We start from the raw sequence: 57,671 nt of genomic DNA, 5'->3' as shown, positions 1-57,671 counted from the left end.
TCCACTTCAATTGGTTATTAGGCGTTGCTAGGATTTTTGGTCCCAAGGTGGCTGACCACCCATAGCTAATGGTGACGTTAGCCAAAGCATCATCACTAATTGTGTCTGGTGTTGTAACAGTCACGCCAAGTTCGGTTAGTTGCGCAATGTCGGCATCACGCAATGGTTGAACAGCGAGTAATAGTTGAGACATAGTCTAGCCCTCCTGTGGTTATTTACGCTTAGTTTATGACAAAATATCAGTATCGTCTATTAATATACACGGATTACCTTTTTGACGCACTAAAAGTTAGTGCCTTGTTATAATAACCTCACAGAAATAAAAGAGGATATTTATTATGATGAATTCACAAAACAAGACGCGTCGTTTGGTGCTTACAGCTTTGTTTATTGCAATTATTTTGGTTCAATCAATCGTTCCTTGGTTGGGATTGTTGTCAATTACGCCAGCAGCTGGTGTTGGGGTTCAAGTTCAAATCATTAGTGTAACGGTGGCAATCGGAGCTATGATTCTCGGACCACGTGTTGGTGCACTACTTGGATTTGTTTGGGGTGCTTACTCACTTTGGATGGCATGGTCAAACGTGCCAAGTATCGGCGGTATGATCTTCCGTAACCCAATCACGGCATTGTTGCCTCGTATTCTGGTTGGACTAATCGTTGGATTGATTTACTGGTACGTTGTACGCAATCGTTCACTTGCACAACAAACGGGTTGGATTGTCTTCTTGGGCGGACTATCAGCGTTCTTGAACACGTTCTTTGTCTTGCTTTCAACTTGGATTGGTTTCTCAGTGATGCACACAACGTTTACGGGTATTCCAACATCAGGATTGGCTAACTGGTTGATTTTTGGTGTCGCTGGTGTGAATGGATTGGTTGAAATCGTTGTATCAGCTATCTTGGTACCATTGATTGGTATGCCAGTATTGACTGTATTGAAGCGCTTAAATTAAATAGTAGACCGAAAAACTGGAACTGACTTTATGTCGGTTCCAGTTTTTTTGTTGATACTATGAACAAAGTATTAAGTCCTAATATATCAGTAGCATAAATCGGACCAGAACTGTACAATTAAAGAGTAAGTGAGCACTTATTAAGAGCTTGGGAAAGTAAATAATTTTTTGGGACAGTAGGAGGCAAGTTTTATGAACTTGATCGAAGGACTTTCCATTTTGGACCTAGCTCGAATTCAGTTCGCAATGACAACGATTTTTCACTTTTTCTTCGTGCCATTGTCAATTGGTTTGGGACTAGTTGTCGCCATCATGGAAACGATGTATGTGGTCAAAAAGGATGACCAATACAAGCGTATGGCAAAGTTCTGGGGAAAGATTTTCCTATTGAGTTTTGCGGTTGGAGTTGTTACGGGTATTATTCAGGAGTTCCAATTTGGAATGAATTGGTCACGTTACTCACGTTATGTTGGAGATATCTTCGGACCAGCTTTGGCTGTCGAGGCGTTGGTTGCGTTCTTTATGGAATCAACGTTCTTGGGCCTTTGGATGTTTGGTTGGGAACGCTTCAACAAGAAACTACACTTGGTCTTCATTTGGTTGACGACGCTAGGATCAGCTTTTTCAGCTTTGTGGATTCTGGCAGCCAACTCATTTATGCAAAACCCAGTTGGTTTCAAGGTTGATCACAAGTTCGACCGTGCCGTTTTGGTCGATTTCCCGGCCTTGCTACAAAACCACCAATTGTGGTTGGAGTTCCCGCACGTTATTTTTGGGACATTCTTAACTGGATCATTCGTGGTCATTGGTGTATCAGCTTGGTCATTGCTACGTAAGCCAAACAGTAACCTAGATTTCTTTAAGAAGTCAATTAAGGTTGCGGCAGTGGTAGCGTTGATTGGAACTGCAGGTATTGGTTTGACTGGTGATCGCCACTCACTATACTTGCAAGACGATCAACCAATGAAGTTTGCAGCAACAGAAGGTTTGGATGAAAACGTCGGTGGCAAGGATAAGCAAGAGCCATGGTCAGTTGTTGCATACACTAACCCAAAGACACATGAAGTGGAATGGTCATTGGACATTCCGTATGTGTTGTCTATCTTGGCGCACCACTCATTGACTGGTGAAAATAAGGGTTGGACAGAGATTAATAAGGAATTGCACGAGAAGTATGATGTGAAGTTTGGTCATGATATGAACTATTACTTGCCAAACAACACCATCTACTATGCCTTCCGTGTCATGGCAGTATCAGCTGGGGCGTTTGGTTTGTTGGCAGTTGTTGCCTTGTGGGCCGTCCGTAAGAAGTCAAAGCTTGATATTACGAAGTACCGTTGGGCCCTTTGGATTTTCGGTCTATCAATGTTCCTACCATTCTTGGCACAAACAGCCGGTTGGTTGATTACGGAGCTTGGTCGTGCACCATGGGTCGTTTATGGTGTGCTTACGATTGCTGATGCCGTGTCACCAAACGTGTCATTCGCCTCATTGCTAACGTCTAACATCTTGTACTTCGCAACATTTGCTGCACTAGGTGGCTTGATGTTCATGTTGGCACGTCGTGTTATGATTGCCGGCCCAGATAGCGTTGATGATAAGCCGGAAGCTCAGGATGTTGATCCATTCTCAGCTGAAGCATTTGATGCAGGAAAGGAGGCTTAATCATGACAGGATTTCAAATTTTATGGTTCGTATTGATTGCCATCTTGTTTGCAGGATTCTTCTTCCTAGAAGGGTTTGACTTCGGAGTTGGAATGGCCTTGAAGGGCTTGGCTAAGAATGAACATGAAGAAGATGCCCTCATCGAATCAATCGGCCCTCACTGGGATGGTAATGAAGTTTGGTTGATTACGGCTGGTGGTGCCATGTTCGCGGCAATGCCATTCTGGTACGCATCACTATTTTCAGGGTTCTACTTAATCCTATTTGCGATTCTGATTGGCTTGATTTACCGAGGTGTCTCATTCGAGTTCCGTGAGCAAATGCGTACGGCAAAGTACCGCAATTTGTGGACGACAATCTCAGCGGTTGCAGCTTTGATTGTGCCATTCCTATTCGGTGTTTTGTTCACAGACGTTGTTCAAGGAATGCCATTGGACAAGGCGGGTGATATGTCAGCAACGTTCTTTGACTACTTCAACATTTTCTCAATTGTTGGTGGGGCCGCCGTTGCGTTGTTGTCATACATCCACGGATTAAATTACCTACGCTTGAAGCTTGAAGAAGGTGACTTGCACGACCGTATCCAATCACAATTAAAGGTTTTGTACCCCGTTTTGTTGGTTGGTGAAGTTGCGTTTGCCATCACGTTGTTTATCTTCACAGATTTCTTTGCTAAGAAGCCACTTATTACGTTGGCATTCCTAGCAGTCATCGTTTTGTTGACGGTTATCGCTTGGGTAACCGGCTTGAAGCGTTCGAATGTTTGGTCATTTATCGCTTTGGGACTCACAATCATTTCGGTTGTGTTGTTGCTATTCACGGGATTGTTCCCACGTGTTATTGTTGGGGACAATCCAGCGATGTCATTGTTGTTGAAGAACGCGACTTCAACACCATACACGTTGAAGTGGATGACAATGATTGCCTTCACGGCTTTGCCAATTGTGTTGGCTTATCAAATTTGGAGCTTCTATATCTTCCGCAAGCGTATTGTTGTGAAGAAGGCAGCTTAACATAAAACAATCAGAGGGGATCAAGTGTGTGCTTGGTCCTCTTTATACATATTAGTTAGATGGAGAAAAGGCATTATGTTAGATAAAAGATTATTTAAGTTTCCTGGCGCTAGAAAAGCGTTGGGAATCTTGTCGGTGCTGACGTTGATTCAGGCTTTGGCGATTATTGGCCAGGGACGCTTTTTAAGTGTAGCGATTACTGACTTGTGGCAAGGCCATAAGTTAGGCGCCGTTGTGACGCCGGTCTTGATTTTTGTGGGGGCGTACTTGATACGTCAGTTGATGGGCGTCGCCAAGCAGTATGCCTTATCACCATTTGCTGATGCCACAACGGCGTCATTGCAGACACAACTTACAGAAAAGTACGCGGCGCTTGGACCACGCGTGGTCGCGAACCAAGGAACGGGGAAGTCGGTTACTTTGGCAGTAGAAGGGATTGACCAGGTTCATGATTATTTGACGCTGGTATTAGTTAAGCTATTCGACATGAGTATTATACCTTGGTTGATTTTGGCTTATGTTGCCATGATTAACTGGGAGCAAGCCGTCTTTCTGTTCTTCATTTATCCAGTTATCGTGCTATTTATGATTGTCTTGGGGATGGCTGCCCAGGCGAAAGCTGATCGGGAGTATGCCACTTTCAATCGCCTTTCAAATCACTTCGTTGACTCTTTGCGTGGCTTAACGACTTTGAAGCAATTAGGCTTGTCAAAGCAATACGCGAATAATATTTATGAAGTATCAGAAGACCACCGTAAAGCGACCATGAGTACTTTGAAGATTGCTATTCTTTCAACATTTGCGCTGGACTTCTTTACAACACTTTCGATTGCGGTTGTGGCGCTATTTTTAGGATTGGGATTAATGGATGGCACGATGACGCTATTACCTGCGTTGACTATTTTGGTCTTAGCACCGGAATACTTCTTGCCAATTCGTAATTTTGCGAATGATTACCACGCCACGTTGAACGGGAAAAATGCGTTGGCTGATATTATGGCTTTGCTAGATCAACCAGTAGCTACGGATACGGATGCATATGAGGCATCTAGCCAACGTTGGCGTGAAAACGACGAACTACAATTAACAGACGTTTCTTTCACGTATCCAGAAGCCGCTGAACCAGCATTGCGTCATATCAATTTGGACTTCAAAGGATATGAGCGTGTCGCATTGGTTGGAACATCTGGTTCAGGAAAATCAACGTTGCTGAATTTAATTGGTGGATTCCTAAACGGTGAGGGGGATGTGTCATTAAACGGGCAACAATTACCGCATTTGCAGCAGCGCGCTTGGCAGGAACAAATTCAAGTCCTACCGCAACAACCGTATATCTTTCACGATACTTTACGTCGTAATCTAGCGTTTTATGCCCCAGAGGCGACGGACGAGAAAATTCATGAGGCGATTGAAACGGTTGGCTTGTCAGCGTGGTTCGAAGCACTACCAGAAGGGCTGGACACAATCATTGGTGAGGGTGCGATGCAGACATCTGGTGGTCAAGCACAACGTATTGGTTTGGCCAGAATTATGCTTGATGATAATCGACGTGTGTTGCTGTTGGACGAGCCAACGGCCCACTTGGATATTGAAACTGAAGTGCGCTTAAAGGAAACGATGCTGCCTTTGTTTGACAAACGTTTAGTTATTTTTGCGACACACCGTTTGCACTGGTTGACTGAAATGGATTTGATTATCGTGATGCGCGATGGACAAATTGTTGAACAAGGAACCTTGCCAGAGCTGATGGCTAATAAGGGGTACTTTGTTGAATTGCAAGCAGCGATGCGAGGTGCAACACATGAATAAATTAATGAGTTTAATTAAAAATGATACTTGGGTCTTTCCATATTTAAAATCGTATAAAAAGTTATTAGTCCTGATTATTTTCTTGGGCTTTATGACGACATTTTCTGGCGCAGCCTTGATGTTTACGTCAGGATTCTTGATTTCACGTTCAGCGCAAATGCCAGAAAACATTTTGATGGTGTATGTCCCAATTGTACTGACTCGTGCGTTTGGAATTGGTCGTCCGTCATTCAAGTACGCCCAACGCTTAGTGTCACACAACTGGGTATTGCGAATTGTCTCAACATTCCGTCGCCGTTTGTACGAATTAGTTGAAACGGGAACGAAGTCGGTTTATGCAAAGTCGCAAACGGGTGAAGTCCTAAATGTATTGGCAAATGACTTGTTCAAAATTGAGAACTTCTATTTGCGCACGTTATTCCCAACGATTATTGGGCTGGTCATTTATGCGCTGATTGGCATCGGGGTCGGTGTGTTTGACTGGGGATTTGCCTTAGCAATTTTGCTTGTGTTGGCAATGACGACAATTTTGGCGCCGATGGTAACTTTGGCGGTCAATGGTGCCCGCGATTTTAAGCAACAACAATTAGAAGGGCATCTTTATACCGATTTGACGGATACGGTCATGGGGTTGCAAGATTGGGTCCTAGCTGGTCGAACGGCTGAATTGGCTGAGCGTCAGAAGCAAGATTTTGCAGCAATAAATAAGATTAAGGTGCAGCAAGCACACTTTAATTGGTGGCGTGATTTTGGTGGTGCCATGATTATTGGTGCAGTTGCGATCTTGCTGATGATGTTTGCTACGTCACGATTTGGTGGTGATAGCTTCGGCGTGAATTGGATTGCTGCCTTCGTGCTGGCAATTTTTCCGGCTGAAGATGCTCTAACGACAATCAGTTCCGGGGTTGGCGAGTGGCCACGTTATCAAGATTCAATTGTCCGACTTAATGAGATGGATAAAGAAGCGACCCAAGAAAATAGTGAGTCAGTCACACAACAATCAGCACCTGAGCAATCTGATATTATCTTTGATCACGTGTCATTTGGTTATACAGATGAACCGGTCTTGCAAGATTTATCATTGCAGGTGCCAGCTGGTGAACGATTGGCCATATTGGGACAGTCTGGTGCAGGAAAGACAACCTTGCTAAAGTTACTGTTGGGCGATGAGAACCCAACGGCCGGTACAATTACAATTGGCGGTGTAGCTGTGGCTGCTTTGTCTGATACGCGCGCATCGATTATTTCTGTGCTGGATCAACAGCCATACTTGTTTGCAAGTACGGTAGCGAATAATTTGCGCCTGGGAAATTTGCATACTTCTGATGAACAACTTTGGGAAGTGCTAGAGAAAGTTAATTTGGCGACGCTGGTTCGTGGGTTACCAAATCAATTAGAAACACCAATGACTGAAATGGGAAGTCGTTTTTCAGGTGGTGAACGTCAACGATTTGCTTTGGCCCGAATTTTGCTACAAGATACACCAATTGTTATCCTTGATGAGCCAACAGTGGCGCTAGATCCGATTACTGAATTACAAGTGTTGCAAACTATTTTTGCGACGTTGCAAGACAAGACGGTTATCTGGGTGACACACCACTTGACCGGAATTGAGCTGGTTGATAAGGTTATTTTTGTAGAAAATAAAGCGATTAGCATGGCGGGTACACCGGCGGACTTGATGGCAACTGAGCCACGTTTCCAACGTTTGTTAGCGCTAGACCACGGTGATTTACCGATTAATTAGGATAATGAAGAAAGGAGATATGTGATGGCTAGGAAGAAAAAACAACAGTGGCGTAAGAAACTGCTTCAGATTCACCCATCACATTTCTTCGTGAAAAAAGGGCGCCTGCAACGGGGCCGTGTTATTTTAGTGATCGCCCTTGTCGGTGGCCTGGCATTGTGGCAAACTGATATACAACATCAGCGTGTCGAAGCAACGACACCGGTCAGTGAGTTACCCCTTAATGAACTAACACATGAACAGTTTATTGCCCGATTAGCCCCAGAGGCACAAAGTTTGCAAGCGCAATATGGTGTGAAGGCATCAATCAGTATTGCCCAAGCTGCGTTAGAATCAGATTGGGGCCGCTCAGAATTAGCAGCGAAATATAATAATTTTTTTGGTGTAAAAGCCTCAGCAGGCATGCCAAGTGTTACACTATCTACTAAAGAGTTTGTTAACGATGAATGGGTGACGGTTAACGCCGCATTTCGAACGTATGCTGATTGGCGTAGTTCGATGACGGACCACGCGTTGCTGTTAGTAAACGGTACGTCTGATAATCCACAACGCTATCAGGCAGTTCTGCAGGCGACCGACTATCAGACAGCTGCGTATGCGCTGGTTAGCGGGGGATATGCAACTGATCCCGGGTATGCTGAAAAAATCATTCGCATGATTGAAACTTATAACTTGAACCAATATGATGTAAATTAGCAAGAAATGAAGCGAGAAAAATTATGAGCCTTGAATTTTTACCAGGATCGACAATCGGTATCCTTGGCGACGGCGTAACAAGCCGTACTTTGGCCCAAAGTGCCCATAACATGGGATATAACGTGGCTGCGTACAGCACGAAGCCAGATGCACCAGTGTTGGCTGAAGCAGATTATCGATTTGTTGAACAAGGAAATCAGCAGACAGAATTTGACAGTTTTATGGCATTGTCATCGATGGTGACGTATACGTCTTCGTGGTTACCAGCCAATATGATTACTGAATTGCAATCAGCTCGTTTGCCACAAGGCACGGAATTGCTGGAATTAACAGATGACCATGCATTGGGACGCGCCTTTTCTGAAGCGCAATCATTCAACATCTTGCCATATGCAACGGTTAGTTCTTTGGATGAAGTTGCGCACGCGGCAGCTGAACTTGGTTATCCAGTTGTGGTCAAGCCAATTTTCAAGCACAAGCATCATGATGATACGGTCATCCTTCGTGGCGACTGGGACTTGGGGCTTGTTGCACCAATGATTGACGGTGGTACCTTGATTGTTGAAACGTGGCTTGATGATGCGCAAGAGTTTGCGATGACGGCAGTACGCGGGGTTAATGGTGACATTAAGACTTACCCATTGCGTCAAACAATGGTTGCCCAGCAACATTTGCGTCGCGCCTGGACAGTTGGTGATATTGCTGACGACTTGATGACGGTCATGCTGGGTGTGACGGAACGTGTTGGGGATGTCTTGCAGTATATCGGGGCATACAATGTGGCATTTTTCTACAGCGCAACGGGTAACTTGTATGTCCGTGATATCGCTGCTGGAATCCCGCCAACAGCGACTTTGTATGATGCAACGACTAATGTTTCAGTGGCTGAACAACATCTACGTGCCATTACGGGGCAAGCGTTGACCGACGTCTTCATGTCGCAAGCGGCGGTTTATATGCCATTCACGACTGATCAAATCGATGCCTTGAGTCGTCACTGGGGCATTCAATCAAATTGGAAGTTTGCCTTCTACCAAAACGATATGATGTTGCCACAGGCTGGCCACGTTTTGGCGTGTGGTTCATCAGCGAACCAATTGTTTAATCAATTGCACGTCGCAGGTGTTTGGGAATTTGAAGAATAATTGTTATATGCAAAAGGCTACGCACTGAGTAATTCAGCGCGTAGCCTTTTTGGTATAAAAATAGTGGCTGTCACAATATCTGTAACAGCCACTCACTAAAATGCATTAACCCATCATCACTTGGAACAATGTGATGAAGACACCAAGAACTGACAAGATCAACATCAAAATGACAAATCCTTGGATGACTTTTTGCATAGTAGACTTTTGCTTCTTCTTTGCCATGAAGTAATCCTCTTTTTCTTAATTACATCTATTGTACCAAGATTTCAGTTCAAATGTCACAGACGTTTAAATTCACGGTATAATATAATAATTGAAGAACGAAAAGGGGAAACAACGATATGCTTACAACGCTAAACTGGCCATTAACGGTTGCCTTAGCATTTGCGACATGGATTGGCTTAATTTTGTTTCACCGCTTGTTTCGCCGTTTGACCTGGCCAAAGTGGATGCGTCCCATTGATTTAGCGACATTGGTTGCTTGGTGGGCGATTGAAGTGATTAGTTTCCAAGTATGGCATTTATCTTTGTTACCACCAGTTTTGTTTATGTTTGTTTTGTGGGGCATTGGCTTGGCTTTGTACCAAGGATTTGTTCGTCAAACATTTACGATGAAGTCTTTTTGGATGATGTGGTGGCGCATTGTTGGTTTAGGTAGTTTTGTAGCGTTGATTGGCTTGACCGTCTTCGCGTTCATTTTAACGAAATAGAGAGAAAAATAGTTATGGAAAAAATTGATGGATACGTTAAGACTTGGAATGCCGACAAAGGATTTGGTTTTATTGAGTTGAAGGGTGAAGACGACGTGTTCGTTCACTTCTCAGCGATTGAAACACCTCATGTTCGTGACTTGGAAGTCGGCGAACCAGTAAAGTTGGTTGTTGTACAAGGCGTACGTGGCCCACAAGCAGCAGCAGTTGAAGTTTGGAGCTCTGAGGAGAACTAACATGGCGGATGAATTTGAAGCAAAGTTTCGTGAAGAAGTCATTTCAGAAGAAGAAGTATACAATGGTCACATTATTCGGGTAGTTAATCAAACGGTTACGTTACCTGATGGCCGTGAGTCAAAGCGTGAGGTGGTGCATCACAGTGGTGCTATTGCTGTGCTTGCCTTAACGGATGACGATAAGATGATTTTGGAGCGTCAATGGCGTGCACCAGTTCAAAAGGTAACGACGGAAGTGCCAGCTGGTAAGGTGGATGGTCGTGATCATAATCCATTGGATACGGTTAATCGTGAGTTAAATGAGGAGACTCGTTTGACGGCTGGTAAAATTGAAAAGATTGCCGGTTTCTACACGTCAATTGGCTTTGCGGATGAATTCATGACGTTGTATTTAGCAACTGATTTAAAGCCAGTGACTGATGAATTGCCACAAGATGATGACGAGCAAATCGATTTGCTTTATGTTGATTTTGATGAAGCAACGCGATTGTTTGAAGCTGGTGAATTAGACGATGGTAAGACAGCGATGGCGTATCTTTACTGGAAGACGCTTCGTTTGGCAGGTAGGGCATAATGTTTGGATTCAAGCGTAAACGACCGGATGAGAATGTCCCAGATGAAGATTATAGCTTTGCTGGTGAATTTGAAACCCCAGAGAACATGCAGGAACGCCTGAGCCGATTGCGCGGCGAGGCTGAGCCAACCAACACACCACTTACGCGTGAAGAACACCGTTTGAGCGGTAAGGGTCGCTACGAATTAGATCCAGTAACCCGTCGTTTGACGGAAGCGGGTAAGACAGCGCGTTTGAAGCGTCGCTTAAATATCACGATGTTAGTTTTGGTCGTGTTAATTGTGGTGACATACCTGGTGTTGTTCCTACTATAGTATAGAAGTAAAAGTTGAAAGTGAGATTTTGAGAGATATGCGTTACGGTATTATTAATGCAATGGCCGAAGAAAAGGCAGCCCTAGTGGCAGCGATGACTGATGAGAAGCAATCAACTATCGCTGGTAAGTTGTTCCACCACGGTAAGATTGGCAACGTTGATGTCGTTGTTGTGGAGTCTGGTATTGGTAAGGTTGCATCAGCTTTGACGACGACTTTGTTGATTACCAACTTTGCAGTTGATGCAGTGATTAACTCAGGTTCTGCTGGTGCTTTGGGTGCGGATTTGCGTATCGGTGACGTTGTCGTTGCTAGCGAATTGGCATACTCAGATGCAGACGCACGTGCCTTTGGTTACGATTATGGTCAAGTACCACAACAACCAGCTCGTTTTGTAACTGACGCAACGCTTTCAGCTGGTTTGGCTGAAGCTTATGGGGATGTCACAGACGCACGTTTGGTTCGTGGTTTGATTGTGACGAGCGATTCATTTATTTCAGGTGATGAGCAAAAGCAAAACATCTTGACGCACTTCCCAGAAGCCCAATCAGCTGAAATGGAAGGTGCATCAATTGCTCAAGTTGCGCACTACTTCGATGTACCATTTGCTGTTGTCCGTGCTATTTCAGATAACGCTAATGGTGAAGCTGGTCCAACGTTTGATGAGTTTATCATCGAAGCGGGTAAGCAATCAGCACAAGTGTTGATCGACTTCTTTAACAAGCAATAATGATGAAGGCTATTATTCCAGTAGGGGGTAATGGCTTTTTTGTTTTGTAGTTAGCGGCGACACAAACCTCAAATAAGACGTTAATCACGGCAATAATGTCAGTTTCCTACTATAATATAGTCAGCAATAGGGAATAATAAAATTAACTTACAAAAAGTACACCTTTTTATTTCCCATTTAAATTTACTTCTGGTATTCTAATTACATTCAATAAGAGAATCACATAAACGAAGGAGCATCCGAATATGACTATCCGTGGAATTCACCACTTGACGACGATTACGTCAGATTCACCAAAGATTTTTGATTTCTTCTCAGGTGTTATGGGTCTTCACTTGATCAAGAAGACTGTTAACCAAGACGACGTACGTACGTACCACTTGTACTTTACTGATGACATGGGATCAGCTGGAACGGTTTTGACGTTCTTCGACTTCCCAGGCATCAACAAGGCCATCCACGGTACTGACGAAATTACGCGTACGGCTTTCCGTATCCCATCAGACGCATCATTCGATTACTGGATTAAGCGTTTTGACGAATACGGTGTTAAGCACGAGGCTGAAACTCACGAAGAGTTCGGTGTTAAGTACTTGGACTTCGAAGACTTCGACGGACAATTGTACGCCTTGGAGTCAAACGAGAAGAACACGGGTACTTGGGCTGAAGGTACGCCATGGCAATACTCATCAGTTGAGCCAGAGCACGCTATCCTAGGTTTGGGTGCACAATTGTTGACGATCAACAACGAGAACGCAATGCACATGGTTTTGACATCTGTATTGGGTGCTAAGGAAGTTGCTCGCGACGGCGATGACGTTTTGTACGAATTCGACAACGCTGTTTTCGGTGGTCAAGTTCACACGCGTTTGGTACGTTTGTTGCCACGTGGTTTGCAAGGTTACGGAAATGCGCACCACTTCGCCTTGGCAGTTGATGATGAAACGGCTTTGAACTTCTGGATCAACCGTTTGCGTCAATTGGGATTCCAAGACTCAGGCTTCGTGGATCGATTCTACTTCAAGTCAGAGTACTTCCGTCCAACACCAGGAATCTTGTTCGAAATCGCTACGAACGGACCAGGATTCTTGCAAGACGAGACGTACGAAGAGGCTGGACACCACTTGGAGTTGCCACCATTCTTGGAGAACATGCGTGATGAAATCGAAGCTGGTTTGATTCCATTTAACTCAGCTGAAGATGATTTGCCATCACCAGAAGTGTTCAAGAAGAACGTTTCTGATAATGCAGAAAACTAATTAATATGATTGAAGCAGGACGTAAGCAGCGCTTATGACCTGCTTCTTTTGTATCTGGACACTATTGCTTGTTAAAAGTTAGCGCTTACAGGTATAATGGAGACACAATTTGAACGGAGAATAGGACGATGGCCAAGAAAAAGTATAAGAACAACATTCGACACGCCTATGTATCAGGTGATCCTGATTTAGCACCATTGCTATTGCTACACGGTACTGGTGGAGATGAAACGGATTTGCTTGAAATTGCCGAATTTATGGCACCTGAAAACCCAAAGATTTCTATTCGTGGTCGTGTTAGTGAAAACGGCATGAATCGTTATTTTGAACGCTACGAAGAAGGTGAGTTCAATCTAGAGTCACTTCACGCAGAAACGGATTGGTTGGTTGATGCGGTTCATGAGCTTTCTAAGCGCTACGAATTGCACGAAGAATCAATGATTATGATGGGATTCTCAAACGGGGCGAACGTCGGGGCACACGCCATGATGGCCCGCGAAGATACACCATGGAAGACGGCGTTGCTGTTCCACGCGATGTCAGTTGAACGCTTGGGTGATGATATTCAAGATTTGACGGATTCACGTGTGTTTGCAACGTTCGGTGAGTTTGACCCAATCATTTCTGAGACAAACTTTGATATGTTGACTGAAGACTTGCGTAAGGGTGGGGCATTGTTGTCTACGTTTGCGACGAAGACGTCACACACAATGTCACAACCTGAAATGCAAGCTGCAAAGCTTTGGTTGGATGCCAACGACTTGTTGGACGTGGATGACGAGCCTGAATGGCCAGCATCATTGATGTACGGCGCGGACGAACATGATCACGATCACGGACACGATCATGGTCATGACCATGGACACGACCACCACCACGAAGAGGATGACCACGAGTGGCACTACCCAGATGGTCAACCTGCCGATGATGAAGATGTAGTGGAAAAGTTGCCCGAAGACTAGTAAACTTATTCACATAAGAACTAGTTAAGAGGAGATGTCACAATGGCATTTGAAACAACAGTAAAAGTAGCTGGGGATTCAGTAACTTACCACTTTAACCCGCAATTGAAGAAGTATGCATTGGGTGACACGGGCTTCGTGACTAACAACGCTGGTGCGTACGTCATGCAACGCTCACTTGAGCCGGCTAAGGGACTTGCTAATGCAATCAAGCTCAAAGTCGTTGTGAACAAGGACTTGACGGGGATGAAAATCAAGACAGTTAACCCAAATGGGGCAGCAACTGTTAACATTTTCGCCCGCAAAGATAACGAAGAGATGGTCGAGTTGTACCATTTCTACTTGAATGAACTAGTTGATCGTGAGATTTTGACGGTCGACTAGGTCGTATATATAGAAAAGAGCATTCCAGTCGCGATTGGAATGCTCTTTTTTTTGCACGAAATGTTAAGGAATCCTTTAGTTTAGGGCTTTTCTGGTAGTCGGCTGCTATCCAAAAGTTAACGAAATATTGAATCGTTACTTTTATATTGTAACAATCGTGACATAAAAGGGGCCAATAAACTAAATTTAAACCTAATTTTACGTAATTAGTCCCGAAAAAGCCCGGAATATGGCGAATGTTAACTGGTTAATAATATTTTTTAAAAGACTATTCTAATCGACATTTGAGCACTTATTTTTAGTAATATTACGTAAATGTTACACAAAAGGTCGGTTTAGGCAATTATGACGTTACGTAATGACTTCGTTTTGTAACAAAACAACCGCTCTGATTGATAAACTAATACATGTTGTTAAGAGATACAGGTGTCACACATTAGCGATGATCCTAATGGCGTGTACCTGATAGTAATTGAAAAGATAGAGTTAATTAGAAGGAGAGTTTTTCCCCATGAATAAGAAGATGATTACTGCATTGACTGTTGCTGGTTTGGCTACGTTCGCTATGGCCGAAAACGCATCTGCAGATACGTACACGGTACAATCAGGTGACACGTTGTCACAAATTGCAGCTAACCACAACACGACGGTTGACACTTTGGTTGCCAACAACAACATTGCTGACGCTAACGTAATTTTCGTTGGTCAACAAGTTGAAATTGACGGTGTTGCTTCAAACGCTTCATACGACGCAACGCAAGCTGATGTTGCTGCCGTTGTTGCTTCACAAGCACCTGTTACGCAAGAAGTGTCATACACGGCACCTGTAACGACTGTTGATTACACAGCACAATCAGAAGCACCAGTTGCACAAGAAGTATCATACACGGCACCTGCCGCAACGACTACGAATACAACGACTGCTGCCGCTTCAGGTTCAACTTATGATCAATTTATCGCTGCTGGTGGTACTGATGCTTTGTGGACGGCTATCGTTATGCCTGAATCAGGTGGAAACCCAGATGCATCAAACGGTCAATACAAGGGATTGGGTCAAACGAACCAATCATGGGGAACGGGTAGCGTTTCTGACCAAACTGCAGGTATGTTGAACTACGCAACGTCACGTTACGGTTCAGTTGATTCAGCAATTGCCTTCCGTGCAGCTAACGGTTGGTGGTAAGATACTGCTTTAAATAAGAAAATACATCGATAACACAAAACCGCCACACTTCAACTTGGAAGTGTGGCGGTTATTTGTTTACTCTGCTTTGTCACAGCAGCTGTTGGTCTAAAACGCCTGACTTCAGTCAGACGTAAGACCAAAGACGCACCTGATAAGGGCGACTTGGTCACGTCGGAGGTTAAAACCTCCGACATTCTCAGTCTGCTTTATGTGTATCAGCAGCTGCCGGAAACGTTAGGATAGAACCCTTTACAGGCCACATCCAGTACTTGTCGTTTGCGAGGAGTTGCATTTGTGCTGAATAGACGTCGGTCGGTGTTGAAACCGTGGTGACGTCTGTCAGGTGGCTATAATCAAAACGATTTGGCACCAAAATTTGTGAGACAAGGTGGCGGTCATCGTCGATTAAAATGCCTTCACCTTGATCGTCGTTTGCTAGAATAAGTAAACGTTCCATGATTTGCTCCGTTCTATGATTAGATCTCACGGAATAACTCTTCCCAAGCAGCTTTGTTTAACTTCGGCTTCTTACGTCGTGGTTGGCGTTCTTTTGGCACATAGGTTGCTTTCTTGTACTGACGGACAATTTCAGCCTGTACATCCTTTTCCAAGGGTAATTCGTTGGAAACAAAATCAACCGCGTCAATCGGGAAGTCGGGATAGGCGGTGTGGTTATCAATGAACCACGCACGCATTTCTGAATTGAGGCCAGCGTGACGACGAATACGCTGCAATAGCTCATCGAGGCCAAAATCCAAGTGATGAATCTGAGTCTGCAATTGACGCATCACCGCTTCTGGAATACCGATGTGATCAGCAAAGTGGGTGATGCCGAGCTTAATGAGCTTGCCATCCTCGTTTTGCAACACATATTGGTGTTTCAATCGGCGACCACAGTCACAATACAACTGTGGTCCAGAGTTACTATCGTAGTTATCGTTGTAGTTGTAGGCAACAAATTCCCAATTTTTACCATGGCCAACCAAATTCTGATCAACAAACAGTGATGTGTGTTGATAGCGAATGTGCTGTTTTAAGATAGCCTGCTGTTCGGTCGTTAAGTTACGCCATGTTTCTTGTCGTCGCTCACGAGTCAGAGCGACTTTTTTTGTTTTTGCAGTTGCCATTTGACGCTCCTTTCATGGTTAAATCGCATGACAACTATTATACGCTTGCTTAGTACCCAGCCTCAACTAGACGTTGATGCATAGCTTTGTAAACGCGTTCTACATCACGTGGTGTGCCACGTAGCTCGTAGTTAGCGATGACTGGTGCATTAAACGCTTGTGCGTAACGGCGCGCAGTGAGAATGTACTGTGCGTTGAAATTCTTATTACCAGATCCGACGATGCCTAATAATTGCTGCGCGTTATCGCCGGCCTCGATTTGGTCGTACAAGGCGTTAGTCATAATTTCATGTACGCCGTTGTCAATCCCATTACCACCATCTAGGTACGTTGGGACCAAAGCAAAATAAGGTGCGACTTCATCGGTATCAGCGCTGCCGTCCGAAATTTCTACGGGTTCAAACTCAAGTTCACCTTGTTCATGAGCGTAAGTCACAAGGTTTTTAACGAATGACCGCGTATTTCCGGAAATTGATATATACAAAAGACGAACTTTCATGTTGTTTTCCTCATATGTTTCTTTACCATTTATTCCACTATACACTAGCACAATCACAAAAAACACACCCTTTTTGTACATAACGGAAAGTTATATTTAATGATTTTTTAATAAACTATTCGGAAGGTTGATTTGGCGGTAAATAGCGCTGTCAAGCCTTTTTTTCTTCAAAAGTTACGCCTTGCATTCTGTTATGTACCTGACTATACTCAGAGACAGATATTAGCAAATGTCAGAAAATATAAAACCGAAAGATAAAGGTGAATAATATGCAAAACGTTACTGTATATACGAAGAACAACTGTGTGCAATGCATGATGACAAAGAAGACGTTGGCACAATATGGGGTTAGCTACGTTGAAAAGAATGTTGAAGAAGATGAAGCAGCATTGACTTTCTTGAAGGATCAAGGTTACCAAGCTGTACCAGTTGTGTTCACAAACGATGCTGAGCCGATTAAGGGCTTCCGACCTGACTTGTTGGCACAACTTGCCAAAGCAATGTAACGACACAAACAGCTAGTTGTTGGCAATACTACCTAAACGTCGGTGCAGCCATGGGGGTTCCGCTTTACGTTAGGTAACACGGGGGAAATGATATGTCACTTGCTACTTTGGACCTAGATAAGGTCACCTACTTTGATTTAAATAATGAATTGAATATTCCCAAGGATAACAGCATCCAATTGGGAAAGGACAAGGAAGCTTTAGAAGCTTTCTTGGCAGAAAACGTTCGACCAAACACACTTCAATTCGATTCCCTTCGTGATCGCTTCGATTATTTAATCGAACATGATTTTGTGGATCAAAAGATGTTGGACAGTTATTCATTTGCGTTCATTGAACGTTTGTATGACTATCTAAAGAGTCAAGATTTTCAATTTAAGTCTTTCATGGCTGCGTACAAGTTTTATGCGCAATATGCTGTTAAGACTAACGATGGGGATTATTATGTCGAAAACTACATTGATCGTGTCGCTATGAACGCGTTGTTCTACGGTGCCGGTAATGAAGAATTGGCATTAAACTTGGCTGATGAAATGATTCACCAACGTTATCAGCCAGCCACGCCATCGTTCTTGAACGCGGGTCGTTCACGACGTGGTGAATTGGTGTCATGTTTTATTTTGCAAACGACTGATGATATGAATGCAATTGGTCGTGTGATTAACTCAGCATTGCAGTTGTCAAAGATTGGTGGTGGAGTTGGTATTAACCTATCAAACTTGCGTGAAGCAGGTGCACCAATTAAGGGGATTGCGAATGCCGCTTCAGGTGTTGTGCCGGTGATGAAGTTGTTGGAAGATTCATTCTCATACTCAAACCAAATGGGACAACGAAATGGGGCTGGTGTGGCTTATTTGTCAGTCTTCCACCCAGACATTATGGGCTTCTTGGCGACCAAGAAGGAAAACGCGGATGAAAAGGTTCGTGTGAAGACGTTGTCACTTGGTGTAACCGTACCAGATAAGTTCTACGACTTGATTCGTTCGAACGCTGATATGTTCTTGTTCTCACCTTATGATGTTGAACGTGAATATGGTGAGCCATTTAACTACGTTGATATCACGGCCGAGTATGACAACATGGTTCGTAATCCACGTATCAAGAAGACTAAGATTCGTGCACGTGACTTGGAAAACGAAATTTCAAAGATGCAACAAGAATCAGGTTATCCATACGTGATTAACATTGATACGGTAAATGCAGCTAATCCAATTCACGGTAAGGTTGTGTCATCAAATCTTTGCTCAGAGATTTTGCAAGTGCAAAAAGCTTCTGAAATTGGTAATGATCAACAATACTACAAGATGGGGTCAGATGTTTCATGTAACTTGGGGTCAACTAACATCGTAAATATGATGGAAACGACTGACTTTGAACGTTCAGTGGACACGATGGTCCGTGCGTTGACGTTCGTTTCTGACAACTCTAACTTGGATATTGTCCCTTCAGTGCAAAATGGAAATCGTGAATTGCATGCTGTTGGCTTGGGTGCGATGGGGTTGCACGCATTCTTTGCTAAGAACCACATGCACTATGGGGATGAAGAAGCGATTGACTTTACCAACGCCTACTTCTTGATGTTGAATTACTACACATTGCTAGCTTCAAATAAGATTGCTAAAGAACGCGGTGAATCATTCTTTGAGTTTGAAAAGTCAGCTTATGCCGATGGCTCATACTTCAATAAGTATCTGATGGCTGATTGGTCGCCAAAGACTGATAAGGTTAAGGCAATTTTTGAGAAGCACCATTTCCCAACTAAGCACGATTGGGCAATGCTCAAGGAATCAATCCAAAAGCACGGCTTGTACAATGCTTATCGTATGGCGATTGCGCCAACGGGATCAATTTCATACGTTAATGATTCAACGGCATCTTTGCACCCAATCATTAACAAGATTGAGGAACGTCAAGAAAAGAAGATTGGTAAGATTTACTACCCAGCACCATACTTGGGTACGGATACATTGCCATACTACGAATCAGCGTATAACTTGGATATGCGTAAGGTGATTGATGTTTATGCCACGGCACAACAACACATTGATCAAGGAATGGCTTTAACGTTGTTTATGCGTTCAACAATTCCAGCTGGCTTGTATGAATGGAAGAATGGGCGTACTGAAAAGATGACGACCCGTGATTTGAACATCTTGCGTATGTATGCTTATCACAAGGGCATCAAGTCAATTTACTACGTTCGAACTTATACCGATGACATGGAAGAGTTTGGCGTGAATGAGTGTGAAAGCTGCTCAATCTGATTAATTGGATTTGCGCACACTAAAAATGCAGAGCTGGTATAATCAACACCAGTAGCTCAGAAAACGGTCAGTGAGTGAATGACTTCCTGGCCGTTTTCGACTGAAGGAGAACATCGAATGACTGAAGGATATGTTGCAATCAACTGGAATAATGTTGAGGACGCAATCGACAAGGCGACTTGGGAAAAGTTGACTGAACAATTTTGGCTAGACACGCGTATTCCGTTGTCAAATGACTTGGATGATTGGCGTAAGATGGCTGAAAACGAACACTACTTGGTGGGTCACGTATTTGGTGGCTTGACGTTGCTTGATACGCTTCAATCACAAGATGGTATGGCGTCATTGAAGAAGTCCGTTCGTACACAACACGAAGAAGCGGTATTGAACAATATCGAGTTTATGGAATCTGTTCACGCGAAGTCATACTCATCAATTTTTGAAACGTTGAACACGCCAGCTGAGATTGAAGAGATTTTCGACTGGACAAATACCAATGAATTTTTGCAGTACAAGGCGCAACGAATTAACCAGATTTACCAAACTGGGGATGACCTACAAAAGAAGGTAGCGTCTGTATTCTTGGAAACGTTCTTGTTCTACTCAGGGTTCTACACGCCACTTTGGTACCTAGGCCACAACAAGTTGAACAACGTTGCTGAAATCATTAAGTTGATTTTGCGTGATGAATCAGTTCACGGAACTTACATTGGTTACAAATTCCAATTAGGCTTCAATGAGTTGCCTGAAGACAAGCAAGAAGAAATGAAGATGTGGATGTATGACTTGTTGTTGGATTTGTACAATAACGAAGAAAACTACACGAAGCATCTGTACGATGAAATCGGTTGGACGGAATCAGTGCTAACATTCTTGCGTTATAACGCAAACAAGGCATTGATGAACCTAGGTCAAGATCCACTGTTCCCTGATGGGGCAGAAGATGTTAACCCAATTGTGATGAATGGTATTTCCACGACAACGTCTAACCACGACTTCTTCTCACAAGTCGGCAATGGTTACCGTTTGGGTCAAGTCGAAGTGATGGAAGACGATGACTACAACATTGGCTTGGATTAGGTTGCATTACAAAATTTAAAATGTTATCATAATTCTCAAGATGAAACATTAGGTGGAAACAGTTATGTTTAAGACGACAGTACAATTGAATGGTTGGTGGCGCAGCTAACGCGTCCGAACTGTGGTTGAAGCAGATTCGGTACGTGCTCTTTTGGAGCGTAAGTATTGAGTCTGTGCCGACTGATTTCCGTTAACGAAAGGTCTGCACGGGTTACCGCGCAGGCCTTTCTTTTTACCGCGAAAGGGGCACGCAAGGTGACTCTTTCGCGGTTTTATTTTGCAATTATTTACGGGGTAAAGGTTATGAACAAGAAAGTATTGACTGCTGTCGGCTTATTAGCTGCAGTACTTGTTGCAGCAGGGGTCCAAGAATCAATCGCGGAACATAAAGCAGCTAAGGTCCCAACAGTGGGCGTTTTGCAATTTATGTCACACCCAGCATTGGATGCGATTAATAAGGGTATCAAGGAAGGTTTGGCAGATAGTGGATACACAGTGGGCAAGGATGTCAAAATTGATTTCCAAAATGCGCAAGGTGATCAATCTAACTTGAAGACGATGTCAACAAAGTTTGAGAACGAAGGTGCTGCTGTCTCAGTTGGTATTGCAACACCGGCAGCGGTTGCATTGGCCAATACAATTAATGATAAGCCGGTTGTGTTTTCGGCTTCGACGAACCCAATGAGTGCCAAGTTGGTCAAGAGCTATGAGAAGCCAGGTGGCAATGTCACGGGTGTTTCTGATCAGGCGCCGCTCGAGGCACAATTGAAGATGATGAAAGCATTTTTGCCGGACATGAAGACGCTGGGCGTTATCTACACATCATCAGATGACTCAGCCACGACTGAAGCACGCAAGATGATTGCGCTGGCTGAGAAGGCGGGACTAAAGGTGAAGGCGTACTCAATCGCGTCATCAAATGATTTGAATCAAACGTCACTACAAATGGTTGAAAACCATAACGTTGATGCTGTCTTTGTGCCAACTGATAACACGATTGCTGGGGCCATGACAACATTGATTAAGAACACGGACGCCGCTAAGGTGCCAGTGTTCCCAACGGTCGATACGATGGTTAAAGATGGTGGTGTTGCCGCTGAATCAATCAACCAGAAAAACATTGGTGTTATGACTGGGAAGATGGTTGCAAAGATTTTGAAGGGGGCTAACCCTAAGACGTTGCCAGTTGATTTTACAAAGACTGGTGAATTGGTTGTGAACAAGTCCCAACTTGAGAAGTTAGGGTTAACGATGCCAAAGGGCTACGATCACGCGAAGTTCGTGAAGTAAGGAGAACGGTATGAATATTTTAGTTTCAGCGATTGGACAAGGACTCTTGTGGGCGACACTTGGAATTGGGTTGTTTTTGACTTTTCGTATCTTGGATTTCCCGGATATGACAGTTGAAGGAACTTTTCCCCTAGGTGCCGCAACGGCAGTTACGTTGATTTCAAACGGTATGAATCCAGGATTGGCAAGTTTGATTGCGGCTGGTGCGGGTGCATTGGCAGGGTTGGTGACCGGCTTGATTTACACCAAGGGTAAGGTGCCTATTTTGTTGGCTGGTATTTTGACAATGACGGCGGTTTACTCAATTAACCTGCGTATCATGGGTCAGGCCAACCGTTCTTTGCTTGGTAAAGGGACCCTATTTTCAGCAGACTTCCTTGATTTCTTGCCTAAGAACTTCCCAACGGTGGTTGTTGGATTGGTAATCATTGTGGTTGTAACGGCAGCGACGGCTATTTTCTTGCAAACAGAACTTGGTCAAGCATTCATTGTGACGGGTGACAACCGTGCGATGGCGCGTTCGCTCGGTGTTAATACAGATAACATGACGATTATGGGGTTGATGATTTCTAACGGTTTGATTGGCTTGGGTGGTGCATTAGTTGCACAAAACAACGGCTTTGCGGACGTTAACATGGGAATCGGTATCATCGTCGTTGCTTTGGCGTCAATCATCATTGGTGAGGTTGTGTTCACGGATCAAATGTCTTTGACAGACCGTTTGGTAACGATTGTCATTGGTTCTGTGCTTTACCGCTTCGTGTTGGTTATCGTCCTTTACTTGGGCTTCAACGCCAACGATTTGAACTTGTTCAGTGCTGTTGTGCTTGGTGTGGCCTTGACGTTGCCACAACTTCGCAAAGTGTTGAAACTAGATAGTGTTTTGAAGAAGGGGGTCGCCTCACATGACTAAGACAAGTTTACGATTAGAAAATGCTACGGTGGTGGTTAACCAAGGTACGCCTGAAGAAAAAACAATCTTGAATGATGTTTCATTGACGTTGAACGAAGGTGATTTTGTCACAGTGTTGGGATCTAACGGTGCTGGTAAGTCAACGTTGTTCAATGTTATCGCTGGCTCACTTGCATTGACGAGCGGACACATTTACCTAGGTGATGAGGATGTCACACGATTGTCTGAAACGCAACGCACGAAGTTTTTGGCACGTGTGTTCCAAGACCCTAAGTTGGGTACGGCGCCTCGTATGACGGTGGCAGAGAACTTATTGTTTGCGGAACGTCGCGGGTTGTCTCGTCGTTTGAAGGGACGTGGCTTGACGAAAGAAAAGTTGGCTGATTTTGCCAAAGTCGCTGCGACGATGGGAAATGGTTTGGATTCACGTCTGAATGTTGCGACGGGCGACTTGTCAGGTGGACAACGACAAGCACTATCATTTTTGATGGCCACGCGTTTGCGTCCAGAATTGTTGTTGCTCGATGAGCACACAGCAGCGTTGGACCCAAAGACGAGTGAGCAATTGATGGCTGTGACTGACCAACGCGTTCGTGAGGATCATTTGACGGCCTTGATGATTACGCACCATTTGGAAGATGCGATTCAATACGGTAATCGTTTGATTATCATGTCAGCTGGTCAAATCTCACTAGATGTGTCAGGTGAAGAAAAGCAACAATTTACGGTTCCTGATTTGTTAGGCTACTTTAACCGTTATTAACATAAGCATAAGTGAGGACAACATTTCGGTGTTGTCCTCTTTTTTGATCGCAGACATATTCGCCCCATCACGGTGACAAAAGTGGTAAATTAAAAGGTGAGTTTTTTTACGGAGGTGTGAGATGAAAATTGATCGGACACGCTTGCTAACAGTTGGTCGGGCCGTGGTGGTCGGCATTCTGGTTGGTATCGTCGTCAGTACATTTCGTTGGTTGGTTGAGCTGATTCTAGATCAGTGGCGCCATGTCTATCATCAACTTGTTGTTTCACCAGATAAGGGCTTCTGGTTGGCCGGCACAATAATTGCCATGATTCTATTTACATTCATTGTTGGCCAAATCATTAAAGGTGACCCTAACGTTAATGGGTCTGGTATTCCGCAAGTTGAAGGGCAGTTGGCGGGACAGATGACGGTTAATCCGTTCTCTGTGTTGTGGCGTAAATTTACAGCTGGACTATTAACAATTGGTTCAGGTGCGATGCTTGGTCGCGAAGGTCCATCAATTCAGCTGGGCGCCGCGGTTGCCCAATTATATGGTGAAAAGCGAGGCTTTGATTCACGAAACAACAAACTAATGATTGCGATGGGGGCTGCAGCCGGCTTGTCAGCCGCGTTCGGAGCGCCAGTTGCTGGTACATTATTTGTGCTTGAAGAGGTATACCGCACCTTCTCAATGCTGGTTTGGCTAGGTGCATTAACAAGTGCTGTTGTTGCGGACATGGTATCAGTGAATGTCTTTGGTCTAACGCCAGTGCTTAGCATGACTAATCTGCATCACTTGCCACTAGCAGACTATGCCTGGTTGCCAGTCTTGGGTGTTTTATTGGGCTTGTTCGGTTACGCTTATCAACGTGCAACCTTGTGGGCACCTAACATGTTCCGCTGGTTGAAGTGGCTACCACGTCACTACCACTTTATTGTCGTCTTCCTATTGTTGATTCCGGTTGGTATCTGGGCACCACAAGCCCTTGGCGGTGGTGCAAGCTTGATTTTGCACGATGCTAACTTTATGCCGACGATTGGTGTCTTGATTGGTCTGATTATTTTGCGCTTTGTTTACTCAACGATTGCGTTTGGCTCAGGGGTGCCAGGTGGTATCTTCTTACCAATCCTAACGTTGGGGGCATTGTCAGGCGCTTTGTTTGGTGCGGTACTTGTTCATTTTGGGTTGCTTGCACCAATCAATGTAATGAATATGATGATTGTCGGCATGGCTGGTTACTTCGCAAGTATTTCAAAAGCACCATTTACAGCCATTGTATTGATTGCTGAAATGGTGGGATCAATGACGCACCTAGTTGCTATGGCAATTGTGGCATTGATTGCTTATCTAGTGGTCGATTTCTTAGGTGGTGAACCAATTTATGAGTCATTGTTGGCTCGCTTGCGTTTGCCAGATCAACTATCTGCTTTGCGCGGTCGTCTTGAAGAAATGACGTTTGTCGTGGCGCCAGGTAGTTCACTTGAAGATGCCGAAGTGCGTCAACTGCAATTGCCACGAGGTGTTTTGATTCAACGTATCCGTCGTGGTCGTGAAGAGCACTTGCCAAATGGTGATTTCATCTTACAAGTTGGGGATGAATTGTCATTGTTGACTGATGAAGCACAATTCAAGCAGGTTTGGGCTGTGATGCAAGATTTGAATAAGGAAACGGAGACGCAACATGGATAAGTTGTTTTGGCAACGGTTAGTAGCTGTGGGCGTTGGGGGCTTTTTTGGTGGGGCATTACGTGAATTGCTTGCGTTGCTCATCCAAGTAACGTCTTTTCCATTGTCTACGTTAGTCATTAATCTAACCGGTACCTTCGTATCAGCATTCTTAGTTGTGATTTGGTCAAAGAAAATTACGCTGGCCCAATCCCTCGCCGACTTTATTATGGTTGGGGTGCTAGGAGCCTATACGACGTACTCAACAGCCATTTTGGATATGGTTAAGCATGGTTGGTTAATCGGCTTTGTCTATATTGTCTTAAGCATTGTCGGCGGTGTATTAGTTGTGTATGCCGGTCGTGCGCTCGCTGAAAAGGTGGTGGCGTAGGATGTTGATACAAATTGGACTAGCAGGGTTAGGTGCAGTGATTGGCTCAATGGGTCGCTTTTCACTTTTGGAAATGGCACCCAAGGTATTTGGCACGGCAAGCGCTTGGATGGTAATGGTCATTAATTTAACGGCCGCGTTTTTAATTGGTATTTTGTTCGGCATGCACTTGCCGCTGTTACAGAATACATTCTGGGCAACCGGTATTATGGGTGGTTATTCTACTTTTTCAACACCCATCGTTGAGCTCGCCAATGGGTTGCCTAATCGATCAGAACGAACCCGAGTTTTGTTGAAAACCGTGTTGGCCTTTGCTGGTGGTGTACCAGTATTGCTGATTGGTTTTTGGCTAGGGTCGCTATTCTAATCATTTCGTGTTAAATTGATACACGACATATACAATTTTGGAGTTGGATATTATGAGTAAGATTGCAGTTTTAGTTGATAGTTCTAGTTATATTGCGCCAGCTGATTTGGCAGCATTGAACATCTATCAAATCAACGATCCTATTATGATGGGTGAGCAAGTTTTTCATGAAAATGAGAGCTGGGCATCTCAAGAAGAATTTTACACATTTCAGCGTACGGCTGAACCGGCATTGACGACGTCTCAACCAGAAATCGGGGCGTTCATGACTAAGTTTGATGAATTAGCTGAAGCTGGATACACAGATGTCATTGTTGTCGTGCTGTCATCAGGTATTTCAGGTGCCTTTTCGTCACTTGAATCGTTGGCTGGTACGGTGGATGACATTAACGTTCACGTATGGGATTCACAAATTGCTGCTAGTGGGGCCGGAAATCAAGCTAAGTTGGCAGCTGAAATGGTGATGGCTGGCAAAGAAGTGCCAGCTATCCTAGCGCGTTTGGAAGAACTACGTGCGACAACGAAGGTGTTGTTCGCCGTGGATGAAATTCGTCACTTGCAACGCACTGGTCGCATTTCTGGTGGCCAAGCAACGTTGGGGTCATTGCTAAACATCAAGCCATTGCTAACCTTTGAAGATACGAAGATTATTGCAATTGGTAAGGAACGTGCGATGAAGCGTGCCTGGAAGAAGATTGAAGCTGACTTTAAGGCGGTTCACGATAGTGTGGATTACAAGATTCGTGCTACGATTGTGGATGGTAACAATCCTGATTTGGCTGATCAATGGGCAGCTGATTTGACGGAACAATTCCCTGATATTGTTGTTGAACGTAGCATCATCGGACCTTACATCGGTGTTCACACTGGTGAAAAGGCAATGGGACTCATCTGGGCCCAAGACTACAAAACATTAGAAATTTAAGTAAAAGGTCTATACCAACTATCGTGTGGTATAGACCTTTTTAGCATTGTCAAAATAAGGCATAAGCGTAAAATAGATAACATTGGTATACAAAATATCTTTAGGAATTATTAGTAGGGGATTTACAAATGAAAGACTATCTACAACGAATGGGTCGTTCATTGATGTTGCCTGTTTCAGTTTTGCCAGCTGCTGCTTTGTTGGTTGGTATCGGAAACTGGATTATGCGCATCGATGGTTCAGTCGCCCAATCGATTGGAAACTTTTTAGCAATTGCTGGTAACGGTGTCTTAGGACAATTGGCATTGTTGTTCGCTGTCGGTCTTGCACTTGGAATGGTGCAAAAGAAGGAAGCTGGTGCGGTGGCTTTGGCTGCTGTCGTGGCATACGAGTTGCCAGTCTTCTTGTTGGCACCGGCACAAATCGCTACGTTGACGAATGTGAAAGTCGCACACGTTAATCCGGCATTTGAGGCATTGGTAAATAACAACGTCTTGCTTGGAATTGTGGCTGGACTAGTTGCAGCTGCTTTGTACAACCGTTTCAGTGAAGTTCGCTTGCCAACGGCGCTTGCGTTCTTTAGTGGTAAGCGTTCAGTACCAATTATTTCTGCGGTGGCGATGTTGGTTATCTCAGTTGCACTATTGTTTGTGTGGCCACCAGTATACACGGGCTTGGTAACGTTCGCTAAGTTTATCTCAGGTCTTGGCTGGGTTGGTGCTGGTTTGTATGGATTCTTCAACCGTATGTTGATTCCAACGGGATTGCACCACGCATTGAACTCTGTGTTCTGGTTTAACATTGCTGGTATTAATGATATCGGAAATTACTGGGCATCAACTGGTACAAAGGGTATTACTGGTATGTACCAAGCTGGCTTCTTCCCAGTTATGATGTTTGGTTTGCCCGCTGGTGCGTTTGCGATTTATCGTCAAGCACGTCCAGCGCAAAAGAAGCGTGTTGGATCATTGATGTTGGCTGCTGGAATCGCTGCCTTCTTCACTGGTGTAACGGAACCATTGGAATTCTCATTCATGTTCGTAGCATGGCCTTTGTATGTTATCCACGCTATTTTGATGGGATTGTCATTGGCAATTGCAGCTTTCTTCCACTGGACGTCAGGATTTACGTTCTCAGGTGGTTTGGTTGATTACGTTTTGAGTTTCTCAATGCCATTGGCTAACAAGCCTTACATGTTGCTTGTGCAAGGTCTTGTGTTTGCTGTTTTGTACTACGCAATCTTTACGTTTGCGATTAAGAAGTTCAACTTGATGACACCTGGACGTGATCCTAAGGATGACGACGATGCAGCTAACAACGTTCAAGTTGGTAAGGCTGCAACGGTTGGTGGCGAAGATAAGTATCTCCGCACGGCACGTATGGTTTGGTCAGCACTTGGTGGGGATGCTTCTGCTAAGGAAAACTTGACGTACCTCTACAACTGCACGACGCGTTTGCGTTACAAGATGACAGATACGTCATTGGCTGACGTTGATGCCTTGAAGAAGACACCTGGTGTTATGGGTGTTAACGTTTTGGATGATCACCAAATTCACATTGTTATCGGTCCGGATGTGCAATTCGTTGCCGATAACGTTGAGAAGATTTACAACGGTGAAATTTCATCTAAGTTGGAGAATCCATTGTCTGCTGACGAAGCAAAGCCAGTGGATGATGCTCCAGCTGGTAAGGAAGAAAACTTCTTTGCCGTTGCAAATGGCTCATTGCTTCACCTTGAGCACGTTCAAGATGAGACGTTCGCGTCAAAGATGATGGGTGATGGTTTCGCAATTGAACCATCTGATAACAACATTACCGCGCCATTGGATGCTGAAGTAACGATGGTTGCGCCAACGAAGCACGCTATTGGTTTGCGTACGGAAAGTGGTTTGGAAGTGTTGGTTCACATGGGAATTAACACCGTTGAAATGAACGGAGAACCATTTGATGTGAAGGTATCAGTTGGCGATAAGGTTAAGCACGGTGACTTGCTTGCAACGATGGATATCGAAGCAGTTAAGGCAGCGGGTAAGCTTGCCACGACGATGGTTATCTTCATGGGCTTGGCTGAAAATGCTGAAGTTAAGGTAGATGACGAGGATATCTTTGATGGTATCGGCGGCAACTATGTTGGACGCGTTATCTTTTAATCACATATAATTAAGGAAGCTCGAACGAACTGTTCGGGCTTTTTTACTGAAAGAAAAGTAAGCATTTTTTGTTGAACGTATGTTCCGTGGGTGGTACACTCAAACATGAGCGTACGGGCACGATTGTGCAGAGAAATAATTATATAGAGAGATTTGTTTAGAAGGTAAAACGAATGAGCTTAATTAATCGTGAACGAATAAATGAAATTCGACAGGCAAATGACATTCCTGTCCGGGAGTTGGCAAATATCGGCATTAGCCGAAACCGTTACTACCGTTATTTGAATGAAGAAAACGATTTACCTGCTGAAGGGTTCATTTCGTTTATGAGTCATTTGCTTTTAACGGGTGCCGAAATTAATACGGAATTGGTTAACGGGCAAGACACAGTTGAAGGATTGATGAACGAGTTGTTAGACGCTAACCGTAAGCGTGATCCTGAGACGATTAAGGAAGTAAGTCGACGTAGCTATCAACTATTCCGTAACACCATGGCACGTGGCTTCTTGCGCGTGGCGAGTTTGGCAGACGTGCTACACGCACGATTGATTCCTTATGAGCATGCACAAATTGCCCAACAGATTTTGATTGATTCATTTGAGGCTGTTAAGATTTGGCGCGAAATGGACGTTGCGCTATTGTATCCGGTGATTGCTGAAGTCGAGCAAAAGGATGCTTTCAACTATTTGTCAGTTATTTGGCAAAAAGCATGGCCTCACGGTACGATGGAGCGCCTAAATGCAACGACAGCGCGTTATCTAATTGAATTGCTTAAGGCGGATGAATTTGATTTAGAGATATTTAAACAAGTGGCTGACTGGATGGCTAACCAAGCTAAGAGTGCAATGAGCTTCGCTTGGTGGGCAACCGTGGTTAGTCAGTTGGAAAACCACGAATGGGATGCAGTAAAGCAACAAGTTGCAAATGCTGCTGCTATTGGCATGACTGATATGGCTGATTTAGCCGAAGAATTGGTAACGGTCTGGTATCAACGTGCTGAAAATAGGTAAAAGAAAAGGAGAGTGAACATAGGTTCCTCTCCTTTTACTTTATTTGTTGGCAATCACTTCGATGTGGTTGCCCTCGAAATCATCAAGATGGAAAATGATGTGACGACCATCTTCTGATTCGGTTGCTGGCTTTGCTTGGGTGACGTAGTAGTTGATGAAGTGGTTTTCAACCGTTTCCTTATGGTCACGAACTGTTACCTGAACTGTAATTGGTTCAGCGTCTGGATCTTCTTCAAACACAATTGATTGTTGGTCGAAGTATAGGTGACGTGACTCATTTTCACCAAATTCAGTTGGTAAATCAAACACTTCACGGTAAAAGCGAACCGCACGAGCAACGTTTTTGCTTGGAATACGGAGTGGGGTAAACTTACGAACACGCATTAAACAAACTTCCTTTTTTATTTTCAATTATACGCTGTGATTGATAAAAATCACATTTTTGGAAAAATTGGTGTTTGCGCCCTCTTTATTAATGGAGGTGCGACGAATGTTACAAACAATCAAATCGGTTGCTGAGTTGGGACAATACTTGGCGAATGAATATGGTGATAAGCCACAAGAAAGTTGCTGGTTAATTGCGGTTAATACACAAATGCGTGTGCTTGAGCTACAACAAGTGGCACAAGGAACGTTAGATGGGGTATCGATTCACCCGCGCGACATCTTTAGGCGATTGGTGGCGTTGAATGCCTATGGGTTTATTTTGGTTCATAATCATCCGAGCGGTAATTTAAAAGCATCGCTAGCGGATCGACTTTTTATGCGACAACTAGCGTATTGCAGCACCTTGATGCAGGTACATTTTTTCGATTTTATGATCATTGGATTAGACGGTTTTGTGAGCCTAAGAGCGACAGGGGAGTTACCCAAAATCGGCCTTGAAACCCTGTATGATTTATGGACGGATGCTAACAACTTGTGATACACTAAATAAGAAATTAATGTGGCGTTTTTATGTAGTGCCATACGATGAATGATAATAAAAATTAGTAAAGAAAAGGGATAAAAGCCGTGTTTTCATTTGGAACTCGAAATGTCGGAATCGACCTAGGAACTGCCAACACGTTGGTATACATTGAAGGTAAGGGAATCGTCTTGCGCGAGCCATCAGTAGTTGCGCGCAACACAAAGACAAACGAGGTTGTTGCCGTTGGTGCAGCTGCCCGTGATATGTTGGGTCGTACGCCAGGTTCAATCAAGGCTATCCGCCCAATGCGCGATGGTGTTATCGCTGATTACGAAACAACTGTTGCGATGTTGAAGTACTACCTAGGCAAGGCCTTGGGTGGTCGTGGCTCAAAGCCATACGTTACAATCGGTGTACCATCTGGTGTAACGGCTGTTGAGCGTCGTGCAGTAATCGATGCTGCCCGTGTTGCTGGTGCTCGTGACGCCTACGTGATTGAAGAGCCATTCGCAGCTGCTGTTGGTGCCGGTTTGCCAGTTATGGAACCAACTGGATCAATGGTTGTTGACCTTGGTGGTGGAACGACTGACGTTGCCACAATTTCATTGGGTGGTATCGTGTCATCACGTTCAATCCGTATGGCTGGTGATAAGCTTGATGAAGCTATCATGTCATACATCCGCCAAAAGTACTCAGTATTGATTGGTGAGCAAACGGCAGAACGTTTGAAGATGGAAGTTGGATCAGCTGATGTTGAAGCTGCCAAGGACATGGAAGGTACAACGGCTCGCGGTCGTGACTTGGTAACTGGTTTGCCAAAGACGATTGATATCGAAGCGACTGATGTTGCCGAAGCTATCAAGGATGTCATTGCTGAAATCATCGTTGCTATTAAGGAGACGTTGGAAGAGACGTCTCCAGAAATTGCAGCTGACGTTATCGACCACGGTATCGTTTTGACTGGTGGTGGTGCTATGTTGAAGCACCTTGATGAAGTAATTGCTGAAGCAACTAAGGTGCCAGTATTCGTTGCACCAGAGCCATTGGATGCAGTTGTCATCGGTACTGGTGAAGCATTGAAGTCAATCGATGTTTTGAAGAACAACTAATCAATTTTAACGATAACGCCGCACCATTCGGTGTGGCGTTATTTGTCACAGCAGCTGTTGGTCTAAAACCCCTGACTTTCCCGTCAGGAGTAAGACCAAAGACGCACCTGATAAGGGCGGCTTGTTCATGTCGGAGGTCAAAAACCTCCGACACTCTCAGTCTGCTTTATTAGCAAAACTGACGAAAGGCATGTTTGATATGAAGAATATCTTAACTTCACGACGTTTGGTTGTAGCGGTTATCGTTGCAATCGTGACAATCGGTGTGATTGTCATTAGTTCGCGAGCACAAAACTCTCAAAAAGAACCTTCTTTGCCAACGCGTGTTGTGTCCGACGTTTCAGGTTGGGTATCAAGTGTTGTCAGTTCACCAGTTAAAGCAGTTAGCGGTGGATATGAGGCAGTCTCAGGGTTGCTAAACACATACAAAGAAAATCAAGCATTAACTGAGAAGGTTGATGATTTAGCACAAGCGAAGGTGCAATTGCAAACGTTGCAAGCCGAAAATCGTGCATTGAAGGATCAATTGCAAATCGAAAACACGTTGACCGACTATAAGGTTGTTAATGCGGTTGTTATTTCACGTTCACCAAGTAATTGGCAATCACAATTGATTGTTAACAAGGGATCAAATGCAGGCATCAAGAAGGGTATGTCTGTGATGGGTTCTGGTGGTTTGATTGGTCGCGTCTCTGAGGTGAATACAACGAACGCGAAGGTTGAGTTGTTATCTGATGACAGCCAAGTTGCGGATCGTTTTGCAATCCGTGTGGCCAACAAGAACGGCGATGTTGTTGACGGTATTGTGACCAGCTTCAATCAAGAAAAGAACTTGATTGTGATGGGACAAATTACGTCAGATGTCGCTTTGGAAAAGGGTGATCTTGTCACGACCAGTGGTTTGGGTGGTGTTACGCCAGCTGGACTTTACGTTGGTAAGGTACAAAAGATTAGCCAAGATGACTACGGTCTATCAAAGAAGATTTACATTAAGCCGGCAACGGACTTTAACAATATTCCAGTTGTTAGTGTGGCTATCCCACAACAATAGCAAAAAAGACGTCACGCTCTGCAAAACGCAGGGTGTGACGTCTTTCTATTTATTGTCCCGGTAATATAAGACATGGCGCCCATTTAAAGGCTGTAAATGGCGATTATTATGGTCATAATGCACATGGAATTCAGCTAACTGAGCCGCTGAAATAGTCATTGGTTGTTCTAACACATACCAGTCGACATTTTCAGATAGCGGTGGCGTTGTTAACGAGCCGATGTAATGATAGTATGACCGGTTCGTTGGTAACAAGTCGGTAACCTCGCATGAGAAAACGGACTCATCATCAATACGGTTTAAAATGCTAGCAAACGTTTCTGATGGGGCACCTAGTCTTAAGAAGACGCCAATCACTGCCAAACGCCCGTCGGCAGCTTCGTGCACGAAATGAATTTCACCATCATATGTCTGGCCATCGAGGGTATGCTCGCTGGGGGCGTGGACGTGAAACTGTTGCAACCGGAACGGACGATTAGCGATTATCGCTGTTCCTGTTAGCCCGACCTCTAAACCTTGGCCAGTGTCGCGAACGTAATTGGCATTAAGGTCGTAGTACAATTCTAATGACGCAGGGTAGTCAATCTTGTCAGTGGTTTTGCTTGTAATCGCGATTGGCGATTGCATTAAACCAGCTGTCAGTGACCAAGACTCTTGCGCATCATAATTGAGTTTTTGCATGAATCTAGTCCCTTCTGAAGTGTCTCTCTCTCCTCAGAACACTTTTAGTGTATCAACAGTCCGAGAAATTGACCAGAGGGTTTTTAAGAGTCGCGCAATAAATGTGACATTTTGTTGACGTTCGACAAGTGGTAGGGATAATATAGTATAAGCTACAAACAATCGTAGTGCTTAATGGAGAAGATAAATGTTGAAATACGTGCACACCTCATGGTTACATTTTGTCCTGGTGTATATCGCAATCATGCTAGATGGGGGGATTGCGCTGTACTTTGCACCAGTGCTATTTAAAATGCCGATGTCGGCCAGCCCATATCTATCATTGATTGTCATGATGATGCCGGTGCTGACCGGAACGGTTACGCAAATGAAGGAACGCAGTTTATATATTGCGGCCTTCCTAGGCGGCTTGCTGTTTGATATTTTTTATTCGGGTTTGATTGGTATTTCAATGATTGGTTTCCCGTTGACGGTATGGCTTGCTAGCAAGTTGCAACGTTACTTACCAACGTCATTTATTTCATCAGTTGCGGTTTGGTTTGTGTCGATGAGCATGTACTTGGTGTTTGATTACGCTGGTTTTGGTATCATCAACCTAACGAACTTGAACATTCCGGATTTCATTATTTTCCACATGTTCCCAACGTTGATTGTTAATTTGCTATTGTTGGTCTTGGTATACGGTCTGCTAAATTACTGGTACCACGCAACACGTCAACCAGATATTTCAGCATATAATGTTGATGATAGTGACTTGAATGGTCGCATGCCATCATTAAATTCGAAGTCACGATCACGTTCGATTCGTTAGTCCGGTTTGAAACTGTTGACTTACGACACTAATTACTTTAAAGTAATCCCATAAAGATTTGATTGGACGAGTAGTCTAACGTCGGTGCTAAGAGAGTTGCGCAGAAGCTGGGAAGCAACCATCGGCCTAGATGAACCACACCCATGATTATCGATACATCACAAAATGTATCCGGATCGCCTCGTTATAGGCGCGCGCCTGGTTAAATCAGGGGCTAGAGTGTTGGTTGGTAACAACTAACAAAATTGAGGTGGAACCACGATTTTTATCGTCCTCAAGTAACCTATTTTTGGGTTGCTTGAGGACTTTTTTATTGCAGGAAATGGAGTACAAGGTATGGATTACATGATGCAAATTATGCCAAGTTTGCTGGATGGGCTTAAGATGACCATCGGTGTCTTCGCATTAACTTTAATTGGATCAGTGCCGTTGGGAATTTTGGTGGCATTGGCATTGAAATCAGATATTTTCTTGTTGCGCTGGGTAACGAATGGTTATATCTGGGTGATGCGTGGCACACCATTGTTGCTTCAAATTGTGTTTGTCTACTATGGATTGAGTTTAGCTCACATTGTGACATTCCCACGTTTTGAAGCCGCGGTCATCACATTTATTATTAACTATGCTGCGTACTTCGCTGAGATTTTCCGTGGGGGGCTACAAAGCATTCCGCAAGGACAATATGATGGCGCAAAAGTGCTTGGCCTAACCCGCTGGCAAACGATGCGTAAGATTGTTTTGCCACAAGTGGTTAAGATTGTGATGCCATCAGTTGGAAACGAAGTGGTGACGTTGGTTAAGGATACGTCTTTGGTCTACGTTATCGGTTTGGGCGACTTGATGCGTGCTGGTAATATTGCGGCTTCACGTGACGTTACGTTGGCACCATATCTACTAGTCGGTTTGCTATATTTGATTTTGACGGCAGTCGCAACCGTGTTGCTACGTCGCATTGAAACGAATATGAACTACTATCGTTAAGGAGTAAGAAGAATGCTAGAAATTAAAAACTTAGCTAAGTCATATGACACGCGCACGATTTTTAAGAACATGAATCTTACAGTTAACGACGGTGAGGTTTTGAGTATTGTTGGTCCTTCAGGTATTGGTAAGACAACGTTCTTGCGAATCGTTGCTGGTTTACTACCCGCAGATCAAGGTGAGTTAATTCTGAACGGTGAGTCGCTTGATTTAACTGGTGAACGCACTGGCGCCCAAGTTGGGGTTATTTTCCAAGACTTCAATTTGTTTCCACAATATACCGTGAAGGAAAATGTGATGTTGGCGCCACAAATGGTGCACAATGAGTCAAAGGCTGAGGCTGCCGATAATGCAGACCGCTTGCTAGCGGATTTGGGATTGACGGCCCAAGCGGACCAATACCCATTCCAGTTGTCTGGTGGACAAAAGCAACGTGTTGCCATCGCGCGTGCCTTGGCAATGAAGCCTGGTATTTTGGCATATGATGAACCAACATCTGGTTTGGATGCTGAATCAACGGAACGTGTTATTGCAGTGATTAAGCAGTTGCAAGCGCAAGGTGTGACGCAATTGATTGTTACCCACGATTTGCCATTTGCTGAGGCCGTGGCTGATAAGACCTTTGATTTTGGGACGGATGTTGAACGATAGGGGGCTGTCGCAATGAAAAAGAAGATTAACTGGCGCCGACAGATTATCGGTAACGGAATTGTGCTGGCGGTGTTAGCGTTGCTGGTTGGATTTGTTTGGTACCGCACGACGCACGCACAAGACACTTGGCGCCAAATGACGGCTGACAAAACTGTTGTCGTTGGTTTGGACGATACGTATGTGCCAATGGGATTCCGTGACAAGTCAGGTAAGTTGGTTGGGTACGACGTTGATTTGGCACGTGCAACATTCAAGAAGTTGGGCCTAAAGGTTAAGTTCCAAGCAATTGACTGGTCAATGAAGGAAACTGAACTTGATACGGGTCACATTGATATGATTTGGAATGGTTACACGATTACACCAGCCCGTGCCAAGAAGGTTGCCTTCTCGGTGCCATACCACAATGATTCCCAAGTGTTAGTAACGATGCAACGCGATCACATTAACACGATTAAGGATATGGCTGGCAAGACGCTCGCTGCACAAACTGGTTCGGCTGGACTAACGTTGTTTAACGACAAGCCAAAGGTGTTGAAGAGCTTCCTTGGGTCAGCACCTGTGCAATACGATACCTTTGATAAGGCGTTGAACGACTTGCAAGTTGGCCGAGTGAATGCGGTATTGATTGATTCGGACTACGCCCGTTATTACGTTGCGCACGAATCAAACCCAGCCGAGTTCAAGGTCATCAAGACTGGTTACGGACAGGATGCTTATGGTATCGGGTTCCGTAAGGGTGATGTAACGTTGCGTGAAAAGGTAAACGGTGTGATTACTGAATTCAAGAAGGATGGCACACTGGATAAGATTTCTGAGCGCTACTTTGGCACGAAGAACGCAGATTAATTGATTTAGGAGACAACCTCATGATGGGGTTGTCTTTTTTTGTTTGTGCGTTAGTAGCGACACAAATTACGAACAATAATTGCTTAACCCCATCAACCAAAAAATCCCAACCGTATTCGAAACGATTTAACAACTTTTGAAGGACGCAGTTAACGTTTGAAAAACGAATGTTCGGTCGAATGAGATTTTAACCAGCTGAAAGTGGGTTGTATCAAACCGGTTTGTCCGTAAGCTTAGTTGTGTAACCAAATCACTTCGGATGGCTAAAAGGAGAAGACTTAATCATGAAGAAGACGTTTGACACAGTTGCTGATGCATTGACCGTATTGCGCCAAGGAGGCGTTATCATCTTGGCGGATGATGAGGGCCGTGAAAATGAAGGGGATCTTGTGGCACTTGCCCAAGATATTACGCCAGAAACGGTGCACATGATGTTGCGTGAGGCGGCAGGTTTGATGTGCACGCCAGTTGGGCCTGAAATTGCTGAACGTTTGGGATTTACGGATATGGTGGCCGATTCAACAGACCCACATCAAACGCCATTCACATACACGGTTGATGGCACGTTTGAAGCCACTGGTGTAACAACTGGTGTATCAGCGATGGATCGTGCCGCAACGATTCGTCAAATTGCGAACCCAATGGCTACCCGCGCTGACTTTAACGCACCTGGTCACACGCAACCTTTGACGGCCAAGGAAGGTGGTTTGGCAACGCGTATTGGGCACACAGAAGCCGCCGTTGATCTGGCACGTTTGGTTGGGTCAGAACCAGCTGCCGTTATTATTGAAGTCTTGAAGGAAGACGGTACGATGGCCCGTCGTGATGATTTGTTTGAGATGTCTGAACGATTGGATATCCCATTTATTACAATCGAACAAATTAGTGCTTACATGACGGTGCCAGCTGTCTAATTAAAATGATGAGAGGTTCGGATTTACATCCGGACCTTTTTTTGTCAAAAGCATCAGGTTAAACGGGAATGTTTGTTTAATTTTGTGAAGAAAACGATTAAACACGAATATTTATTTTTCATTTTTATTACTTCGTGAATAAAAACTGTACATTTAGAATAAACGGTGGTTAAATCATCTTGTAAATACGAACGAAAAGAATGGGGAGAACATAATGAATCGTGTTTCAGTAATAATGGGATCGATATCAGATTGGCCAACGATGAAAGAAGCGGTAGCAATTCTGGAACAATTTGATGTAACAGTCGAAACACATATCATTTCAGCTCATCGGATGCCGACGGAGATGGCAACTTACGCGGCTAATGCTCGCGAAGCTGGGGTGGACGTGATTATTGCCGGTGCTGGTGGCGCAGCTCACCTGCCGGGGATGGTCGCTGCACAAACCACATTGCCTGTTATTGGGGTGCCAATGAAGACGAAAACGTTAAATGGGGTTGATTCATTATTGAGTATCGTACAAATGCCCGCAGGTGTGCCGGTTGGTACGGTTGCTATTGGTGAAGCGGGCGCCAAAAACGCCGCTTACTATGCACTTCAAATTCTTTCAATTACAAATCAAACGTTGGTGACAGAACTTGAAGCATTCCGTGAAAAGCAAGCTCAAAAAGCACGTGAGAGTGAGGAGCAGTTACATGACTAAACCCATTTTGCCACCGGCCACACTTGGGATTGTTGGTGGCGGACAACTTGGCCAAATGATGGCCTTAGCGGCTAAGCCAATGGGATATCGCGTAGTGGTGCTGGACCCACAGATTAACGCACCAGCTGCCCAAATCGCAGACCAACAGTTGGTTGCAAATTACGATGATGAATCTGCGCTACGCAATTTGGCGGATATTGCCGATGTCATTACGTACGAATTTGAAAATGTCAGTCAAGAAGCGTTGGCAAATGCAGTGCCAGCTAAGCAGTTGCCACAAGGAACCCAACTGTTGCACATCACAGCTAACCGCTTGCGTGAAAAAACATTTATCGCGGATTTGGGATTGCCAGTTGCACCATTCGCGGCCGTCGATAATGTCGTTGCCTTGTACGCTAGTTGCCATAAGGTGTCATTACCAGCGATTCTGAAAACTGTTGAAGGTGGTTATGACGGTCACGGTCAGTGGGACATTCCAAATCATGAAGCTTTGGCAAACTTATTGGCACACTGGGATGTGCCGGTTAACACGCCGATGATTTTGGAAAAGCAGGTAACATTTGATCGCGAGCTAAGCGTGATGGTTGCCCGTGATATTTCGGGTGATATTAGAACTTGGCCTGTGACGGTCAATGAACATCAGAATCACATTTTGCATGTGTCAGCTGCACCAGCGTCATTATCAGACAAAATTGCGGATGAAATTGCCCACATTGCCAAAACATTAGCGAACGCGTTGAATCTTGTTGGTGTACTTGGTATTGAGATGTTTGTGGCTGGTGACCAGGTATATGTGAATGAATTGGCACCGCGCCCACACAATTCAGGCCACTTCACCATTGAAGCAACCAACGTTTCACAATTTGAAGGGCATGTACGTAGTGTGTTGGGATTACCGATTCCAGAAATTAAGCAGTGGGCACCAGCGATGATGTTGAATTTACTAGGGGATGACATCAATCGCGCTCGCCGTGAGTTGGTCGACCATCCTGACTGGCATATGCATGATTACGGGAAAGTTGACGTGAAGTCTGGCAGGAAGATGGGACATATCACGGTGACAGGATTACGAGAAATGAAGGCATTACGTGCATGGGGGCATCAAAAGGGATGATTACACAAGAAGCGTTGCTAACAACGGGTAAAGCAAAAGCCGTGTATGCGACTAGCGACCCACAAATTCTTTGGTTGCATAGTTTGGATCAAGCGACAGCATTGAACGGTAAGCAAAAAGAACATATTCCGGATAAGGGACGTTTGACGACACAAATTAGTGGCTTGTTATTCGAGATGCTAAATCAGGCTGGTATTAAGACACATTATCTGTCACCAGTTGATGAGACGGACATTTTGGTCACGCGTCTGATGATGGTGCCGATTGAGGTTGTGGTTCGAAACTTTGCGGCGGGTCACTTTGCTTCACGTTTTGATGTTGAACCGATGACACCGCTTGTTCCGGTGGTTGAAGAGTATTACTACAAGCGTGATGACTTAGATGATCCGGCGCTGAATGCATCTCAAGCGGTGGCGTTAAAGTTAGCGACACCGGCACAATTGGCAGAGATTTCTGACATTACGGCGCGAGTCAATAAATTGCTGACCGAGAAGTTTAAAACAATTGGGATTACATTACTCGATTTCAAAATTGAATTTGGCTTAGATGACCAAGGCGCATTGGTCTTGGGGGATGAATTATCACCAGATAATATGCGCTTGATTGACGACGCAACGGGTACTTCGCTTGATAAGGATGTTTTCCGACGTGGAGAAGGCGACTTGCGTGATGGATATGAAATTGTACTGCACCGTTTGAATGAAACAAAAGGAGAATAACCCATGTTTTTAGCTAAGATTTACGTCACATACAAGCCCTCAATTCTTGATCCACAAGGTGAGGTGATCAAATCAGCTTTGCACCGCATGAATTTTGAAACGGTTGAAACTGTGACGCAAGGTAAGTATTTTGAAGTCACAATGAACAACAATGATGAGGCAGCTGCTTACGATGAAGCAGTGGCTTATACGGAAGCACTTCTGATTAACCCAAATACTGAAACGTATCGAATTGACCTACTTAAGTCAGTGGAGGCGTAAACATGAAAGCAGCGGTGGTTCGTTTTCCAGGATCAAATTGTGATTTTGATATGTATTACGCCTTGCAAGATTTTGGCGTAGACGTGGCGTTTGTCGATGAAAAAGCCACGTCACTAGCAGGTTTTGATGCAGTCTTTCTACCAGGTGGCTTTTCATATGGCGACTATCTCCGTACTGGGGCGGTTGCGCGCTTTGCGCCTGTGATGGACGCTGTTCGAACAGCAGCTGATGACCACAAATTGGTGGTTGGTATCTGCAACGGCTTCCAAATTTTGACGGAAGCGGGGCTATTACCAGGCCAACTCATGATGAACGAGCATCCAGGTTTCATTTGTGATGAAGTGCCACTTGAAATCGTAAATCAAAACTCACGCTTCTCAAAGGCGTATGAAACGCAAACGGTGATGTTGCCGGTTGCCCACGGAGAAGGCCGATATGTTGCCGATGAAGCAACATTAGAAGACTTACGCGACAACAACCAAATCATCTTTAAGTATCGAACAAACGTGAACGGTTCGATGGATCAAATTGCCGGTATTTCAAATCGTAACGGTAACGTATTCGGCATGATGCCACACCCAGAGCGTGCGGTCGATGCGTTGCTTGGTAATACAGATGGTCAGGCATTTTTCAAAAGTTTGTTAACCCCAATTATGACGGAGGCGTTGGTAACCGAATGACAACAGCAACAACCACATATGAACCAACCGCAGAAATGGTTCGTGATGAAAAAATTTATCTCGCATGGGGTCTGACTGAGACCGAATATGATGCAATTGTCGCCAAGCTTGATCGACTACCAAATTACACCGAAGCAGGCTTGCTTTCGGCCATGTGGTCAGAACACGTTTCGTATAAAAAGTCTAAGCCGGTTCTACGCACGTTCTGGTCACGCAATGAGCGCGTGTTGCAAGGCCCAGGTGAAGGTGCCGGTATTTTAGATATCGGTGATGGCCAAGCGGTTGTTTTCAAGGCGGAATCTCACAATCACCCATCAGCCGTTGAACCATACGAAGGCGCTGCAACAGGAGTTGGCGGTATTCTACGTGATATTTTCTCAATGGGGGCGCAACCGGTTGCTGTCTTGGATAGTTTGCGTTTCGGTGAGCTCGACAATGCAACGACTAAGCATCTATTGGACGGTGTAATTGACGGTATTGCTGGTTATGGTAATGCCATTGGGATTCCAACAGTTGGTGGTGAAATTGGTTTTGATGCCGTTTATCAAGGTAATCCGCTAGTTAACGTGATGGCGGTTGGTGTGATTGATCAAGCTGCCATGCAGGTTGGACGTGCTGAAGGAATTGGCAATACAGTCATGTACGTCGGTGCTAAAACTGGTCGTGATGGTATTCATGGCGCGACTTTTGCGTCAGCCGAATTTTCATCAGATGAATATCAAAATCGCTCAGCGGTTCAAGTTGGTGATCCGTTCATGGAAAAGTTGGTCATGGATGCCACGCTAAAGGTCATTCGTGAACATGGTGACGTTATTGTCGGTGTACAAGACATGGGTGCAGCTGGCCTTGTATCATCTTCAGCTGAGATGGCGGGCAAGGCTGGCATGGGGATGCAATTGAACTTGGACCTCGTACCACAACGTGAAGCTGGCATGACACCGTATGAATTGATGCTGTCAGAATCACAAGAACGCATGTTGTTGGTTGTGGCAGCTGGCCATGAAGCTGAAGTACAAGCGGTCTTTGAAGATGCCGGCCTTGATGCGGTTGCCATTGGAACGGTGACAGATACTGGCCGTTACGAATTGCTTTGGCATGGTGACGTGGCAGCTGATGTACCCGTTGATTTTCTAACGACGGCACCAAAGCAAAACATGCCACAAGCAACGCCAGCTCGTTTAAACGAACCAAGTGCTGACTTTGTGCCTGGCAGTGTTGATGGTGCAGCAACGCTTGCTGATTTGTTGCAACAACCAACAATCGCGTCTAAAGCCTCGTTGTTCCGTCATTTTGACAGCATGGTGCGTGCCGATACGGTTGTGAAACCAGGTGGCGACGCTGCCGTGGTGCGTTTGCGCGGTACCAAGAAAGCATTGGCGATGACGACTGACGTGAATAGTCGTTTCACCTATCTTGATCCTTATATTGGTGGTCAACTGGCGGTGGCTGAAGCGGCCGGTAATGTGGTTGCGACTGGTGCCCAACCGATTGGGATTACAGATTGCTTGAATTTTGGTAATCCAGACGACCCAGAAATTTACTATGAGCTGGCGCAGTCGTTGGCCGGCATCAACCAAATGGCGAAGCAGTTGAATACGCCGGTTATCTCTGGAAACGTGTCACTTTACAACGAAACTGACGGGCAAGCCATTTATCCAACGCCGATGATTGGTATGGTTGGGTTGCACGAAGACGTGAAGACGATTACGAGCATCAGTTTTAAAAATGCGGGTGATGTTATTTACGTCCTTGGTGCAACTGGCGCCGATTTTAATGGGTCAGAATTACAAAAGATGATGACTGGCGATATTGCTGGTCGTTTACGCGACTTTGACATGACGGAAATTCAAGCAACGCAAGCAAAGCTACTAAACGCGATTGCAGCTGATTTAGTTGCGAGTGCACACGACATTGCCGAAGGTGGCTTGGGCGTCGCATTGGCAGAAAGCATGTTTAAGACGCCATTTGGGGCAGAGGTGCAGTGGCAAGTACCAACAGCTTGGTTGTTTAGTGAAACACCTGGTCGTTTCGTAGTATCGGTCCCTGCAGTCAACGTCGCTGCGTTTGAAGAATTGATGGGCGCTACCGCAACAAAGCTTGGTGTGGTTACTGCTGGTGATGCGATTCAAATGCGTACGACAACAGACGAACTCAACCTATCAAAAACAACATTGCAAAAGAACTATGAGGAGGCCATCACATGGCAACGCAACCAGTGAGTGAGAGTCGATCACTGAATGAAGAATGTGGCATTTTCGGCGTCTGGGGACATCAATCAGCAGCCGATTTGACTTATTATGGGTTGCACGCTTTGCAACACCGTGGTCAAGAAGGTGCTGGTATCGTGGCCAATAAGCAGGGGCATCTTTGGCAAGAACGTGGACTTGGTTTGTTGAGCGACGTGTTCAGTGACCCGAGTCGCTTGCAACATTTGCAAGGACAATCAGCCATTGGTCACGTGCGATACGCAACGGCTGGTTCAGCCGGAATTGAAAACATTCAACCGCTGATGGTGAATTTTTCAGATATGCAATTATCACTTGCACATAATGGCAACATCACGAATGCTTTGTCACTACGTCGTTCCTTGGAGCAAAACGGTGCGATTTTCCAATCGTCATCAGATACGGAAGTGCTATTACATTTGATTCGCCGTTCAACGGCGTCAACGTTCTATGACAAATTGAAGGATGCTTTGCGTACAGTGCGCGGTGGCTTTGCTTTTTTGCTACTAACACCAACTGCTATGTATGCAGCACTAGACCCGCACGGCTTCCGTCCGTTTGTGGTCGGACAATTACCAGATGGTCAATATATTGTGACCAGTGAAACGGCGGCTTTGAATGCGGTTGGCGCGACGTTTATCCGTGATGTACAACCGGGTGAGTTAATTACGATTGATCAACACGGCTTGAAGATTGATCACTACACGACCAACACTGATTTGCATATTGATGCGATGGAATACATTTACTTTGCACGACCAGATTCAGATATCTACGGGGTGAATGTCCATACGGCTCGTAAGCGGATGGGGCGTTTGTTGGCCGCCGAACAGCCGGTTGAGGCAGACTTGGTTGTTGGTGTTCCAAATTCTTCATTATCAGCTGCCATGGGTTTTGCGGAAGCTGCTGGTTTACCTAACGAAATGGGGTTGGTTAAGAATCAATACATTGCTCGAACGTTTATCGAACCAACCCAAGAACGTCGCGAACGCGCGGTGCGTATGAAGTTGAGCGCCGTACCGTCAGTTGTAGCAGGTAAGCGCGTGGTCTTGGTTGATGATTCGATTGTCCGAGGCACGACATCTAAGTTTATCGTGCGGATGCTACGTGAAGCTGGCGCGAGTGAGGTTCATATTCGAATTGCTTCGCCAGCTTTCAAGTATCCATCATTCTATGGTGTCGATATGCAGACAACAGAAGAGTTGTTGGCCGCTAATTACACGATGAGTGAAATGCAAGAGATGTTGGGCGTTGATTCATTAGCCTTTCTGTCAGTTGACGGGTTGGTTGAAGCGATTGACTTGCCATATGAAGGAAACGGGACTGGTTTAACGACTGCCTATTTTGACGGTCATTATCCATCGCCGATTTATGATTACGAGCCAACCTTGGCAGATGCGAAGGCTGCAGGACAGGTTGACTTTCAACCTGAACCAACAACGACTTACCATCCGAACCAAGTGGCGTCGATTCAAAAACAACAATTACAAGATGCACAGACAGTTGGTTAATTCATTGGGGGAGTTATGACGAATCAAAATGCATACGCGAATGCAGGCGTTGATGTTGCCGCTGGTGAACAAGCCGTCGATTTGATGGGCAACGCCGTATCGGCAACTTATACACCGCAAGTACTTGGCGGTATTGGTGGCTTTGGGGCCGCCTTTGCCTTGGGTAATACGTATCGTGATCCGGTGTTGATTTCAGGAACGGATGGTGTCGGGACAAAGTTGCTGCTAGCAATTGCGGCCGATAAGCACGATACAATTGGCCAAGATTTAGTTGCGATGGTGATGAATGATATTTTGGCGCAAGGTGCTAAGCCACTTTTTCTCCTCGACTATCTGGCGATTGCTAAGATGACACCTGAAAAAGTGGCGACCATTGTCACTGGTATCGCCCAAGCAACGCAAGCAGTTGGCGCTGCTTTGATTGGTGGTGAATCAGCTGAATTGCCTGGTATGTATGCGCCAAACCACTATGATTTGGCTGCGTTCGGCGTCGGTGTTGTTGAGCGCGATGAGATGCTAAATCCGGCTGATGTGGTCGCGGGGGATGTGTTGATTGGATTGCCATCTAGTGGTGTGCATTCCAACGGCTATACCTTGGTGCGCGAAGTCTTTGGTATCCACGAAGAATCAGATTTTTTGAAACTACCAACGCGTTTACAAGAGGCATTGCTAAAGCCGACCACGTTGTACGCCCCAGCAATTCTACCTTTGCTGGACCAAAAGATAATTGTCAGCATGGCACATATTACGGGTGGCGGTATCGTTGGCAATCTGCCCCGTGCGTACGGTGAGCAGGTAGCGGCAAACTTGCATTGGGGTTCATGGCCAATGTTACCGATTTTCACGGAGATTCAGACACGTGGTAATTTGACAGCAACGGACATGTTGGAGACGTTTAACCTTGGTTTGGGCATGATTTTGATTGTGAAAGCGAACCAGGTTGACACGGCCATGACGATGTTCCAAGATGCCGATCAACCAGCGTTTATCATTGGTGAAATGGTCGCCCGTGAATCAGAACCAATTATCTGGCAAGGAGCGCAACCATGGTGAACAAGCCAAAACTTGCTGTTTTTGCGTCAGGTACTGGCTCGAATCTAGCGGCATTGCTGAAAGCTGCCCAAGCCGACACACTCGGTGGTGATATTGTGCGGGTTGTGATTGATCGCAAAAACGCCGGGGCGATTGCCATTGCTGAGGCGGCTAATATTCCGGTATTGCAAATTCGCTACCCGGCTTTCGAGTCACGAGAGGCGGCCGAGCAAGAAATTGTTAAAACGCTAGAGGCGGACGGTGTGACCGGTATTTTATTAGCTGGTTATATGCGTATTTTGACGCCATATATTGTCCAAGCGTTTGAACAACGTATTTTAAATATTCATCCAGCGTTATTGCCTAGTTTTCCTGGTAATAACGCAATCGCTGACGCCTGGGACGCTGGCGTTAAAGTGACTGGCGTAACGATTCATTATGTTGATACGGGGGTTGACTCAGGGCAAATTATTGCGCAGACGCCAGTCCTTATTTCAGAAGACGAAACAATTGATGAACTGACTGAACGAATTCACGACGCGGAACATCATTTGTATCCAGAAACTGTTGCAAAGTTAATTAAAGAAGGAGCATTTCAAGCATGACACGAGCACTACTAAGCGTTTCAGATAAGACCGGTTTGGCGGAGTTTGCCAAGGGACTAGTTGCATTGGGCTATGAGCTGGTTTCAACTGGCGGGACATTGGCAGCGTTACAGACAGCTGATTTACCAGTGACACCAATCGATGAGGTGACACAATTTCCTGAAATGCTCGATGGACGTGTGATGACGTTGCACCCACGTGTCCATGCTGGCTTGCTAGCCAAGCGTGACAATCCAGAACATATGGCAACGTTGGCCGAACATGACATTACGCCAATTGATTTGGTTGTGGTGAATTTGTACCCATTCAAGGAAACGATTCAAAAGCCAGGCGTGACATTGGCGGATGCCATTGAGAACATTGATATTGGTGGTCCATCAATGTTGCGTTCAGCAGCTAAAAATTATGCGTCGGTATTACCAGTTGTTGATCCAACTGACTATGACGTTGTGCTTGAAAAGCTCCAAGCCAACACGATTGATGATGCGTTCCGTCGTCAACTAGGTGCCAAGGTTTTCCGCCACACGGCAGCTTATGATGCCTTGATCGCCGACTACTTGACGGAAGAAGAATTCCCAGCGCAAAAGACAGTCACCTATGAATTGTTTGAGCCATTGCGTTATGGCGAAAATAGTCACCAACAAGCGGCTGCATACCGCGATGCATTGCCAACGGCGTACTCGGTTCTGTCTGCTGATATTTTGCACGGTAAGCAATTGTCATATAACAATATTCGTGATGCTGATGCTGCCTTGCGTATTATTGCTGAGTTTGATGAGCCAACCGTTGTGACGGTTAAGCACATGAATCCAGCTGGAATTGGGCAAGGAACGACGATTGAAACCGCTTGGGATGCGGCCTTTGCTGCTGATGATATCTCTATTTTTGGTGGCATCGTCGCTTTGAACCGTGAAGTTGATTTGGCGACTGCTGAAAAGATGCACCAAATTTTCTTGGAGATTATCATTGCGCCAAGCTTTACGCCTGAAGCGTACGATGTGTTGGCTAAGAAGAAGAATTTGCGTTTGTTGACAGTGCCGTTCACAACGGATGTCCCACAAGCGGTTGAATTGACAGCCGTCCTTGGTGGTGTCGTGATGCAAGAGCGTGACTTGGTATCTGAAACGTTGACCGATTTCGAAGTGGTTGGTAATGTGCAACCCACGCCAGCGCAACTTGAAGCGATGATCTTTGCCCAAAAGGCGGTGAAGCACGTGAAGTCAAACGCGATTGTGGTTGCCCAAAAGGGACAAACGCTTGGCGTTGGGGCGGGCCAACCAAATCGTATCGATTCAGTTAAGATGGCGATTACGAAGGCAAGTGAAAAGCCTGGCTTTGAAAATGCGGTTTTGGCATCGGACGCCTTCTTCCCAATGGACGACTCAGTAACCTACGCAGCTGAACATGGGATTACGGCGATTGTAGAACCCGGTGGCTCAATTAAGGATCAAGCGTCAATCGATAAGGCCAACGAACTTGGCATTGCATTGGTATTTTCTGGCACACGCCACTTTAAGCACTAGGAGAGAAACATGGCGAAGGTGATGGTAATTGGGTCCGGGGCCCGCGAACATGCGTTGGCAGAAACGTTTCTGCGAAGTACTGAAGTTGAAGAAGTTATTGTGGTGCCGGGTAATGCTGGCATGCAGTCAGCGGGTATTCGGACAGTTGATCACGACATGATGGATGTCGTTGGATTGCGTAATCTAGCACAACAAGAAGTGGTTGATTTGACGTTTGTTGGTTCAGAGGCGCCTTTGATTGCTGGTGTGGTCGACGTTTTTCAAACAGCAGGGCTAAAGATTTTTGGTCCCACGCAACAAGCTGCGCAGCTAGAAGGTTCAAAGCAATTTGCCAAGGACGTCATGGCGGAAGCAGGGGTGCCAACCGCTACGTCAGTGATGGTTACCGATGAGTCTAGCGCATTGCAGGCGCTAAAAAACTTTGATTTGCCACTTGTCATTAAGCAAGATGGTTTGGCAGCCGGCAAGGGCGTGGTGATTTGTCGTGACCGTGAAGATGCTGAAACGATGATTCAACTCGCGTATGAACGTCAGGCGGATGCACCGTTGGTCATTGAGTCATATATGGCGGGTGTGGAGTTTTCAATATTTAGTTTAGTTGGCCCAAATGGTGTCATTCACGCACCAATTGCGCAAGATCATAAGCGCCGTTTCGACAATGATCAAGGTCTAAATACTGGTGGTATGGGTGCCTATTCGCCAGTTCGCTGGGTTTCAGATGAGATTGTGCAAGAAGCCATTCAAACGTTGGTGTTACCAACATTGGCCACGATGGCAGCGCGCGCGATGCCGTTCACGGGTGTGTTGTACACAGGTGTGATGCTGACTGATGACGGTCCTAAAGTCGTCGAATATAATGTGCGCTTTGGTGATCCGGAGGCTCAGGTTGTTTTGCCACAGCTACAAAGTGATTTTTATGAACTTATTTCGACATTATTGGCTGGTGAACAACCGCAGGCAATCTGGCAACAGGATGACGTCTATGTTGGCGTCGTGCTGGTGAACCCAAGTTATCCTGCAACAACTACTGAGCATATCGACCTACCATCATTTTCAATTGCTGACATCAACACATTTTATGCGGGTGTGACGCGAAATGATGATAAACTAATAAGTAATGGTGGTCGTATCGCCACGGTTGTCGGTCATGCAGCGACGGCGTCACAGGCGCAAGAGATGGTGTATGAGGCAATTGATGCGACACAAACAACATTAGCTTATCGCCATGATATTGGTTATCAGGCGGTTCGAGAAGAAAATAAGGTGGTATCTGGGGATGCAAACTGATATTGAAATTGCACAAGCGGCTGAAGTTTGGCCAATTGAAAAAATTGCAGAGAAGGCTGGCTTGACGGCAACTGAATGGGAACCATACGGTCGTGATAAAGCCAAGATTGAAATCGATGAAACTGCCCGACAAAATGATTTGGGTAAGTTAATTTTGGTGACGTCAATTAACCCAACGCCAGCTGGTGAAGGTAAGTCAACGGTGACGGTTGGCTTGGCTGATGCGCTAAGTTTGGCTGGTAAGAAGACAATGGTTGCGTTGCGTGAGCCATCACTTGGACCAGTTATGGGCTTGAAGGGTGGTGCCACTGGTGGTGGATACGCCCAAGTTGTCCCAATGGCTGACATCAACTTGCACTTTACGGGTGATTTCCATGCTTTGACAAGTGCCCACAACACGTTGGCTGCCGTTATCGATAACAGCATCTACCAAGGAAATCCTTTGAACATTGACCCACGTCGTTTGCTTTGGAAGCGCGCTTTGGACGTTAATGATCGTGCTTTGCGCCACATTACAATTGGTTTGGGTGGCCCAACTTCTGGAGTGCCACGTGAAGATGGTTTTGATATCACGGTTGCTTCTGAATTGATGGCTATTTTGACGTTGTCACATGATTTGATGGATATGAAGGCGCGTATTGAGCGCATCGTTATCGGTTACACGTACGACAAGGAACCTGTGACAGTTAAGGATTTGGGTGTTGCTGGTGCGTTGAGGACGTTGTTGAAGGATGCGATTAAGCCAAACTTGGTTCAAACGCTTGCCCACACGCCAACGTTGATTCACGGAGGTCCATTTGCCAATATTGCGCAAGGAACCAACTCAATTCGCGCAACTAAGACAGCTTTGCAATTGGCGGACTACGTTGTCACTGAAGCTGGTTTCGGGGCTGACTTGGGTGGTGAGAAGTTCTTGGACTTCAAGGTGCCATTGTTGGGCAAGACACCGGACGCAATTGTCATTGTGGCGACGGTACGTGCGTTGAAGATGCACGGCGGTTTGCCTAAGACGGAATTGACAGAACCTAATCTTGACGCTCTGTCAGCCGGCTTGGCTAACTTGGGACAACACTTGCAGAGTATGTCACGTTACGGCGTGCCAGTTGTCGTTGCCGTTAACCGCTTTGTGAGTGACACACCTGAAGAAATCGAGATGGTTGAAAATTACGTTCGTGAGCGTGGTGCTGAGGCCTACATGGCTGACGTTTGGGCGCAAGGCGGTGCTGGTGCGCCAGAGTTGGCGCAAGCGGTTATCACAGCTACTGAGCAAGAAAGTCACTTTACGCCATTGTATGCACCTGAAGATGATGCTGTCACAAAGATCGAAAAGATTGTACAAACAATTTACGGTGGTGCTGGTGTTGAGTTGTCAGATAAGGCTGCTAAGCAATTGCGTGAGTTTGCTAAGCGTGGTTGGGATAAGATGCCAGTTATCATGGCGAAGACACAATACTCACTAAGTGACGATGCGAAGAAGTTGGGCGCACCGGCGGACTTTAAGATTCATGTGCGTGAATTTGTGCCTAAATTAGGTGCTGGCTTCTTGGTTGCCTTGACTGGTTCAATTTTGACGATGCCTGGCTTGCCAAGTCACCCGGCGGCATACGATATTGATATTGATGAAAACGGTCAGATTACTGGCTTGTTCTAAAACTGCATAATAAAAAAGCCGATCTAACTGATCGGCTTTTTGTATGCGATGATGTTGTTGTAAGCCCCTGTTTTAATGAAACCAAGCTTTTCCAAGATGCGCTGTGAAGCGACGTTATCAACAAATGTTTCAGCTAGTAGAGTTGTTGGGTTCGGTAGTGCTGCAATAAAGCTGTGTAAGGCTTGGGTCATAATGCCGTGACCTGTAAACCGGCTATCTAAGAAATAGGCCAGGTCATATTCATTGGGGATGAAGTCGCCGGTTTCTGAGACCCGTGCGTAGGTGATAATGCTACCGATAATTTGTGATTTGTACACGATGGCAGCCTGGAACGGCTGATACAAATCCGTTTCAAACATCATGCGACGTTGCTGTGTGTCTGCATTGGGCAAACCAGCTCCTTGCATAATTTCAGGTTGTGCGATTAATTTTTCATAGGCATCGAAGTCTGTCGATTGCCAGGAACGTAAGGTGATTTTAGCCATTTTTTAGAACCATGAATTACTGAATCCGTTCATGCGGTACGCGCGCGGGGCGTAATTACCATAGAACTGTGCGGCGAGTTGTAGCCAAGCAATCGCGAGTAGCCAGCCAGCCACAGCATCAGAAAATGTGTAGTTAGTTGAGAGAATCGTGCCGATAAAGGTGAGGATCCACCCCGTTAAAATAATAATTTGACCAGCAATTTGACGCGGAAATGATTTCAACTCTGGCACGACAATCTTGCTGAGAAAGAAATAAAGTAACGTGACGAAAAACATGGTATGGGCTGGGAACTGGGTGACCTGCCCGGCTAAACGGTGGTGAAAAATTAACGAAAAGATGTTAATCAGTAACCAACCGCTGATAGTTGTCAGGACAATCCAAGCAGCTGGAATTTTGAACTTAAAGCCCCAAAGTAGAAAGGCAAGTGCAAAAATGACCAGGCCAAATAACAAGCCATGACTAAACAAAACGAATGGTTTAGTTAATGTCGATAGTGACGCAGGGGCCAGGCTATCTAAAAAATTCTGCTCGGTTGAATCGATCAGGGTCAGCGTTGGTGCGCTGACGAAAGTACTGATGGTTAGAATTAAAAACGCCAGTACACTTATTATTAGCATAATAAGCCGGCTTTTAGAGGGCTTAATGATCATGATAATCGACAACTCCTTTAACAACCAATGTGGTTAACTAACTTTTCCTATATCGTATCATCAGTGTTTTTAAAAAGGGTGTGATTAAGTTTTATGCTTAAGCGGTATTTAAGAAGTTTTTGGGATTAGATTGCGAGTTGGGTTGACGACGCCTGAAAACATGCTTATACTTAGTTTCATAAATTAAATATGACATAGAGGTCGCAACCAACATGAGTGGTCAACCAAGTCGGCAGACAAGGCGGTTGATTTAAAGGGGCGGTTGCCGAAATGTGTTTTCACGGCGGTGAAACATGTTGGTCCTTACGTGAACAACGGAAGGACTGTCGCAGCAAAATTCGTCGGCTGCGGAGCGCTATCGACAACACTAATGATTTCAAACGAGGTCCCTAGTTTATGCGATGGTATGAACTGGGGACTTTTTTCGTTCTCACGAGTGCGATTAGGCCTCTCTATATAGGAGGAATTATGTCAGATAATCAACAGAATCAAGGGACGCTGAAGCGCACGATGAAGACGCGTCACCTGTCAATGATTGCCCTTGGTGGGACAATCGGAACTGGTTTGTTCGTTGCCTCAGGTGCAACGGTTGCACAAGCTGGACCATTCGGAGCCCTGACTGCTTACGCGGTTATCGGTTTGATGGTTTACTTCTTGATGACCAGTTTGGGTGAGATGGCGACTTACATGCCAGTTTCAGGTTCATTCTCAACGTTCGCCGATCGTTTCGTTGATCCTGCTTTCGGTTTTGCCATGGGTTGGAATTATTGGTTTAATTGGGCAATTACGGTTGCGGTTGAAGCTGCAACGGTCGGTGTGGTCATGGGCTACTGGTTGCCGAACGTTCCAAGTTGGATTTGGTCAGCCTTAGTTTTGATTTTGATTACAGTCATTAATCTAATGTCAGCTAAGTCATACGCTGAAACTGAGTTCTGGATGGCGACAATTAAGGTTGTTGCGGTTGTTGCGTTCTTGGTCATCGGAGTTGCAACAATCTTCGGTATCATGGCTTATCACCCAGATGTCCCACGCAACTTGTCAGCTGGTGGTAACCACGGATTTGTTGGTGGTGTTGGTGGTATGCTAGCCGTCTTCATGGTGGCTGGTTTCTCATTCCAAGGAACTGAAATGGTTGGTATTACGGCTGGTGAGTCAGAAACACCAGAAACGTCAGTGCCAACGGCTATCAAGCAAGTTTTCTGGCGTATCCTTTTGTTCTACATCCTTGCCATCTTCATTATTGGGGCATTGATTTACTACAAGGATCCAAACTTGCTCCGTTCAAGTGAAACAAACATTGCGGTCTCACCATTTACTTTGGTCTTTAAGCAAGCTGGTTTGGCTGCTGCCGCTTCAATTATGAACGCTGTTATCTTGACGTCAGTTATTTCTTCAGCTAACTCTGGTGTTTACGCTTCAACGCGTATGTTGTACGCCATGGCCGTTGAAGGAAAGGCGCCAAAGGTATTCGCACGTGTTAACATCAACACGGGTATTCCAGTGCCAGCTTTGTTGGCTACGGTTGCCGTTGGTTTGTTGACGTTCGTCACGTCTGTTTTCGGACCTGGCATCTACTACTACTTGGTGGCTGCTTCAGGTTTGACTGGATTCATCGCTTGGATTGGTATCGCGATTTCACACTATCGTTTCCGTCGTGCCTTTGTCGCACAAGGTCGTGATGTGAAGAAGCTCCGCTACCATGCTAAGTGGTTCCCAGTTGGTCCAATCTTGGCTTTGGTATTGTCAATCGTCGTTGTTGTTGGACAAGATTTGGCATCATTCCAAGGACCAATTTCACACTGGAACTGGTCAGGAATTATCACAACGTACATGTCACTACCATTGTTTATTGGGTTGTACCTTGGATACAAGATTAAGCACAAGACAAAGTTGCGTAAGTTGACGGAAGTTGATTTGGATACGGACGCACGACAATAATAATGTTCAAAAACGCACAAGCTGTAAGCTTGTGTGTTTTTTGTTTGAATATTGGAACAGATAACAAACAAAAATTGTGTACAAAAAAAGTGAAAAATAGTACAATTAATGTCAGTTAGATAGATACACTATCAACACAAAACGAAGGAGATTTTTCAGATCATGAAGAAGACCAAGATTGTTTCAACGCTTGGACCAGCTAGTTCTGACGTCGAGACTATTACTAAGTTGATCGAGTCAGGTGCAAACGTTGTACGTTTCAACTTCTCACACGGAGACCACGAAGAGCACTTGGGTCGTATGAACGCTGTGCGCGAAGCCGAGAAGATTTCAGGTAAGACTGTAGGATTCTTGTTGGACACTAAGGGTGCCGAAATCCGTACGACTGTTCAAGAGCCAGGTAAGATTGAGTTCAACATCGGTGATGTTGTTCGCATCTCAATGGATGCTTCTCTTGAAGGTACTAAGGAAAAGGTTGCCGTAACTTACCCTGGTTTGTTCGACGACGTTAAGGTTGGCGGACACGTTTTGTTCGACGACGGTAAGATCGACATGTTGATCACTGAAAAGGACGAAGCTAACCGCGAATTGGTTACTGAAGTTCAAAACCACGGTTTGTTGGGATCACGTAAGGGTGTTAACGCACCTGGTGTTTCAATCAACTTGCCAGGTATCACTGAAAAGGATGCCGATGACATCCGCTTCGGTTTGGAACAAGGTATCCAATACATCGCCGCTTCATTCGTACGTAAGCCTTCAGACGTTGAAGACATCCGTGCTTTGTTGGTAGAAGCTGGTAAGGAAGACGTTATGATCTTCCCTAAGATCGAATCACAAGAAGGTATCGACAACTTTGCCGAAATCTTGAAGGTTTCTGATGGTTTGATGATTGCTCGTGGAGACATGGGTGTTGAAATTCCAGCAGAAAACGTTCCTTTGGTACAAAAGGACTTGATCCGCATGATGAACGCTGCCGGTAAGCCAGTTATCACTGCTACTGACATGTTGGACTCAATGCAAGAGAACCCACGTCCAACGCGTGCCGAAGCTTCCGACGTTGCCAACGCCGTATTTGACGGAACTGATGCTACTATGTTGTCAGGTGAGTCAGCTAACGGTGCGTACCCAGTTGCTGCTGTTGCTACTATGGCACGCATTGACGAGAAGGCTGAAACTGCTTTGGCAGCAAACGGCCGTCACGTAAACGACTTCGACGCATCAGACGTTACTGAATCAGTTGCTGCTGCTGTTGCTACGGCTGCAGAAAACTTGAACGTTAAGGCTATCGTTGCTGCAACGACTTCAGGTTACACGGCAAAGATGATCTCAAAGTACCGTCCTAACGCTGACATCTTGGCATTGACGTTCGACGAGCGTGTACAACGTTCATTGACGATCTACTGGGGTGTTCAACCAGTGATCTCAGAAGCAGTGGACAACACTGACGCTTTGATCGAATTGGCTAAGAAGGAAGTTGTTGCTGCAGGTTTGGCAGAAAAGGGTGATACTATCATCGTTACTGCAGGTATTCCTGTAACGACTTCAGGTACGACTAACTTGATGACGATCGTTACGGTCGACTAATTATTAGTTGTTAATTAAGAACGAGAGATACATTGTATCTCTCGTTTTTTTGTTGTCGCGAAAAGCAAAGAAGCAGGTTAAAGCAGACAACATTTTTAGGCAACTTTATGTTATTCTGTTGTTAAGACTATAACTAAGTGATGAGGAAGTGCTGATGAGTTGGCAAGAAATAATTGTTGAAACACAAACTGAGGCTGTTGAAGCTGTCAGCAACATTTTGATGGAAGCCGGTGCAGAAGGTATCCAAATCGATGACGCGGCAGATGTGAACAGCTACGAACCCGCTGATGCCACTGTATGGGTTGATTGGGATGTTGTTGAGCACCGCGAATCAGGTGCAACGGTCGCTGGCTATTTTGCAGAAGATGTTAATTTGCCTGAAGTGATTAACGATGTGCAAATGCGTGTGAACCAATTGGCGTCATTTGGACTTGATGCAACACCAGGTAAGGTAACAACGAGTGCAGTTAAGGATGAAGACTGGGCAACTGAATGGCAAAAGTACTACCACCCAGTTCGTGTGACGCGTCATTTGACAGTCGTACCTAAGTGGGAAGAATACCAACCAGCCCAAGAAGGCGAAAAAGTGATTGTTTTGGACCCTGGAATGGCCTTTGGAACTGGTACCCACCCAACGACACGCTTGATGATGCAAGCACTTGAAATCGTCGTACGTGGCGGTGAGCGTTTGCTAGACGTTGGAACTGGTTCGGGTGTGCTTGGTATTGCTGCAAAGTTGTTGGGCGCTGATAAGGTGCTTGGAACTGACATTGATGAGGTTGCCGTTCGATCAGCCCAAGGTAATTTGGACTTGAACCCAGTCGCCTCAGATATTCAAGTGATGGCCAGTGACTTGCTAAGCGATGTACCGGCCCAAGAATTCGATATCGTCGTGGCGAACATGCTGGCTGAAGTGCTTGTACCATTGATTCCACAAGTTGATAGCGTTTTGCGCCCAGGTGGTAAGTTCTTGTTGTCAGGTATTTATGAAGACAAGGCACAAACGATTATTGCGAAGTTGGAAGAGAATGGCTACGCACTTGATGAAACGATGAAGCTTGGTGAATGGTATGGTTTGATTGCTCACCGTAAAAGCGAGGATGAATAATGCAACGTTATTTTTTGACTGAAGCGCCAGCCGGTCAAGAATTTGTTTTGCCAGAAGATGTGCAACATCATTTAATGACCGTCCTTCGTGGTAAGGAAGGGACGCAGGCAGAATTTGTGTATCCTGATCAACAAACCATGGTGGTGGCTGAAGTAATTCAGGTTGCTGATGAAACGACGACAATGCGCGTGGTTGAAGAAGTGGCCACTGATGTTGAATTGCCAGTGGAGGCCACAATCATTCTTGGCCTTGCTAAGGGTGATAAGCCTGAATTGGTTGTGCAAAAAGCGACAGAATTAGGCGTTCACCATGTGATTA

The 57,671-nt window shown here is 45.2% G+C and carries 61 protein-coding genes and 1 riboswitch (2 of these 62 only partly in view); of the genes, 52 read left to right on the top strand and 9 right to left on the bottom strand.

Annotated features, from left to right (window positions below; genetic code table 11):
• Nucleotides 1-193, bottom strand: the 5' portion of a protein-coding gene (locus tag ACAW68_08150; GenBank protein XGA15447.1) for an NAD(P)-dependent oxidoreductase. It extends 752 nt beyond the left edge of the window; 193 of the gene's 945 nt are visible here — the first part of the coding sequence; the start codon lies at nt 191-193; its stop codon lies off the left edge, out of view.
• A 145-nt stretch (nt 194-338) separates the two neighbouring features.
• On the opposite strand from ACAW68_08150, the gene ACAW68_08145 reads away from it, so the two are divergent.
• The 7 genes from ACAW68_08145 to ACAW68_08115 all read left to right on the top strand — a co-directional run bounded on the left by ACAW68_08145 (nt 339) and on the right by ACAW68_08115 (nt 9,031).
• A complete protein-coding gene (locus tag ACAW68_08145) occupies nt 339-956 on the top strand; it encodes an ECF transporter S component (protein ID XGA15446.1) in 618 nt (205 codons plus the stop codon).
• 192 nt (nt 957-1,148) lie between these two features.
• Nucleotides 1,149-2,621 carry a cytochrome ubiquinol oxidase subunit I gene (locus ACAW68_08140; protein XGA15445.1) on the top strand — a complete coding sequence of 491 codons (1,473 nt, stop codon included), beginning with the start codon at nt 1,149-1,151 and terminating at the stop codon, nt 2,619-2,621.
• A gap of 2 nt (nt 2,622-2,623) precedes the next feature.
• On the top strand, nt 2,624-3,634 hold the full coding sequence (gene cydB, locus ACAW68_08135) for a cytochrome d ubiquinol oxidase subunit II (protein XGA15444.1): 1,011 nt from the start codon (nt 2,624-2,626) through the stop codon (nt 3,632-3,634).
• Nucleotides 3,635-3,709: 75 nt separating this feature from the next.
• The gene (gene cydD / locus ACAW68_08130) at nt 3,710-5,443 is read left to right on the top strand and encodes a thiol reductant ABC exporter subunit CydD (protein ID XGA15443.1); all 1,734 of its coding nucleotides are present in this window, start codon (nt 3,710-3,712) and stop codon (nt 5,441-5,443) included.
• Nucleotides 5,436-7,190: a thiol reductant ABC exporter subunit CydC gene (gene cydC, locus ACAW68_08125; protein XGA15442.1), complete on the top strand. Its 1,755-nt coding sequence runs from the start codon at nt 5,436-5,438 to the stop codon at nt 7,188-7,190. The genes cydD and cydC overlap by 8 nt, the downstream gene beginning before the upstream one ends.
• Nucleotides 7,191-7,214: 24 nt before the next feature.
• A complete protein-coding gene (locus ACAW68_08120) occupies nt 7,215-7,886 on the top strand; it encodes a glycoside hydrolase family 73 protein (GenBank protein ID XGA15441.1) in 672 nt (223 codons plus the stop codon).
• Between the two features lie 23 nt (nt 7,887-7,909).
• Nucleotides 7,910-9,031, top strand: coding sequence for an ATP-grasp domain-containing protein (locus tag ACAW68_08115; protein ID XGA15440.1), 1,122 nt, complete (start codon nt 7,910-7,912; stop codon nt 9,029-9,031).
• Nucleotides 9,032-9,136: 105 nt separating this feature from the next.
• On the opposite strand, the gene ACAW68_08110 is transcribed toward ACAW68_08115, so the two are convergent.
• On the bottom strand, nt 9,137-9,256 hold the full coding sequence (locus tag ACAW68_08110; protein XGA15439.1) for a DUF4044 domain-containing protein: 120 nt from the start codon (nt 9,254-9,256) through the stop codon (nt 9,137-9,139).
• Between the two features lie 119 nt (nt 9,257-9,375).
• Between ACAW68_08110 and ACAW68_08105 the strand changes: the two genes are divergently transcribed.
• The 9 genes from ACAW68_08105 to ACAW68_08065 all read left to right on the top strand — a co-directional run bounded on the left by ACAW68_08105 (nt 9,376) and on the right by ACAW68_08065 (nt 15,386).
• The gene (locus ACAW68_08105) at nt 9,376-9,744 is read left to right on the top strand and encodes a DUF3397 family protein (GenBank protein ID XGA15438.1); all 369 of its coding nucleotides are present in this window, start codon (nt 9,376-9,378) and stop codon (nt 9,742-9,744) included.
• A gap of 23 nt (nt 9,745-9,767) precedes the next feature.
• Nucleotides 9,768-9,980 carry a cold-shock protein gene (locus ACAW68_08100; GenBank protein XGA17018.1) on the top strand — a complete coding sequence of 71 codons (213 nt, stop codon included), beginning with the start codon at nt 9,768-9,770 and terminating at the stop codon, nt 9,978-9,980.
• 1 nt (nt 9,981) lies between these two features.
• Entirely contained in the window at nt 9,982-10,554 is a 573-nt protein-coding gene (locus ACAW68_08095) for an NUDIX hydrolase (protein XGA15437.1), read from the top strand.
• Nucleotides 10,554-10,868, top strand: coding sequence for a hypothetical protein (locus ACAW68_08090; protein ID XGA15436.1), 315 nt, complete (start codon nt 10,554-10,556; stop codon nt 10,866-10,868). The genes ACAW68_08095 and ACAW68_08090 overlap by 1 nt, the downstream gene beginning before the upstream one ends.
• Before the next feature lie 37 nt (nt 10,869-10,905).
• Nucleotides 10,906-11,598: a 5'-methylthioadenosine/adenosylhomocysteine nucleosidase gene (locus ACAW68_08085; GenBank protein XGA15435.1), complete on the top strand. Its 693-nt coding sequence runs from the start codon at nt 10,906-10,908 to the stop codon at nt 11,596-11,598.
• Nucleotides 11,599-11,843: 245 nt separating this feature from the next.
• On the top strand, nt 11,844-12,857 hold the full coding sequence (locus ACAW68_08080; GenBank protein ID XGA15434.1) for a VOC family protein: 1,014 nt from the start codon (nt 11,844-11,846) through the stop codon (nt 12,855-12,857).
• A 128-nt stretch (nt 12,858-12,985) separates the two neighbouring features.
• The gene (locus ACAW68_08075) at nt 12,986-13,819 is read left to right on the top strand and encodes an alpha/beta hydrolase (protein ID XGA15433.1); all 834 of its coding nucleotides are present in this window, start codon (nt 12,986-12,988) and stop codon (nt 13,817-13,819) included.
• Nucleotides 13,820-13,861: 42 nt separating this feature from the next.
• Complete coding sequence (locus tag ACAW68_08070) at nt 13,862-14,203, top strand: cysteine desulfurase (protein ID XGA15432.1); 342 nt, start codon at nt 13,862-13,864, stop codon at nt 14,201-14,203.
• A 511-nt stretch (nt 14,204-14,714) separates the two neighbouring features.
• Nucleotides 14,715-15,386, top strand: coding sequence for a LysM domain-containing protein (locus ACAW68_08065; GenBank protein ID XGA15431.1), 672 nt, complete (start codon nt 14,715-14,717; stop codon nt 15,384-15,386).
• A 199-nt stretch (nt 15,387-15,585) separates the two neighbouring features.
• On the opposite strand, the gene ACAW68_08060 is transcribed toward ACAW68_08065, so the two are convergent.
• The 3 genes from ACAW68_08060 to nrdI are packed head-to-tail and all read right to left on the bottom strand — an operon-like array spanning nt 15,586 to nt 17,015.
• Nucleotides 15,586-15,846: a hypothetical protein gene (locus ACAW68_08060; protein ID XGA15430.1), complete on the bottom strand. Its 261-nt coding sequence runs from the start codon at nt 15,844-15,846 to the stop codon at nt 15,586-15,588.
• A 19-nt stretch (nt 15,847-15,865) separates the two neighbouring features.
• Complete coding sequence (locus tag ACAW68_08055) at nt 15,866-16,516, bottom strand: hypothetical protein (protein XGA15429.1); 651 nt, start codon at nt 16,514-16,516, stop codon at nt 15,866-15,868.
• 49 nt (nt 16,517-16,565) lie between these two features.
• Nucleotides 16,566-17,015: a class Ib ribonucleoside-diphosphate reductase assembly flavoprotein NrdI gene (gene nrdI, locus ACAW68_08050; protein ID XGA15428.1), complete on the bottom strand. Its 450-nt coding sequence runs from the start codon at nt 17,013-17,015 to the stop codon at nt 16,566-16,568.
• Between the two features lie 269 nt (nt 17,016-17,284).
• Here nrdI and nrdH point away from each other — a divergent pair, with 269 nt between their 5' ends.
• The 12 genes from nrdH (at nt 17,285) to ACAW68_07990 (ending at nt 30,322) form a co-directional block, all read left to right on the top strand.
• Complete coding sequence (gene nrdH / locus ACAW68_08045) at nt 17,285-17,521, top strand: glutaredoxin-like protein NrdH (protein ID XGA15427.1); 237 nt, start codon at nt 17,285-17,287, stop codon at nt 17,519-17,521.
• A gap of 92 nt (nt 17,522-17,613) precedes the next feature.
• Nucleotides 17,614-19,785 (top strand): class 1b ribonucleoside-diphosphate reductase subunit alpha, encoded by a 2,172-nt coding sequence (gene nrdE / locus ACAW68_08040; protein ID XGA15426.1) that lies wholly within the window; start codon nt 17,614-17,616, stop codon nt 19,783-19,785.
• A gap of 117 nt (nt 19,786-19,902) precedes the next feature.
• On the top strand, nt 19,903-20,865 hold the full coding sequence (gene nrdF / locus ACAW68_08035) for a class 1b ribonucleoside-diphosphate reductase subunit beta (protein XGA15425.1): 963 nt from the start codon (nt 19,903-19,905) through the stop codon (nt 20,863-20,865).
• Nucleotides 20,866-21,168: 303 nt separating this feature from the next.
• Nucleotides 21,169-22,155, top strand: coding sequence for a tryptophan ABC transporter substrate-binding protein (gene trpX, locus ACAW68_08030; protein XGA15424.1), 987 nt, complete (start codon nt 21,169-21,171; stop codon nt 22,153-22,155).
• Between the two features lie 10 nt (nt 22,156-22,165).
• Nucleotides 22,166-23,068 carry an ABC transporter permease gene (locus ACAW68_08025; GenBank protein ID XGA15423.1) on the top strand — a complete coding sequence of 301 codons (903 nt, stop codon included), beginning with the start codon at nt 22,166-22,168 and terminating at the stop codon, nt 23,066-23,068.
• A complete protein-coding gene (locus ACAW68_08020) occupies nt 23,061-23,831 on the top strand; it encodes an ABC transporter ATP-binding protein (GenBank protein XGA15422.1) in 771 nt (256 codons plus the stop codon). The genes ACAW68_08025 and ACAW68_08020 overlap by 8 nt, the downstream gene beginning before the upstream one ends.
• A gap of 121 nt (nt 23,832-23,952) precedes the next feature.
• Nucleotides 23,953-25,503: a ClC family H(+)/Cl(-) exchange transporter gene (locus ACAW68_08015; protein ID XGA15421.1), complete on the top strand. Its 1,551-nt coding sequence runs from the start codon at nt 23,953-23,955 to the stop codon at nt 25,501-25,503.
• Nucleotides 25,496-25,870 carry a CrcB family protein gene (locus tag ACAW68_08010; protein ID XGA15420.1) on the top strand — a complete coding sequence of 125 codons (375 nt, stop codon included), beginning with the start codon at nt 25,496-25,498 and terminating at the stop codon, nt 25,868-25,870. Before ACAW68_08015 ends, ACAW68_08010 begins: the two co-directional genes overlap by 8 nt.
• Before the next feature lies 1 nt (nt 25,871).
• Nucleotides 25,872-26,237, top strand: a complete 366-nt coding sequence (locus ACAW68_08005) for a CrcB family protein (protein ID XGA15419.1) — start codon at nt 25,872-25,874, stop codon at nt 26,235-26,237.
• A 52-nt stretch (nt 26,238-26,289) separates the two neighbouring features.
• Nucleotides 26,290-27,162 carry a DegV family protein gene (locus ACAW68_08000; protein ID XGA15418.1) on the top strand — a complete coding sequence of 291 codons (873 nt, stop codon included), beginning with the start codon at nt 26,290-26,292 and terminating at the stop codon, nt 27,160-27,162.
• A 128-nt stretch (nt 27,163-27,290) separates the two neighbouring features.
• Nucleotides 27,291-29,312, top strand: coding sequence for an N-acetylglucosamine-specific PTS transporter subunit IIBC (nagE, locus tag ACAW68_07995; GenBank protein XGA15417.1), 2,022 nt, complete (start codon nt 27,291-27,293; stop codon nt 29,310-29,312).
• Between the two features lie 173 nt (nt 29,313-29,485).
• Nucleotides 29,486-30,322, top strand: coding sequence for a hypothetical protein (locus ACAW68_07990; protein XGA15416.1), 837 nt, complete (start codon nt 29,486-29,488; stop codon nt 30,320-30,322).
• A gap of 39 nt (nt 30,323-30,361) precedes the next feature.
• Here ACAW68_07990 and ACAW68_07985 read toward each other — a convergent pair whose 3' ends face one another.
• On the bottom strand, nt 30,362-30,706 hold the full coding sequence (locus tag ACAW68_07985; GenBank protein XGA15415.1) for a lactoylglutathione lyase: 345 nt from the start codon (nt 30,704-30,706) through the stop codon (nt 30,362-30,364).
• A gap of 106 nt (nt 30,707-30,812) precedes the next feature.
• Here ACAW68_07985 and ACAW68_07980 point away from each other — a divergent pair, with 106 nt between their 5' ends.
• From ACAW68_07980 to mreC, 3 genes are all read left to right on the top strand, one after another.
• The gene (locus ACAW68_07980; GenBank protein ID XGA15414.1) at nt 30,813-31,247 is read left to right on the top strand and encodes a JAB domain-containing protein; all 435 of its coding nucleotides are present in this window, start codon (nt 30,813-30,815) and stop codon (nt 31,245-31,247) included.
• Between the two features lie 89 nt (nt 31,248-31,336).
• Nucleotides 31,337-32,341 carry a rod shape-determining protein gene (locus ACAW68_07975; protein ID XGA15413.1) on the top strand — a complete coding sequence of 335 codons (1,005 nt, stop codon included), beginning with the start codon at nt 31,337-31,339 and terminating at the stop codon, nt 32,339-32,341.
• Nucleotides 32,342-32,540: 199 nt separating this feature from the next.
• Nucleotides 32,541-33,392 (top strand): rod shape-determining protein MreC, encoded by an 852-nt coding sequence (mreC, locus tag ACAW68_07970; GenBank protein XGA15412.1) that lies wholly within the window; start codon nt 32,541-32,543, stop codon nt 33,390-33,392.
• 45 nt (nt 33,393-33,437) lie between these two features.
• Here the strand turns inward: mreC and ACAW68_07965 are convergent, their stop codons facing one another.
• Nucleotides 33,438-34,073, bottom strand: coding sequence for a carbonic anhydrase family protein (locus ACAW68_07965; GenBank protein XGA15411.1), 636 nt, complete (start codon nt 34,071-34,073; stop codon nt 33,438-33,440).
• 187 nt (nt 34,074-34,260) lie between these two features.
• Between ACAW68_07965 and mreD the strand changes: the two genes are divergently transcribed.
• From mreD to ACAW68_07880, 17 genes are all read left to right on the top strand, one after another.
• On the top strand, nt 34,261-34,884 hold the full coding sequence (gene mreD / locus ACAW68_07960) for a rod shape-determining protein MreD (GenBank protein ID XGA15410.1): 624 nt from the start codon (nt 34,261-34,263) through the stop codon (nt 34,882-34,884).
• 336 nt (nt 34,885-35,220) lie between these two features.
• Nucleotides 35,221-35,865 (top strand): amino acid ABC transporter permease, encoded by a 645-nt coding sequence (locus ACAW68_07955; GenBank protein XGA15409.1) that lies wholly within the window; start codon nt 35,221-35,223, stop codon nt 35,863-35,865.
• 12 nt (nt 35,866-35,877) lie between these two features.
• Nucleotides 35,878-36,516, top strand: coding sequence for an amino acid ABC transporter ATP-binding protein (locus ACAW68_07950; protein XGA15408.1), 639 nt, complete (start codon nt 35,878-35,880; stop codon nt 36,514-36,516).
• A gap of 12 nt (nt 36,517-36,528) precedes the next feature.
• Nucleotides 36,529-37,362 carry an amino acid ABC transporter substrate-binding protein gene (locus ACAW68_07945; protein XGA15407.1) on the top strand — a complete coding sequence of 278 codons (834 nt, stop codon included), beginning with the start codon at nt 36,529-36,531 and terminating at the stop codon, nt 37,360-37,362.
• 284 nt (nt 37,363-37,646) lie between these two features.
• Nucleotides 37,647-38,276, top strand: coding sequence for a 3,4-dihydroxy-2-butanone-4-phosphate synthase (gene ribB, locus ACAW68_07940; protein XGA15406.1), 630 nt, complete (start codon nt 37,647-37,649; stop codon nt 38,274-38,276).
• A 214-nt stretch (nt 38,277-38,490) separates the two neighbouring features.
• Complete coding sequence (purE, locus tag ACAW68_07935) at nt 38,491-38,979, top strand: 5-(carboxyamino)imidazole ribonucleotide mutase (GenBank protein XGA15405.1); 489 nt, start codon at nt 38,491-38,493, stop codon at nt 38,977-38,979.
• On the top strand, nt 38,972-40,093 hold the full coding sequence (purK, locus tag ACAW68_07930; protein ID XGA15404.1) for a 5-(carboxyamino)imidazole ribonucleotide synthase: 1,122 nt from the start codon (nt 38,972-38,974) through the stop codon (nt 40,091-40,093). The genes purE and purK overlap by 8 nt, the downstream gene beginning before the upstream one ends.
• Nucleotides 40,093-40,812, top strand: coding sequence for a phosphoribosylaminoimidazolesuccinocarboxamide synthase (gene purC / locus ACAW68_07925; GenBank protein XGA17017.1), 720 nt, complete (start codon nt 40,093-40,095; stop codon nt 40,810-40,812). The genes purK and purC overlap by 1 nt, the downstream gene beginning before the upstream one ends.
• Before the next feature lie 3 nt (nt 40,813-40,815).
• Nucleotides 40,816-41,073 (top strand): phosphoribosylformylglycinamidine synthase subunit PurS, encoded by a 258-nt coding sequence (gene purS, locus ACAW68_07920; GenBank protein XGA15403.1) that lies wholly within the window; start codon nt 40,816-40,818, stop codon nt 41,071-41,073.
• 2 nt (nt 41,074-41,075) lie between these two features.
• A complete protein-coding gene (gene purQ / locus ACAW68_07915) occupies nt 41,076-41,753 on the top strand; it encodes a phosphoribosylformylglycinamidine synthase subunit PurQ (protein XGA15402.1) in 678 nt (225 codons plus the stop codon).
• On the top strand, nt 41,750-43,972 hold the full coding sequence (purL, locus tag ACAW68_07910; protein XGA15401.1) for a phosphoribosylformylglycinamidine synthase subunit PurL: 2,223 nt from the start codon (nt 41,750-41,752) through the stop codon (nt 43,970-43,972). Before purQ ends, purL begins: the two co-directional genes overlap by 4 nt.
• A complete protein-coding gene (gene purF / locus ACAW68_07905; GenBank protein XGA15400.1) occupies nt 43,954-45,489 on the top strand; it encodes an amidophosphoribosyltransferase in 1,536 nt (511 codons plus the stop codon). The genes purL and purF overlap by 19 nt, the downstream gene beginning before the upstream one ends.
• A 15-nt stretch (nt 45,490-45,504) precedes the next feature.
• Complete coding sequence (gene purM / locus ACAW68_07900; GenBank protein ID XGA15399.1) at nt 45,505-46,542, top strand: phosphoribosylformylglycinamidine cyclo-ligase; 1,038 nt, start codon at nt 45,505-45,507, stop codon at nt 46,540-46,542.
• Complete coding sequence (gene purN / locus ACAW68_07895; protein XGA15398.1) at nt 46,536-47,126, top strand: phosphoribosylglycinamide formyltransferase; 591 nt, start codon at nt 46,536-46,538, stop codon at nt 47,124-47,126. Before purM ends, purN begins: the two co-directional genes overlap by 7 nt.
• Nucleotides 47,123-48,649, top strand: coding sequence for a bifunctional phosphoribosylaminoimidazolecarboxamide formyltransferase/IMP cyclohydrolase (purH, locus tag ACAW68_07890; GenBank protein ID XGA15397.1), 1,527 nt, complete (start codon nt 47,123-47,125; stop codon nt 48,647-48,649). The genes purN and purH overlap by 4 nt, the downstream gene beginning before the upstream one ends.
• 9 nt (nt 48,650-48,658) lie before the next feature.
• Entirely contained in the window at nt 48,659-49,936 is a 1,278-nt protein-coding gene (gene purD, locus ACAW68_07885) for a phosphoribosylamine--glycine ligase (GenBank protein ID XGA15396.1), read from the top strand.
• On the top strand, nt 49,926-51,587 hold the full coding sequence (locus ACAW68_07880; protein ID XGA15395.1) for a formate--tetrahydrofolate ligase: 1,662 nt from the start codon (nt 49,926-49,928) through the stop codon (nt 51,585-51,587). Before purD ends, ACAW68_07880 begins: the two co-directional genes overlap by 11 nt.
• Before the next feature lie 23 nt (nt 51,588-51,610).
• Here ACAW68_07880 and ACAW68_07875 read toward each other — a convergent pair whose 3' ends face one another.
• Both ACAW68_07875 and ACAW68_07870 read right to left on the bottom strand, forming a co-directional pair.
• Nucleotides 51,611-52,072, bottom strand: coding sequence for a GNAT family N-acetyltransferase (locus ACAW68_07875; protein ID XGA15394.1), 462 nt, complete (start codon nt 52,070-52,072; stop codon nt 51,611-51,613).
• 3 nt (nt 52,073-52,075) lie between these two features.
• The gene (locus ACAW68_07870) at nt 52,076-52,723 is read right to left on the bottom strand and encodes a hypothetical protein (protein XGA15393.1); all 648 of its coding nucleotides are present in this window, start codon (nt 52,721-52,723) and stop codon (nt 52,076-52,078) included.
• Nucleotides 52,724-52,910: 187 nt separating this feature from the next.
• Nucleotides 52,911-53,089, top strand: a riboswitch (Lysine riboswitch).
• Between the two features lie 102 nt (nt 53,090-53,191).
• Here ACAW68_07870 and ACAW68_07865 point away from each other — a divergent pair.
• The 4 genes from ACAW68_07865 to ACAW68_07850 form a co-directional block, all read left to right on the top strand.
• A complete protein-coding gene (locus tag ACAW68_07865; protein ID XGA15392.1) occupies nt 53,192-54,661 on the top strand; it encodes an amino acid permease in 1,470 nt (489 codons plus the stop codon).
• A 162-nt stretch (nt 54,662-54,823) separates the two neighbouring features.
• Complete coding sequence (gene pyk / locus ACAW68_07860) at nt 54,824-56,245, top strand: pyruvate kinase (protein XGA15391.1); 1,422 nt, start codon at nt 54,824-54,826, stop codon at nt 56,243-56,245.
• A 154-nt stretch (nt 56,246-56,399) separates the two neighbouring features.
• Nucleotides 56,400-57,353 carry a 50S ribosomal protein L11 methyltransferase gene (gene prmA / locus ACAW68_07855; protein ID XGA15390.1) on the top strand — a complete coding sequence of 318 codons (954 nt, stop codon included), beginning with the start codon at nt 56,400-56,402 and terminating at the stop codon, nt 57,351-57,353.
• Nucleotides 57,353-57,671, top strand: the beginning of a protein-coding gene (locus ACAW68_07850; GenBank protein ID XGA15389.1) for a 16S rRNA (uracil(1498)-N(3))-methyltransferase. Its footprint extends 428 nt past the window's final position; 319 of the gene's 747 nt are visible here — the first part of the coding sequence; the start codon lies at nt 57,353-57,355; its stop codon lies beyond the right edge, outside the window. The genes prmA and ACAW68_07850 overlap by 1 nt, the downstream gene beginning before the upstream one ends.

Source organism: Weissella confusa (genome assembly GCA_041871065.1).
Taxonomy (GTDB): Bacteria; Bacillota; Bacilli; order Lactobacillales; family Lactobacillaceae; genus Weissella; species Weissella confusa_A.
Note: the sequence above shows the minus strand (reverse complement) of the source record. Positions and strands in the feature narration are given on the sequence as shown.

Bases quoted from the DNA above. Each gene is read 5' to 3' on its own strand.
- ACAW68_08145 (XGA15446.1), top strand. From the start codon at position 339: ATGATGAATTCACAAAACAAGACGCGTCGTTTGGTGCTTACAGCTTTG.
- ACAW68_08140 (XGA15445.1), top strand. From the start codon at position 1,149: ATGAACTTGATCGAAGGACTTTCCATTTTGGACCTAGCTCGAATTCAG.
- cydB (XGA15444.1), top strand. From the start codon at position 2,624: ATGACAGGATTTCAAATTTTATGGTTCGTATTGATTGCCATCTTGTTT.
- cydD (XGA15443.1), top strand. From the start codon at position 3,710: ATGTTAGATAAAAGATTATTTAAGTTTCCTGGCGCTAGAAAAGCGTTG.
- cydC (XGA15442.1), top strand. From the start codon at position 5,436: ATGAATAAATTAATGAGTTTAATTAAAAATGATACTTGGGTCTTTCCA.
- ACAW68_08120 (XGA15441.1), top strand. From the start codon at position 7,215: ATGGCTAGGAAGAAAAAACAACAGTGGCGTAAGAAACTGCTTCAGATT.
- ACAW68_08115 (XGA15440.1), top strand. From the start codon at position 7,910: ATGAGCCTTGAATTTTTACCAGGATCGACAATCGGTATCCTTGGCGAC.
- ACAW68_08110 (XGA15439.1), bottom strand. From the start codon at position 9,256: ATGGCAAAGAAGAAGCAAAAGTCTACTATGCAAAAAGTCATCCAAGGA.
- ACAW68_08105 (XGA15438.1), top strand. From the start codon at position 9,376: ATGCTTACAACGCTAAACTGGCCATTAACGGTTGCCTTAGCATTTGCG.
- ACAW68_08095 (XGA15437.1), top strand. From the start codon at position 9,982: ATGGCGGATGAATTTGAAGCAAAGTTTCGTGAAGAAGTCATTTCAGAA.
- ACAW68_08090 (XGA15436.1), top strand. From the start codon at position 10,554: ATGTTTGGATTCAAGCGTAAACGACCGGATGAGAATGTCCCAGATGAA.
- ACAW68_08085 (XGA15435.1), top strand. From the start codon at position 10,906: ATGCGTTACGGTATTATTAATGCAATGGCCGAAGAAAAGGCAGCCCTA.
- ACAW68_08080 (XGA15434.1), top strand. From the start codon at position 11,844: ATGACTATCCGTGGAATTCACCACTTGACGACGATTACGTCAGATTCA.
- ACAW68_08075 (XGA15433.1), top strand. From the start codon at position 12,986: ATGGCCAAGAAAAAGTATAAGAACAACATTCGACACGCCTATGTATCA.
- ACAW68_08070 (XGA15432.1), top strand. From the start codon at position 13,862: ATGGCATTTGAAACAACAGTAAAAGTAGCTGGGGATTCAGTAACTTAC.
- ACAW68_08065 (XGA15431.1), top strand. From the start codon at position 14,715: ATGAATAAGAAGATGATTACTGCATTGACTGTTGCTGGTTTGGCTACG.
- ACAW68_08060 (XGA15430.1), bottom strand. From the start codon at position 15,846: ATGGAACGTTTACTTATTCTAGCAAACGACGATCAAGGTGAAGGCATT.
- ACAW68_08055 (XGA15429.1), bottom strand. From the start codon at position 16,516: ATGGCAACTGCAAAAACAAAAAAAGTCGCTCTGACTCGTGAGCGACGA.
- nrdI (XGA15428.1), bottom strand. From the start codon at position 17,015: ATGAAAGTTCGTCTTTTGTATATATCAATTTCCGGAAATACGCGGTCA.
- nrdH (XGA15427.1), top strand. From the start codon at position 17,285: ATGCAAAACGTTACTGTATATACGAAGAACAACTGTGTGCAATGCATG.
- nrdE (XGA15426.1), top strand. From the start codon at position 17,614: ATGTCACTTGCTACTTTGGACCTAGATAAGGTCACCTACTTTGATTTA.
- nrdF (XGA15425.1), top strand. From the start codon at position 19,903: ATGACTGAAGGATATGTTGCAATCAACTGGAATAATGTTGAGGACGCA.
- trpX (XGA15424.1), top strand. From the start codon at position 21,169: ATGAACAAGAAAGTATTGACTGCTGTCGGCTTATTAGCTGCAGTACTT.
- ACAW68_08025 (XGA15423.1), top strand. From the start codon at position 22,166: ATGAATATTTTAGTTTCAGCGATTGGACAAGGACTCTTGTGGGCGACA.
- ACAW68_08020 (XGA15422.1), top strand. From the start codon at position 23,061: ATGACTAAGACAAGTTTACGATTAGAAAATGCTACGGTGGTGGTTAAC.
- ACAW68_08015 (XGA15421.1), top strand. From the start codon at position 23,953: ATGAAAATTGATCGGACACGCTTGCTAACAGTTGGTCGGGCCGTGGTG.
- ACAW68_08010 (XGA15420.1), top strand. From the start codon at position 25,496: ATGGATAAGTTGTTTTGGCAACGGTTAGTAGCTGTGGGCGTTGGGGGC.
- ACAW68_08005 (XGA15419.1), top strand. From the start codon at position 25,872: ATGTTGATACAAATTGGACTAGCAGGGTTAGGTGCAGTGATTGGCTCA.
- ACAW68_08000 (XGA15418.1), top strand. From the start codon at position 26,290: ATGAGTAAGATTGCAGTTTTAGTTGATAGTTCTAGTTATATTGCGCCA.
- nagE (XGA15417.1), top strand. From the start codon at position 27,291: ATGAAAGACTATCTACAACGAATGGGTCGTTCATTGATGTTGCCTGTT.
- ACAW68_07990 (XGA15416.1), top strand. From the start codon at position 29,486: ATGAGCTTAATTAATCGTGAACGAATAAATGAAATTCGACAGGCAAAT.
- ACAW68_07985 (XGA15415.1), bottom strand. From the start codon at position 30,706: ATGCGTGTTCGTAAGTTTACCCCACTCCGTATTCCAAGCAAAAACGTT.
- ACAW68_07980 (XGA15414.1), top strand. From the start codon at position 30,813: ATGTTACAAACAATCAAATCGGTTGCTGAGTTGGGACAATACTTGGCG.
- mreC (XGA15412.1), top strand. From the start codon at position 32,541: ATGAAGAATATCTTAACTTCACGACGTTTGGTTGTAGCGGTTATCGTT.
- ACAW68_07965 (XGA15411.1), bottom strand. From the start codon at position 34,073: ATGCAAAAACTCAATTATGATGCGCAAGAGTCTTGGTCACTGACAGCT.
- mreD (XGA15410.1), top strand. From the start codon at position 34,261: ATGTTGAAATACGTGCACACCTCATGGTTACATTTTGTCCTGGTGTAT.
- ACAW68_07955 (XGA15409.1), top strand. From the start codon at position 35,221: ATGGATTACATGATGCAAATTATGCCAAGTTTGCTGGATGGGCTTAAG.
- ACAW68_07950 (XGA15408.1), top strand. From the start codon at position 35,878: ATGCTAGAAATTAAAAACTTAGCTAAGTCATATGACACGCGCACGATT.
- ACAW68_07945 (XGA15407.1), top strand. From the start codon at position 36,529: ATGAAAAAGAAGATTAACTGGCGCCGACAGATTATCGGTAACGGAATT.
- ribB (XGA15406.1), top strand. From the start codon at position 37,647: ATGAAGAAGACGTTTGACACAGTTGCTGATGCATTGACCGTATTGCGC.
- purE (XGA15405.1), top strand. From the start codon at position 38,491: ATGAATCGTGTTTCAGTAATAATGGGATCGATATCAGATTGGCCAACG.
- purK (XGA15404.1), top strand. From the start codon at position 38,972: ATGACTAAACCCATTTTGCCACCGGCCACACTTGGGATTGTTGGTGGC.
- purS (XGA15403.1), top strand. From the start codon at position 40,816: ATGTTTTTAGCTAAGATTTACGTCACATACAAGCCCTCAATTCTTGAT.
- purQ (XGA15402.1), top strand. From the start codon at position 41,076: ATGAAAGCAGCGGTGGTTCGTTTTCCAGGATCAAATTGTGATTTTGAT.
- purL (XGA15401.1), top strand. From the start codon at position 41,750: ATGACAACAGCAACAACCACATATGAACCAACCGCAGAAATGGTTCGT.
- purF (XGA15400.1), top strand. From the start codon at position 43,954: ATGGCAACGCAACCAGTGAGTGAGAGTCGATCACTGAATGAAGAATGT.
- purM (XGA15399.1), top strand. From the start codon at position 45,505: ATGACGAATCAAAATGCATACGCGAATGCAGGCGTTGATGTTGCCGCT.
- purN (XGA15398.1), top strand. From the start codon at position 46,536: ATGGTGAACAAGCCAAAACTTGCTGTTTTTGCGTCAGGTACTGGCTCG.
- purH (XGA15397.1), top strand. From the start codon at position 47,123: ATGACACGAGCACTACTAAGCGTTTCAGATAAGACCGGTTTGGCGGAG.
- purD (XGA15396.1), top strand. From the start codon at position 48,659: ATGGCGAAGGTGATGGTAATTGGGTCCGGGGCCCGCGAACATGCGTTG.
- ACAW68_07880 (XGA15395.1), top strand. From the start codon at position 49,926: ATGCAAACTGATATTGAAATTGCACAAGCGGCTGAAGTTTGGCCAATT.
- ACAW68_07875 (XGA15394.1), bottom strand. From the start codon at position 52,072: ATGGCTAAAATCACCTTACGTTCCTGGCAATCGACAGACTTCGATGCC.
- ACAW68_07870 (XGA15393.1), bottom strand. From the start codon at position 52,723: ATGATCATTAAGCCCTCTAAAAGCCGGCTTATTATGCTAATAATAAGT.
- ACAW68_07865 (XGA15392.1), top strand. From the start codon at position 53,192: ATGTCAGATAATCAACAGAATCAAGGGACGCTGAAGCGCACGATGAAG.
- pyk (XGA15391.1), top strand. From the start codon at position 54,824: ATGAAGAAGACCAAGATTGTTTCAACGCTTGGACCAGCTAGTTCTGAC.
- prmA (XGA15390.1), top strand. From the start codon at position 56,400: ATGAGTTGGCAAGAAATAATTGTTGAAACACAAACTGAGGCTGTTGAA.